The following is a 57671-nucleotide window of genomic DNA, read 5'->3' as shown; positions in this document are numbered from 1 at the left end:
TGACCCTCTGACAGCTACAAAAATGTTTATGCACCTGCCGGGGAATATCAACAATATCCCTCGGCTTAAAACATGTCGATTTAGCAAACTCCAAACAGTAACAGAGCAAACCTCATCACAAACCATACTACCTACAGAAAAGCGCCTTCGACCTGTTAACACGACTATACGGCAATGGAGATGTTGCTGGTGCGATACCTGCTGGCATGGTGACAAAATATGCCCGCAATGTGATGAATGGATTTATGCTCTTGAAGATAATCATTAAAAAATGGTCATTTTTAAACAGCAAATGCTCAAAGGAGCGTTACGAACCATGGAATAACGCCCCGGCTATGTTAACGTGCCCGCTGTTTTATCGGCTCAAAAAACATATCCCAGAGATGTTCAGCCATACCTTCATTGGTAAGCAATGCTTCCCTTGAGGAACCCGCGCCAAAGACGCCCATTAATGGGCGAAACCCGAGAATCTGACCATTATCACCAATAGTTAAGCTTTCATTATAAGCGTTGCCAATTACGCCATCCTGGCTATAAACGATATCGCCCATACCCATATTGCGACCGTTGGCTCGCCAGATTGCACATTGACCGACTTTGCTCCCACCCATGTAGATCGCACAAGTGAAGGCGTCTGCATCACGCTTATGAAAATCGACCTCTAACCCGGCATAGCGTTTTTTGAGTTCAGCCAGCGAGCCTTCAAAGTAACGGGCGACATATTCAAAACCATCACGGCAGGCACGATCCTTATCAAGGTCGGTAAAACGTTTTGGCAGCGAAAGGTTGCTGGAGCGTGGTGTAAAAACGTTATCCGTTGCCTGAAGCATTGGGTTTACTGACGCAGGAGAAGAAACATAAGCACTCTGCTGTGGTTTCTTCGCTTCCATATTAGCAATGGCGCGGGAGACTGCGTTGACGACCTGAACGTAGCCTTCATCATGGCTGGCAAACTTGGTTATAGGTTTACCATCAACGGTCGCCGCCATAATGCTGCCGAACGGTAGCTGATGCCAGGCACACTCTCTTAAGATCACCGGAATGACCACCGCCTCGCCCCGTTTATGCCGCTCCAGAGCATTGGTCATTTCTACCTGATAGCAATAATCAGAAGCAATGAAATCACTGCTAACCAACAACAGGATGATATCTGCCTGCGAAAAGTAGTGGTCTATTTGGTTCTCAAACTCTTGCCCTGGGACAATACGGCGATCGTGCCATGTCATGATCTTGCCCATGCGCTTCAGGGGGGAAAGATGCTTCTCAAGCTCATTGCGCAGTGCTTCATCTATATGGGAATAGGAAAAAACGAGAGTGGTCATAGCGCGTAAGATGCTCCGGTAGGAAATGAAAAATACCCTTATTTTGCGCCTAGAAGTGTAAAAGAGTAATCCCCCCTTGCCACAAGTATTGATGCGGAATCCTGCCCTTTATCTTGGTACCGCGCTGACGTCAGGGTATGATCAAAGGCAATTTCCCTGCTTCTACGCAACCTGGATATCGAATCAGGCATAGATCATTTTTTGAGGTTTTGATGGACAACGCTGAACAGCAATTTCTGAACGATCTGGATACTAAATTCTGGAAAGCCGCAGATAAGCTACGCGCCAATATGGATGCGGCCAACTACAAGCATGTGGTACTGGGGCTTATCTTTCTGAAGTATGTTTCAGATGCCTTTGACGCTCGTCAGAAGGAACTGAAAGGGCTGTTTGAAGACAAGTCCAACCCGGACAACATTTACGCGCTGTCTCGTGACGATTACGACACGGAAGAGGCGTACCAGCAGGCGATCGCAGAAGAGCTGGAAGTTCAGGATTACTACACTGAGAAAAACGTCTTCTGGGTACCCAAACTGGCTCGCTGGAAAACGCTCAAAACCAACGCCGCTCTGCCGGTAGGGACGGTTCTGGGGAAAGACTATAGCGGCAAAGATATCGTCATGACGTCAGTATCGAAGCTGATTGATATCGCTCTGGATACTATCGAAAACAGTAACCCGAAACTGAAAAACATCCTTAACCGTATCGGCCACTATCAGCTTGGTAACGATCTGTTAATCAGCCTGATTAACGTTTTCTCCGATACCAGTTTCAGCGAACCTAAATACAATGGCGTGAAGCTCAACTTGAAGAGCAAAGATATTCTCGGTCACGTCTACGAATACTTCCTTGGTCAGTTCGCACTGGCGGAAGGCAAACAGGGTGGTCAGTATTACACGCCAAAAAGCATCGTCACGCTGATTGTTGAAATGCTCCAGCCTTACAATGGCCGCGTTTATGACCCGGCGATGGGGTCTGGTGGTTTCTTCGTTTCCAGCGATCGCTTTATCGAAGCGCACGCTGATGAAAAGCATTACAACGCCGCCGAGCAAAAGCGCAATATCTCCGTTTATGGGCAGGAGTCCAACCCTACCACCTGGCGTCTGGCTGCGATGAACATGGTGATTCGCGGTATTGATTTTAATTTCGGCAAACAAAACGCTGATACGTTCCTGAACGACCAGCACCCGGATCTACGTGCCGATTTTGTTATGGCTAACCCACCCTTCAATATGAAAGAGTGGTGGAATGCGAAGCTGGAAGATGACGTCCGCTGGCAGTACGGCACACCGCCACAGGGTAACGCCAACTTTGCCTGGATGCAGCACATGATACACCATCTGGCCCCGAAAGGTTCGATGGCACTGTTGCTAGCAAACGGATCGATGAGTTCCAATACCAACTCTGAAGGTGAAATCCGCCGGGCGATTATCGAGGCGGACCTGGTTGAGTGCATGGTGGCGCTGCCGGGACAACTGTTTACCAACACCCAAATCCCGGCCTGTATCTGGCTGCTGACCAAAGACAAATCAGGCGGTAATGGTAAGGCTCATCGTAAAGGTGAGGTTCTATTTATTGATGCTCGCCAGATTGGCTTTATGAAAGATCGCGTATTACGCGACTTTTCGACGGATGATATCAGGAAGATTGCCGATACTTTCCATGCTTGGCAGACGGATAAAGATTATGAAGATGAGGCTGGTTTCTGTTTTGCTGCCACGCTGGACGATATTAAGAAAAATGATTTTGTCCTGACTCCAGGACGCTATGTTGGTGCTGCCGAGCAGGAAGAAGACGATGAGCCGTTATCCGAGAGGATGGCACGGCTGACGGCGCAACTTAAAGATCAGCTCAAAGATAGTGCAAGACTGGAAGCGCAGATTAAGGCGAATCTGGGAGGGCTGGGTTATGAGTTCTGAATGGCCACTAAAAAAGATATCTGAGATTGCTGATTTCTTAAATAGTAAGCGAATTCCATTGAAAAGTCTTGAAAGGCAAAAATGTCAAGGCCCATATCCTTACTATGGTGCTTCCGGTATCGTTGATAGTATAGATAGGTATATTTTTGATGGGACATACCTGTTAATTTCAGAGGATGGTGAAAATTTACGCACTCGTAAAACGCCAATTGCTTTTAAAGCTCATGGTAAGTTCTGGGTTAATAATCATGCACATATTCTTTCTGAGAAAGAGGAAGGAGCACTTGATTATCTTGAGTATTATTTTTCCGCGCTAGACCTTGATCCTTATATTACTGGCGCTGTGCAACCCAAGCTTAATAAAGCCAATTTAGATTCTATAGAAATACCATTTCCTGACAAAAAAACTAGATTGTTTATCAATTCAACGTTGAACTCTTTGACTCAAAAGGTAGCAATAAATAACAAATTAAACCAAACTCTCGAACAAATGGCGCAAGCCCTGTTCAAAAGTTGGTTTATCAATTTTGAACCAGTTAGAGCCAAAATTGCGGTACTAGAAGCAGGTGGTTCGCAAGAAGATGCAACTCTTGCTGCCATGACGGCAATTTCTGGAAAGGATGCGGATTCTTTGGTTGTATTTGAGCAAGAACATCCTGAGAGATATTCTGAACTCAAGGCTACGGCAGAAATATTTCCATCTGCAATGCGGGATATTGAATCCGTTAAAATCCCTGAAGGTTGGCGTTTAGTTCCGTTAAGTGAAATTTCCTCTTTCGCATCTGGCAAAAGTAATGTAGCTGAGTTAACCAAAGAAACATATATCTCTACTGAAAATATGCTTGGTAACAAAATGGGGATAGAGTGTGCTACATCACTACCTTCAGCTAATACCACACCATCTTTTAAATCTGGGCAAATTTTAATTTCAAATATACGTCCTTATTTTAAAAAAATCTGGCTTGCCCGATTTTCAGGGGGACGCTCTGCGGATGTTTTAGCGTTCGAGCATAAAAAAAATATCACAGCCGAATATTTATACAATGTTCTTTATCAAGACTCATTTTTTGACTTCATGATGCAAACCTCAAAAGGTGTGAAAATGCCCAGGGGAGACAAAAAAGCCATAATGGAATGGTCATGCATAGAGCCTGATATACGATTAGTTAAACTTTTCTCAAATAAAGTGAAAGAGTTTTACTCTTATATTGAAAGTCATAATAGAGAAAATACCCAGCTCTCACAATTACGCGATACTCTGCTCCCCAAACTCCTCTCAGGTGAAATCACATTGCCGGGAGCCGAAGAATTAGCAAAGGAAGCTGACTATGTTTAAGGTCGATCAGCCCAGCAATAGCCTACAACCGCTTCAGGAAACCACCTTCACTAACGCGGGTTTCACCGAGCGCTACCACTTACAGGAATGGCTGGCAAAACATCCGCAGGCATTGACCCGCAACAGCGATGACGAACTACTTATCATACAGAAAGAATTTGCCGGATTTGACGACACCAAAGAGCGCCTCGATCTGCTGGCTATCGACAAAGACGGTAATCTGGTGATCATCGAGAACAAGCTCGATGACTCCGGGCGTGATGTCGTCTGGCAGGCGCTGAAATATGCGGGTTACTGCGCGAATCTACGCAAAGAACAAATCGTTGAGATCTTTCAACGTTACCTCGATCAGCACGATCCAGAAGAAACCCGCCCAGCTTCTGATGTGCTGGCGGAATTCCTCGAACATGAAAGCCTGGATGAGGTGCAAATCAACCAGAGCCGTTCCCAGCGCGTGATGATGGTTTCGGCGAATTTCCGCAAAGAAGTGACTAATACCGCACTCTGGCTGGTGCAGTTCAACATCCGCGTTCAGTGCTTTAAAGTCACGCCTTACCGCTATGGGAATGATGTACTCATTGATATCCGCCAGGTTATTCCTACACCTGAAGCTGAATCCTACATGATCGGTATGGCGCAGAAAGAAGCGGAAGAACAGTCAACCAGCGGTGAGCTGAAACAGAGCCAACGCCTGCGGAAGGCATTCTGGACGCAGATGCTGGAGAAATTTCATGCCAGCGACTGTACGCTGTATAACAACATCAGCCCGTCTATGGATCACTGGTTATGTGCAGGCTCCGGCATAAGTGGTATGCCGTATAGCCTGATATTCAGCAAGAAGGAAATCCGCGTAGAATTATGGGTTTCGCGAGCATCGGCGGATATCAACACTATGGCATTGAACTGGCTGGAACAACACCGTGCATCTGTCGAAGAGGTATTCGGCAACCCGCTGGAGTGGCTGTCGCTGCCTGGTAAAAAAGCCTGTCGTATTCAATACCGCCAAAAAATAGATGGCTTCCAGCAGGAAAACTGGCCGCACATGATCAACTGGCTAGTGGAGCATATGACCCGTTTTGAAAATGCGCTTTCGCCGTATCTGCCACAGCTTAACCAGTTGATCAAGCAGACCTTTAACGGGCATGATGAAGCTGAAATTATCACTGAAGAAGCCGAACACGTTTAACACAGGACGTTGCCGATGCTAACCGAAGACGACTTAGAACAGCTTTGCCTGGGCTGGTTTGCCGAACAAGGCTGGGAAATTCATCACGGGCCGGATATTGCCCCTGATGGCAGTAACCCGCAACGCGCCAGCTATCATGAAGTGTTCCTGACGCCCGTGTTAACCTCCTGCCTGCAAAAAATCAACCCGCATCTGCCCGCAGACGTCTTTGAACAGGTTGTATCCCGTATTACTCGTGCTGAAAGCCCGGATCGGATTGCTACTAACAAAGCCTTCCATCACTGGCTGCTGGAAGGTGTACCGGTTCAGTACCGCCGCGACGAAGAACTTATCCACGATCACGCTCTGCTGGTGGATTTTAACCAGCCGCAAAACAACCGTTTTATGGTGGTCAATCAGATGACCATCAGCGGAACGAAACAACCCCGTCGCCCGGATATCATCTGCTTTATTAACGGACTGCCGCTGGCGGTGGTGGAACTGAAAAGCCCCATCGATGACAAAGTAGATATCTGGGATGCGTACCACCAGTTACAGACCTATAAAGATGAAATTCGCGATCTGTTTATCAGCAATGAAGCGCTGATTGTCAGCGATGGCTATCTGGCGCGTGTGGGTTCCCTTACGGCCACGGAAGAACGTTTTATGCCGTGGAAGACCATCAGTAATGAAAATGACAAGCCCCTGCTGGAATGGCAACTGGAAACCATGGTGCGGGGGTTCTTTAACCGGGAACTGCTGCTCGACTATATCCGCTACTTCGTCCTGTTCGAAAACAACGATGAAAAGCTGATTAAAAAAATAGCCGGTTATCACCAGTTCCACGCGGTGCGAGAGGCCGTGCAGGCGACAATTGTCGCTGCTACCGGTAAGCAACTGCCCCTGCACAGCAACATTCAGCCTGGCAGTAAGAAAGCAGGAGTGGTCTGGCATACACAGGGTTCCGGTAAAAGCATCTCCATGTGTTGTTATGTCGGCAAACTGCTACAACAGCCGGAGATGGGCAACCCAACGATTGTGGTCGTAACCGATCGTAACGATCTGGACGGTCAGCTTTACGGCACATTCTGTCAGGCGCAGGAACTGCTCAAGCAAATGCCGGTACAGGCGGATGACCGCGAAGCACTGCGTGAACTGCTTGCGACCCGTGATGCTGGTGGCATTATCTTTACCACCGTGCAGAAGTTCTCTCCGGAGGAAGGGGAAAACGCCCATCCGGTACTCAATGGGCGCAGTAACATCGTTGTTATTTCCGATGAAGCGCACCGCAGCCAGTACGGCATGAAAGCTAATCTGGACCGGGAAACCGGCGTCTATAAATACGGTTACGCTAAACATATGCGCGACGCGCTGCCCAACGCCTCATTTCTCGGGTTTACCGGAACACCGGTTTCGGCAGAGGATCGCGATACCCGCGCTGTATTTGGTGATTACGTCTCGATTTATGATATTCAGGATGCAGTGGACGATGGCGCAACGGTGCCTATTCACTACGAGTCCCGGCTGGCGAAACTCGATCTCAATCATGAAGAACTGGCGGCGCTCTCCGATCAGGTTGATGAACTGATTGAAGATGATGAACTGGACCTGCGTGAAAAAACCAAAGGTGAATGGAGCCGTCTGGAGAAACTGGTTGGTGCAAAACCACGGCTTCAACAGGTTGCCGCCGATCTAATTTCCCACTTTGAGAAGCGCAATACCGTAATGGACGGCAAGGCGATAATTGTCGCGATGAGCCGAGAAATCTGCGTCCATCTTTACGATGAAATTATCGCGCTACGTCCGGAGTGGCACGATGACGATCCTGAAAAAGGACAAATCAAAATCGTGATGACCGGTACAGCGTCCGATAAGGCAATACTACAACCGCATATCTACAACAAGCGAACTAAAAAACGACTAGAGTCCCGCTTCAAGAATGTGAACGATTCGCTGAAGCTGGTGATTGTGCGCGATATGTGGCTGACCGGCTTCGACGCCCCCTGCTGTCACACTATGTATATCGACAAGCCAATGCGCGGCCATAACCTGATGCAGGCCATTGCCCGCGTCAACCGGGTATTCAAAGATAAACCCGGCGGGCTGGTGGTTGATTACATCGGAATCGCCAATGAACTGAAACTGGCGCTGAAAACCTATACCGATGCAAACGGTAAAGGTGATGCGACCATTAATGCCGAAGAAGCGCTGGCAATCATGCTGGAAAAGCTGGACATCATCCACGGTATGTTTGCCAAAACAGCAACATCAGCGGGTTTTGACTACACCGGCTTTGAAGCTCACGCACAAAAGCTGTTGGTGCCTGTTGCAAACTACGTGCTCGGCCTTGAGGACGGTAAGAAGCGTTTTCTTGATAACGTACTGGCAATTACTAAAGCTTGGTCGCTTTGCTGTACGCTGGATGCGGCGCAGCCTTATAAGCTGGAGATTGCTTTCTTGTCTGCTGTGAAGGCCGCTATCAGCAAATTTACCAGCGTGGACAAAAAAATAAGCCAGGCCGAGAAGAATTCTGCGCTGAAACAGATTCTGGATAATGCCGTAATTGCTAATGGCGTGGATGATATTTTCACGCTAGCTGGGCTGGATAAGCCCAATATTGGCTTACTTTCTGATGAGTTTTTGCAGGAAGTCCACGATATGCCATATCGCAACCTGGCGGTAGAGTTGCTGGAAAAACTGATTAATGACGGCATCCAGTCCCGCACTAAAAATAACGTAGTGCAGGAGAAGAAATATTCTGAACGTCTTCAGGCCGTGCTGATTAAATACAACAACCGGGCTATTGAGACGGCGCAGGTAATTGAAGAGCTTATCCAGATGGCGAAGGACTTTCAGTCCGCAATGGCGCGTGATGATGCACTTGGCCTGAATCCTGACGAGATCGCCTTCTACGACGCACTTGCAGAAAATGAAAGCGCCGTCCGGGAGTTAGGGGATGAAGTACTTAAGAAACTGGCGATAGAAGTGACGCTGAAGCTGCGCCAATCCACTACCGTTGACTGGCAGGTACGGGAAAGCGTTCGTGCAAGGTTGCGTATCTTGGTTCGCCAGACTCTGCGTCGATACAAGTATCCGCCCGATAAAACACCGGGAGCGGTGGAGTTAATTTTAAAACAGGCGGAAGTTATTTCGAATCTCTGGACGATGTAACATCGTGAAAAGTTTTGCCAGGAGCATGTTATAAGGAAATAGTAATATGGCCAAAATGATTCCGGCATTCGGACCTATTGATAATGATAGTTATGGAGAAAAAACGGTCTATGCTCTGTTAAAAGAAGGGCTGTCCGATGATTTCACCGTGATTCATAGTCTCCCGTGGTTGAGTTCGGCGGCCCGGCATTTGGGTATGAAACTTCCTCCAAGTGGAGAAATAGATTTTCTTGTTCTCCATCGTATCTATGGTGTTTTGGCGTTAGAGGTAAAAAGTGGGATATATCGTGTAGATGGCCCTATTTTTGTACATCTCAAAACAAATAATAATGTCGATGTAGTGAAGCAAACTCGTAACAATGTCCATGGATTAGCCCGCTGGTTAGGAGGAGCAACAACTTTACGGTTGCGTATTGGTTATGGTTTTATTTTTCCTGATAGCTATTTCGATGATAACGTTATAAATACAGCAATGGTTGATGCGTCTGTAAGACCATTTAGAAAAATATTCGTTGATAAAAAACAACTCCCGGAAATTGCAAAGTACACTATCGATATAATGCAATATTGGAAATCTGCATTAGGAAATAATGATTTAGGAAGTGAACGACTTCAATTAATAATAAAATCCATATGCCCGCAATTTGATGGCACGCCTGACTGGGGAACCCGAGTTATTTATGATAATCAACTCTGGTTAAGACTCACACATGAACAAATTAAGGTCATTGAACTCCTGTCAGAGTATCAACGATTTGTTGTAACTGGATGGCCAGGAACAGGAAAGACTTTGATTGGGATTGAATTCGCCAGGCGGTTGGTTAAAGAACAAAAAAAAGTTTTATTTATTACTTTCAATAACCGTCTTTCTGAATACATTCGACAACAAACTCCAGTTTCATTATGCGACGTTTTTACCTGGCACAAACTATGTCATCAGGCTCGTAATAGATTAGCCCTGCCTCCCGAGTCTCCAGCAGGCTGGTTTGAATCAGGATGCTGCGAGGATTTGCTTAGTGCTTTAAAGAAAAACAAGCTAAAGGATTATGATGCTTTAATTATTGACGAAGCACAGGCGTTACATTTTTCGTGGTTGGAAGCCTTATTTTGTTGGTTTGAAAATAAAAGAATTATTGCATTTTGTGATGAAACCCAAACGTTTTCTTTTGAAAAAGGGACGAATCACATTGATCTTCAACGGATAATTAATTCCCAATTTTCCTACAGCTTAACTATTGTGTTAAGATGTCCTAAAGCCGTTACTGATTATTTAATGGCTATCAGGCCTTCATCATATCAAATTACGTCCCCCAGAAATAACGAACCCGATACGTTAAAAGAATTAGTTGTTATCGATCCACTTTCCACATTGCTTAATGAAATCTTACGACTGAAAGAAAGTTCTGTGCTATCTGATGAGATTACCGTCCTCGTCCCTACGGATTTAGTGAAAAACTTCCTCCAGAAAGACATGAAAACTTTTGATATAAATATTGAAACTGTATCTCGTTTTCGTGGTATGGAATCACCTGTTGTTATTACACTGGATTCCGAAAACATGGAGGATGCTCAATTATTTTGTGCTTATTCAAGAGCCACAACGGCTTTCATTGCAATTTATGATTCTGAGAAATTAGCATGGAAAGAAAATAATAACTTTCTGCATAAACTGGTTAATAGAGAGGAAATCCAAAGAGCAATTAATGAAGCAAAACATAACTCTTCCTCCAAAATTCTTATGGCTAATTTTTTCAGCGAAGGGGATCTGAAACTAAACACTGTAAAATTAGCATGGTCAAAAAACCTTTCTTCTTGGCTTATTGAGCTTGATGAAGAAAATTCTCCAGCGGAAATGTGGATTGATTATTTATATTCCCACCATAATTACCCAATTATATATTGGTTCAGCGAATCACGGAGAGTTGTTTATTATATTGCAAATCAACAATTCGAAATAAATACATTAGGGGCAGGAAACCATTTATCAATAAAAAATTGTGCCGTATGTGAAAGAATGATACCTTTTGATTCCGCGAATAATTGTTTGTTTTGTAAAAAAAAAACAAAAGAATCGTCACCAACCAGACATGAAATTAATGAAATTCGCGAGTTTGATTTAATAATCTCTCAGAATAATCTTAATTCACCTTCTCAAAAAGAAAAAAGACGATTATTACCCATACCGTTAGCGGCGGCTAGTGCCCGAAGAGTGGCATTTGAAAAGGCATATAGAAGTAAAGTACTCAGCGAATCATTACCCGGTGGAAAACTTCTCTACAGAAGTGCATTAGCTTTTATACAGGCTTGGGTTGCATTATTACCACCAGATAAAAAACTAGTATTGGATGAGATAACAGACGCACTACGTAAACGCTATATCCACCTTGAGCAATTAGAACGTTCTGAATTAAGGAATGCTTTAGCCTGTGCACTGTCAACTTGCTACAATAAAAAGCATCTTATTAAAGTTGAAAAAGGGAAATATTTACCTGTTGACGACTAAGCACTCTTATATAACTTTATTTAAAGTTGGGGATGGGCATGTCTATGAGGTTTTTTTCTCAGCGGTGTAGAGAAAACAAAAATTCCAAAGGCATTTAAGCCACACATCTTCTTTGACGATCAGGATGTGCATTTGATCGTGGCTGTATACCCAATAAACTTGAAGTTGCATGCTCGAGCAACAATACAGCCCAAGCCTTATGGGCATGAAGCGACACATGCAAGCTGCAACTTGAAGTATGACGGGTATAAGCTCTTTATGACTGTAACTCCGAACTTGCAGAATGTGAAACATCGTGTATTGTCGATGACAAACCATTTAGTCAGCAAGGCTGAATTGTATTAGCTCAAAATTGACTTGGCAGTTTTCACCGGTAGCACACATAAGCAAACCTGACGGTCTGCTTTGAGCGCAGGTTGTGTGAAAACCCTAATCAAAAACCGAAGTGCGTGAGGTTATGCAAAATCTGGGTTAGATTGACAGGTCAAACCAACGTCAAATTTTACGTAGGAGCACGTTTTTCGGCTCTGTTTTTGGCCGCTTCTGTGATCAAAAAAGTTTTCACACAGCCTGAGCGACATATAGTCATTCACACCCTGAGAATTACACTTTTAAGTGATTCAGGGTATGCGCTTACTGGTTACGAATATTGAGCGAGAATCACGTGATGATCGCCGCTTTTCTTTCGAGCCAGTAGGTGCTCCACGTTCGCTAACGAATACTCAGGGCATGCAGATACACTGCTGGCTATATTTCTTTCGAAGAGCGTGGAATGCATACCAATCCCCCGATAAAAAGGAGTTGGTAATGACTGTGACAAATCAGTTTGCTGCGCACGTTGGTCTGGACTGGGCAGATAAAAAACACGATGTCTGTGTTCAGTTTAAAAACGGTGAACGCGTATTCTATGTAATTGAACATACAGCAGAAGCGCTTGATGTCTGGCTTACCGACTTACACCAGAAGGTAAAAGGCAGAATCGCAATAGCTCTCGAGCTGAAGAAAGGCCCCGTGGTATATGCTCTTCAAAAATATCCCTTTATCACCGTTTTCCCCGTCCACGCTTTGTCCCTGGCTCGTTACCGGCAAGCATTCTCGCCCAGCGGCGCTAAAGACGACCCGCAGGATGCAGAGCTGGCATTAGAGTTAATGCTGCGTTATCCCCAAAAGATAAAAGCTATTGAACCCGACAATGCGGAAATCCGGTTACTCCAGCAACTGGTTGAGCAGCGTCGTCAACTGGTTGAAGATAAACGCCGTTTTGTGAACCGTATGATTAACACGCTTAAACAGTATTATCCTCAGCCCCTGGAGTGGTTCTCACATCGGGGTAGCCTACTGTTGTGTGAACTGATTATACGATGGCCCAGTCTGCAACAACTGAAACGAGCCAGGCGCGACACGATCCGCAACTTTATGAATGCCAAAGGTGGCCGCGCAATGGCCCTTACCGAGCAGCGTGTTGTGAGTATTGATAACGCCATCCCATTGACGACAGACCCGAGTGTTATAGAAGCTAATGCTTTGATGGCAACAGCACTGGCGACACAAATTAAAGTCGTGAGTGAAATCATCAAAACCTATGACGAACGAATCGGAACGCTGTTTGACACATTGCCAGACGCGGGGTTGTTCAAATCACTTCCGGGCATGGGGCCTTGTATGGGCCCACGAATGCTTGCTGCACTTGGTGATAACCGTGACCGGTTTAACAGCGCCGAAGAAATTCAAAACTACGCAGGTATTGCACCGGTGACAGAACGAAGTGGTCAAAAATCCTGGGTCCACTGGCGATGGCAGTGTGCCAGGTTCGTCAGGCAGACCTTTGTTGAATGGGCCGCCAAAACGGTTAACTCATCATACTGGGCCAGACTTTATTACCAGGGGCAGCGAGAAAAAGGGAAATCGCATCAATCAGCTATCCGGGCTTTGGCGTTTAAATGGATAAGGATTATTTACCGCTGCTGGAAGACCAAAACCCGGTACGAAGAGGCGAAATATCTGCTGGCACTGGAATCTCGACACTCACCTTTACTGAAGCCATAAAAAGCTTGTCGAATGTCTCAGGGCGTGAAGCGGACGATAACAGGAACAATACACTGCAACCAAATATTTGATTTTAAAATACTTTTTTAAAGGCGCCATTGAAGCCCCCCAAAGATACCCCAGAAACTGTTCTATTTCTAAACCTTGTGGAGCTTAGACCTGCGATTATTATATTTTAAGTGCTATGGCTGCGAAGGCATAGCAATTCTACTCACTTCGCAGAATTTACTCTCCTAATTTATACGCATAATCACCCACAATTGACGAAAACAACTCCAACAACTCTAACTTAGTTCTTCCTGCAGCTGCTATTCTAACTAATTCATTGAAGTCAATCTCAATGTATTTGTTTGCTCTAGGATTCAGCAATACACCTGTCTTCCATTCATTCATACTGCCCTCAATGGAGGATGAAAAACTCAATAGCCAATAAATTAAAATCTGACGGTAATCAGAAGACGAAAAATTTCTATTCGTACATTTGACTTCAATCAGTCGCCGTCCGATTGAGAAATCTCCTTGGCCTTCTGCTATCCATTGAAATCCTGGAATGATGGGAGCCCTAACTACATTACCTCCACCCCATTCCTTCCTTAAATATCTTATTGATTTTATTAAGTTATTGGCAGTTTGATTAGCTATTTTAATCTCAAAAACTGACAATTGATCAGGTAAAACCGCATCAAAATACCTTGATTGCCTACTCAGAGCTATAGACAAACATTCATTCCAATCTTCATTTTTTTCTTCAAGAATTTGCTCTGCTCTTACATAGGCAACTTCAAATAACATAGCTGCATTTGTATTTATTCTTACCAACATACTTTCATCAATAATAGTACAACCAGGTATAGGTTGGGCTTCGCGATTGAGATGTGCGATTATTGCTGGTAGCAATTGTGGAAATAACAAGTCACAGATACCTGGAATGTCTCGCGCTACAGTTCTAGGATCTTTGACAGGTAATCTTAAAAATCTCATTTATTATTCACCCCTTGACACCAATTAATAAATATTTCAGAGAATGATGCCTTTCCTTTTTGTTCAATTCCTAGTAACCATGAGTTAGATATTGCTTTTTTAACTTGATCCCTAAAATGTTTTCCGTCATCCCCGAACTTATAGGATGCGAGCCAAAGTATCCTTTGTACTTCCGGTGACAATTTTGACCATTTATTCCTCTCAGAAATGAATGATGGTCTATCTTTCCAATTTCTTATACAATCGAGGCATGCTCTTTTAATAGTTTCAGATGAACTTTCATTTAGCAAACCATGAACATATGCAGCTCGATTATTTGTTCGTATTACTCTAATAGAGCGTAAATAATGCAAACAGTTAGCCTCTGGTAGCAGTAGATGCTCAGAGTGAACAATAATATCATCTACCATTTTATCAAGCATTTGATAGATTGAGGAATATCGTTCATCATTCCTGATGGAATTTACACCCTTTATAATTGTAGAAAAAGAGCTTCTAAAAGAGTGTAAATTTTCAGGAGAGAGTAATGTTATACATAACTGTAATGCTAAAGCAGGCTCCTGAAGTTTCAATGTTCTACTTATTTGATTGACCAAGAAAGTGTCGGGCTGACTTTTATGAGTTTCTAAATCAAGCAAAGCTTGTACATTTAGTTTTTCGACAGTTTCAACTAGTTCATCATAATCAGCAACAGGGTTGTCAGAATATGGGTCAAAATGTAAGTCAATTTTTTTAAGTTTACTAGACTTATCATCATCAACAAACAGTTGCGTATAAACAAAATTTTTATAATGTTGAGCTTTAAGAATTGTTGTTTTAGTTCTGTTTAATGACAACCCATAATCTGCCAAAGCGTTAGATAGAATTGAAATAGCACGATAAGCTTCAGCTTGATCACTAGCAATTATCGTAAAATCATCTACATACCTATGCCACTTGAGTTTTGATGAAGTCAAAAGTTGGTCGACTGAGGTCATTAGTAGTTCAGCTAAAACTCTTGAGCACTGCCCTCCGACTGGCAAGCCAAATGATCTACCTGATGACAGCTGACTTAATAATCTATCTATTTGAGTTGCAACTGTTGAACCTTCACCAAATAAATCATTAATACAATTCTCGATACGATGATGATAAATATGCTCGTAAAAGCTTGATATATCCGTTTGAATAACAACAGCCCCTTCATTATCTAATGCTGCATCATTAATTGTTGCTTCTTTATATGCCCGCCACGACTTATCTCTATTAAATAAATTCACACCAGTTTCTACATAGCGGTATGAATGTGCATTTTGACTTCTTTTCGATTCATTTATTTCTGCAATCGCGATAGCCAGACCATTAAGATATATATTCCAAAATGGATGTATCTTCGTTGAAATTCTAAAGCCACTTGCACCAGTTGGAGAAAGCAATCTCTCCGAGTAAACCTGAATTCCATTTAAAGTATTTCTTGCATTCGTTTTGCCATCTTTTTCAAGCCTTTTAAACAAATCAAAAGCCATGTTTGCTATCTGCACCTTCGAATCTGAAATAAAAACTGTATCGATGTCAAAAGGCAACATGTCATTGTCGCCGTGAGCGCCAACATCTTCAATAGCCCTTATAAAGTGCTCAATTTTCACTGTATTCATCATATCCACCGACTCATTAATATCATTTATATTAAGATATAAAAAGTTAAACTATGACAAGGCTCATATATAGGCAAGTTCTTATTCTTTGAAAAGTAAAATACTGCCCTAATCAATATCCGATGCCATTTCAGACAACTTAATTGTTTCAAAAAAAATGATTTACATTGTTTATTATTTCAAAAAATTTCTCAAAGAGCATCATTTTAACTGTAAGTATCGAATCTCACTGAATGAAGCAACTGTAATTTAGGGAGGTTACGCTCAAGAATCTCCGATAGCACTAGCAGGGCTACAACTTTCGACAACTCACTATCATCACCAACTAACCAGTTGACTGGCTTGCGTCGCGTTGATTGGTACATGATGATGTCAGCCTTGTCCGCTTCTGGCACAGAACTGCCTGTCAGATTAGGTTCTGTGCCATAGCCGTGTCAGGTCAAATCAGAGCTAATACAGCTGAATAGTTTGTATACCACACGCAAAATAACTGCTCTACCTCAGATCAATGCTCCCCTCTGAATACCTCTTTTCTGTGCCATTCCACAAACTGCTCGCCCGGATAATTTTCTTTAACCGGTGGCAACGCAATCGCCTTTCCCGCAAAATCCCAGAACAGCCGCTGTACCACCCCACCGCCATTTACCGCGCCGGAAACCATCACACGCATATTTTCATCCAAGCCAATCGAACCGCGATCAAACGCTTTATGATGGATTGCGCACAATGCCAGGCCATTAGGTACTTCACAAGGGCCATGGTGCTGCTTCCATCTGATATGGGCAGCTTCCAGAGCAATCGGCGCATTGTCGTGGCGCATGTTAAAGCCGCAGATAGCGCACTGATAATTGTAAGCACGTAGCACCATCTGGCGGAACTTCGGATCGCGTTGACGGAGAGAGGTGCGAATATCAAAACCCATCTCGTCAGCGATGTCTTCCTGAATACTGGCCGGGAAATGCGCCTCCAGAAGCTGCTGCGCCAGAGTATCAATTAACCTGTGATTTTTTGCCACCAACGCAAAATTGTCAGCATCAAATCCACCCGCGACATTATATTCGATGAGTTCACGTCGGGGCGGCTGGCGGCTACCATTGGTTGAGCACAGTTCCGCGTTTTGTAGTTCCCAGAAGCCATCGCCCTTCAGACGCCAGAACGGCATGTCCGGGCGCTGGTCACGGCGCTGTGATCCATAACGTTCCAGAAGATCCAACAGGGGCTCGTAGATTTCAGAACCATAGTTAAACAGGCGATCATGACCCTGCCGATAGTGTGAGAGGACGTGCAATAGCAATAATGGCTTATGCGGCGCACGCTGTTCGCCTTTGCGCCAGATGGTAATATTTGATATCGCTTGCTTTAGGGTCTTGTCAGAGGTCATTACGTTGAATAATCCATGAGCACATATTTGCGATGGTGCTCGCAACTATATGTACATTCAAGACATTATTGCAGACATCTTTTTTGTCTGGCGGATGGAATTTTGATAACAACCGTAACAAAAACAGTGACCAACCAGCCCTAATTGAGCTGGTTGGTCACTTTGATTTAAACATCAACCGAGAAATAAAGGCATTCAACTCACTCGCCTTTCCCCCGGTTGATCTTCGCATAGTCAAACGGCGTAATCCCTTTATCCCGATTCGCATCCAAAAAATCGGCCCACCACTGCAACATCATCTTGCGCTCATCCAGATGTTCCGCTTTATGGATATACGCCGCCCGCACCGAGTTACGCTCCATATGGCTCATCTGCCGTTCTACCGCATCCTTCGACCATAGCCCTGATTCAATTAACGAACTACAGGCCATCGTACGAAAACCGTGACCGCAAACCTCGACCTTGGTGTCATAGCCCATCACCCGTAACGCACTGTTCACCGTATTCTCACTCATGGGTTTACGCGGATCGTGGTCACCAATAAAAATCAGCTCATGCTTTTCACCACAAAACTGTTTTATCTGCTTCAGGATCGCCAGTGCCTGCTTTGAAAGCGGTACCAGATGAGGTGTACGCATCTTTGATCCTCGCTGAGAATGTTTCACGCCGGGAATAGGCTCTCGCTCTGGCGGGATCGTCCACATTGACGTTTCAAAATCGATCTCTGACCAGCGAGCAAAACGCAGCTCACTGGAGCGAATAAAGATGAGCAGAGTGAGTTCCGTTGCCCAACGGGTTAGCGGCCTGCCGGTGTAGCCGTCTATTTTCTGTAGTAACTCAGGAATGCGCTTTAACTCCAGCGCCGGGCGATGCTGTCGATTACTGGAAGCTACCGCCCCCGCCATCTCCTGCGCCGGATTGTAATCAATTAACCCGCTTTGCACTGCATAACGCATGATGGCCGTAGTCCGCTGTTGAAGACGGGAAGCAACTTCAAGACGTCCAGATGTCTCTACGGCTTTAATGGGAATTAACAGCTCGCGGGTACCCAGTTCAGTAATATTGCGAGTACCAATTGCCGGGAAGATATTGTCCTCAAGGCTCTTTTTTACGCGATTAGCATGATCTTCCGACCATTTCTGATTGGTAGTGAGCCATTCTCTGGCAACCTTCTCGAAAGTAATAATCTCTTTCGCCTGCTCTTCTTTCACAGCACGTTTATGCTCACGAGGATCGATACCAGCAGCTACCAGCTTTCTGGCCTCTTCCCTTTTCTTCCTGGCATCAGCCAGCGAAACATCCGGGTAAACGCCGAACGCCATCAAATGCTGTTTACCGCCAAAACGGAAACGAAATCGCCAATACTTTGAGCCGTTAGGTTTTACAAGTAAGAGCATGCCGTCGCCGTCAACAAGTGAATACTCTTTCTCCTCAGGTTTTGCAGAACGAACTTTAGTATCCGTTAGGGCCATAATGGGCCTCCTTCCATAGGTATATCGTGAGTATACAAGCAATATCGAATCGGCAAATATACTCATTAGTATACTCACAAGCTTGTTGATGTGGGTTGACCCAGGTTGACTTCAGTTGAGGTGAAAAGCGGGTAAAGCCTTGTGTGGCGTGGATTTCAGGCATAAAAAAAGACCTCAGTTGAGGTCCATTTACATGCTTTTGGTGCCGAAGGCCGGACTCGAACCGGCACGTATTTCTACGGTTGATTTTGAATCAACTGCGTCTACCGATTTCGCCACTTCGGCACTGAAGGGGATGCGGAAACGTGTTGGATTATACCTGCCGCGGGCGGCTATGCAAGTCACGATGTTGTCATACGCCGCTAAGTGCTGAAAAAATCAACGTTCTACAAGCTGTCACCTCTCTCTTTATAAATCCTTTTCTCTTTAACTTCTTTTAACCTCTTACTCCGTTACCCGCATCCCCCTTCTATCCAGTACGCTCCCCTTCCCGCTCCCATCTTTAAACATTCCATATCAGCCCCTGCCCTTCCAGGGCCACAATCCGCTAGCACTCCAGGCTTGTCCCTTCTCCCTTCTCCCTTCTCCCTTCTCCCTTCTCCCTTCTCCAGTCAGTCTCGCAAATAACCCGACTAACGAAATATACGTTCGTGCCGCTCTGCCGATATTTGTAAAAACAAAGCCTGCTAATAATCCGTAAAATAGCGAAGCGACCATTCTTCATATATAATATTTTCTCAATAACTTTATCCCATCCAATAATGTTTTATCTGTCATATCGGTTAAAAGACCTATGACAATTAGCCTGTTTCTTTTTTTGCATTTCATTGAATACTTTGATGATTACCAGTCTCAATGGCGAACGCTATTACGTGGAGATAACGTATGCATGTACTCATGATTGACAAGCAGTCAATATTTATTGAAGGAATGGCATCAGTACTGTCGCAATATATTCCGGAGGTAAAAGTTCGTGGACTGAATAATCAAAACGATATTGATGATACGCTTAATGAATTTCCAGCATCATTAATTCTGCTTGATGGTGATGGTAATAAAACCTCGAGCCTCGAACTGCTGGATATTTTAGCCTGTCGTCATCCGAATATCCCGGTAGTGATGCTGATGAATAAATGTCAGCCGACATTATTACGGTTATTTTTAAATCATCACGCGATTGCGTTTGTCCGGCGCGATTCCCCCCCGGAAACCATCGCTCAGACACTGCGTAGCGCATCGCTGGGCATGTTCTGTCTGCCGCAGGAGAGCATTACGTTGCTGGACAATGGGCACAGTGCCCTTGCCCGCCTGAGTGAACGCCAGCGTGAGATCCTGAAACTGCTGGCCGCCGGGGAGTCAAATAAACAAATTAGCCGTCATTTAAATATCAGCGCGGGCACGGTGAAAGCGCATCTGGAATCGATTTTTCGCCGTCTGAATGTAAATAACCGCACTCAGGCCGCGATGATGTATTCGGAAGAGTAGTCCTGATTATCTTTATTTGATTCGCGTTAGCTTATTTTCTTTTTCCTGAGCATAAAAGGAGCATTATGCGTGGGCATAATGCTCCTGTCGTTTAACTTAATTTCTTGGATAACTTGTTTGTACGCGCCACTGTCCACCGTTATTCACTAAGCGGATAAACGCCTGGCGATCGTTGGCGATATTATAAAAAGCGCCATTGCCATACGCCCTGCCCACGTTCACAGTGCCATTCCCACCCAGCGCAATGGTGAAATTAACCGCTGCTGTATTGTTGGCCGCGCCAGCACAGAACGCCTGAATGGTGTTGCCGATAGAATTCCACGCCGCATTCGCATCCGTCCATGTCGAGGCGGTATTCGTTTGCGGGCAGCTCGGTTGGTTAGCGACAGTGCGCTGCTGCAGCCATGCGTCGGCTTTACCGACATGGCAAACCGTCATATGCCCGCCGGCGTTATCCTGATTCTGCGCCCACTGCGCGGCCGTCAGGCCAGCGCCGGGCAGGTTACAGGCCGGGCCAACATTAACTGCCATGACTCCTGTTGAAAATAAAAACAGCGATACCGCAGCCACAGAAATAATGCTGCGCGTTTTAACCTTACGTGAAAAAACAGAGTTTACAGACATAATCATCTCCTGCGAGTGGAATAAAGAAAGTGCGAATTCGCAGATTCAAATTAACGTCAGTGTGAGTTGCAGAATATTTGGCAAGTGACCAGTGCAGGAATGATAAATGGCCTGGGCCATTTCACGGAGCAGTAAAATAAATTTACCACTCCGCGTTAATTATTGTGCGGGTGTTTTCTTACGTGGTGTGCGTGGGGTTGGCGTTTTTTTAGTCTCAGGAGTTTTTTTAGCGACCGGCGCCTTTTTCACCGCCACCGTTTTTTTACGTATCGGTGTTTTTCCGGGTTTATCCTCTTTATGCATGGTGTGCCAAAAATAATAAATTGAGATTATCCCAATACCAATATCTTTTAATATCCAGAAAGGCAACTCTTGAGCCATTAATATCACGTTAAATAACAGGTAGGGTAAATTCAAACAGCCCTGTACGGTAAAACCAAATGCCGTGATTAACAGCCCAAGGCGATACAACAGCGGAATATCAAGCATGCGGCTGCTAAGGGCGCTCACAAAAATGATCACCGCAATCGCCACATCCACCAGCGTGATGGCCCAAAAAAGGAGTTTAAGCGTCATGATGGTTCCCCTGGTTTACGTCGTGGCGCGCGGCGACGCGGTGCGGCTTTCACGCCGCGAGCCGCGCGTTTTAACTCACCGGCCACCTGCAAAATGTCATGTCCTTCGCGGCGGTTAAAGAAATTGGCCAGCCAGGCAATCATGCCGACGCTTATCGCGCCAACAAAATAGCCAATGCCCATGGCGATATCGCTGTCTTTAAAGTTCATCCCCAGCCAGCGGGCAATAAACCCGCCGAGCGTGAAAGTGGTACTCACGCTAATCGCGCCAATGATGATCCCGGCGGCCAGGCGCCCGTGTTGATGCAGTTTTTTCGGTTGCCAGAAAAACGACACGCTCAGCCCGCCGAACAATCCGGCGAGCGCGGCCAGCCCCTGGCTTAGCAATTGCAGTCCATCTGCGGCCATCATATTTTCCTCCTGAACAGGCGGCCTCAACGAATGGGATGAGGCCGCAATAGCGACTACTGGCAAGGAGGAAGCGTGACGGTCGTGGCGTCGTTATCTGTAGTGAGATAACGCGTCGCGCTGTCCGGGCTGTAAATCAGGTGCTTGTTACTGCGCAGACCGCGTACGCTATCAATATCCGCGCTGTACCATTTACCTTTGCCCGGCAGCGGTTTACCGCTCCACGGGTCGCCGCCCAACTGCTTCTTGTTCAGCGCCCACACGCTCCATAGCGAGTCCTCCGCCTTGCCGCTCCAGCCCAGTTTGATAGCCTGATCGCGGGTGACATAATCGGCTGGCAATACGTCATCGCGGTTCAGGGTCTTGAGCAGAGCCGTCAGTTTCTTGTCGTCCTGAACGGTTTTCTTATTGAGTTTTGCCAGTTCCTGGTTAGCTACCTGCACCACCGCGCTGCACTGCGGCAACTCGGCCCAGGCAGGCTGAGTTAACAGCAGACCGACAAAGGTGACTATCGGGAGATGTCGTTTCATCTGTTTGCTCCATGAGTCAGTTAATCGGTGCCAGAAACAGCGCACGTTCGGCATCACGTCGGCGCGTCAGCCCCGCCAGAATCTTGCCGCCGGCCTTGTTCCAGCGCGGCAGTTGATCCGCCGCCTCCTGATACTGTCCCTGGTTGAGCAGGCGCAGCAGCGTTGAGTTCTGCAGGTTGCCAAGCCCGACGTTAAAGGCGAAAGCGACCAGCGCGTCGAACTGGTTCTGGTTGAGATCCACCGTCACATATTTATGCACGCCGCGCTCGGTCATCCCGAGATCGGCGCGCAGCAGATCTTCCGCCTCCACTTTGCTCAGCGCCTGGGGGAAGTTTTCATTGGGCAAAATCAAATGCCCGTAGCCGATGGTCCATTTGCCTACCGCGTCGCGGTACTTCTCCAGGCTTAGCCCTTCGAAAGATTTAATCAGCGTCAGCCCGGCAGCGCCGGTGCTCAGGGGTTGATTAGCCATTGTCATCACTCCTGTCGTTTACTTGAGGAAGAACTTGTCGGGTGTACTCTTCGATAAGCCGCAGCACGCTCTCTGGCGGCTCCAGTACGGTGAACTGCATTTCGATATCCACATGTCCGCTGTCGCGCCCACTGGCTCCGTGGCTCGGCGGCGACATGCTGACGTGAAAACGGCTGACTGCATCGTCAGGCGTGCCGGACATTGCGCTCTGCTGTTCCACCGCGTCGGTGCGCACGGTGAGAAACACTTTCATCTTCTCCAGCATCAGCCCGCGCGGCGTGGAGAGCGCCACCAGCGGCAATTTGAAGTGGTGTCGATCGTCCAGCTCCATTTCGACGATTTTCGGCACCAGCCGCCCGTCGTCGCTGTGTTCAAAAAAGGGATCCAGCGCCTGCATGTACTGATGCGCGATCAGCTGGTTTGCCGCCGAGGCCGCATGCTGCATGCCGCGCGTGATATCGGCCAGCGTCACACCTGAAGTAGAGGGTGGCGTGCCGTCGCCCGGTGGCGGTGGCGGATCCTGCGGTGGATCGGCGGGCGGTAATCCGGCGACATCTTCGGGTGGCGGATCGGCAGGTGGCAGCCCGGCGCTCTCCTCCGGCGGTGGCGGCGGCGCAGGTGAGTCCGCCTTCGGTTCCGCGCCACGGTTGCCGCGAAGCCAGTCTTTCATTGACATAGTGCGCTCCGTGAGAAATGAGGCTGCCAGGCAGCCTCAGGGTGAAGATAACGAGAATTACGCCGGCGCTTTTTCCGCTGTGGCAGGCGTTTCGGGGTAGGCATCAAGCTGTTTCGATTCCAGCTTTTTCGCCTCTGACGGCAAGATAGCCGGGCGTGTCGCGGCATCCGTCAGGAAATCAATCACGCGCATCAGAGCTTCCGGCGGTGGCTGACGTTTAACCTGGGTATGGATGCTGTATTTCGCGCGGGTATCGCTGGAGCGGGTTTGCTGGGCTTTGTGTGAGACGCGACCGGTGATTTTCACGCTGAACGGCCCCCAGCCAACAGAGGCTTCCAGCGAGGCTTCCGCTTCGGTCTGGCTGCTGCTGGCTTCGCTCTGGGAGACTTCCAGCTCGAAGTCGATGGTGCCCTCTTCGATGCTGATGTTAGGGTGAGAAATGGCCGCCAGCAGCGGGATACGCATGGTCTTTTTCACCACGCCCTGGATAACGCCCTTGTCATCCACCACGGTTTCGTCGTAATCAAACTGCACCGACTCCGCCTTACCGTCCTTGATACACACCGAGAGCAGGAAGTCGGCGTACGCTTTACTCGCCTGCACCTGCGCTTTGATCATTGCCTGCAGTGGGCCGCCAATCATGTGCTCCAGCGGCAGTGCATTAATGACCGATCCAATAAATTGTGAATCCATAATGCATACTCCTGTGGGTTATACGAAAACATCGCGTTGCGAATTCGCAAACCCACAGTAATAGAGCGAAGAGGCTGAAAATATTGGCTGGATGGCGGTAAAAAACGGGGAAAATGGCCTAAGGCACGTGCCCGGTTAAACAGGTTTTAAAAACAGCGCGCGTTCGGCTTCACGCCGTCTTGTCAGCCCGGCCAGCACTTTACCGCCCGCTTTGTTCCAGCGCAGAAACTGATCTGCCGCCTGCGCATACTCCCCCTGGTTGAGCAGTTTAAGTAATGTCGAACTCTGCAAATTGCCTGCGCCAAGGTTAAAGGTGAACGCTACCAGCGCATCAAACTGGTTCTGATTAAGCGCAACCGTCACCGCTTTGTGTACCCCGCGTTCGGTCATTAACAGATCGGTGCGAAGCAGCGCTTCGGCCTCGGCTTCGGTAATCGCATGCGGAAATTTTTCATCCGGCAAGATCAAATGTCCGTAGCCAATGGTCCATTTGCCGACGGCATCTTTATATTTTTCCAGCCTAAGTCCTTCAAAAGATTTAATTAGCGCCAGGCCGCCAGCGCCTGTACTTTGCGGTTGATTTGCCATGGTGGTTGCTCCTGGTTTGAGGTGGGTACTGCACCTTTTGAGGATGGTTCGGACACATCGTGTTGCAAAGTCACCGCGCCAAAATAGCCGTATGGAAAATCCGAAAATAGCGGCCTGCGGCGTGCCATAGACCACCATACATTAACGAAACGGGCGGAATGCACACCCACAGGCTGCCGCAGCGCGTGCAGATGCCCTACACTTCATGCGTCTCCCTCTAAATCAAAGGAATCCGTGATGAGCATCATTAAAAGTTATGCCGCACCGCAGGCTGGCGCCGCACTGGAGCTGCAGGAGTATGACGCTGGCCCGCTGGCGGCGGAAGATGTGGAAGTGCAGGTGGATTACTGCGGGATCTGCCATTCGGATCTCTCCATGATCGATAACGAATGGGGTTTCTCCCAGTATCCGCTGGTCGCCGGGCATGAAGTGATTGGCCGCGTGGTGGATCTGGGCAGTGCGGCACAAAACAAAGGGCTGAAAATCGGCCAACGCGTGGGCATCGGCTGGACGGCGCGCAGCTGTGGTCACTGTGATGCCTGTATTGATGGCAATCAGATCAACTGCCAGCAAGGCGCGGTGCCAACCATTCTTAATCGCGGTGGCTTTGCCGATAAACTGCGCGCCGACTGGCAATGGGTGATCCCGCTGCCGGACAGCCTTGATATCGAAACCGCCGGCCCGCTGTTATGTGGCGGCATTACCGTGTTTAAACCGCTGCTGATGCACAACATCACCGCCACCAGCCGCGTTGGCGTGATCGGTATCGGCGGGCTGGGCCATATCGCCATCAAACTGCTGCACGCGATGGGCTGCGAAGTGACGGCGTTTAGCTCGAACCCGGCAAAAGAGGCAGAAGTGCGCATTATGGGTGCCGATTACGTGGTGAACAGCCGCGATGCGGATGCGCTGAAAGCACTGGCGGGTCAGTACGATCTGATCATCAACACGGTAAATGTTGATCTGAACTGGCAGCCCTACTTTGAGGCGCTGACTCACGGCGGGCATTTCCACACCGTTGGCGCAGTGCTGAAACCGCTCGAAGTCCCGGCCTTTACGCTGATCGCAGGCGATCGCAGCGTTTCCGGCTCCGCAACCGGCACACCGTACGAACTGCGTAAATTGATGAAGTTCGCCGGACGCGCGAAAGTGGCACCGACCACGGAGATGTTCCCGATGTCGCAGATTAACGAAGCGTTGCAGCACGTGCGCGACGGCAAAGCCCGTTACCGCGTGGTGTTAAAAGCAGATTTCTGATGTGAAAAAGCCCGGCTATTGCCGGGCTTTTTGATTGCGCTAACCCGTTTTGTTAACGCGACCAGCGCCAGAATTTGGGCTGTCTTAACGTCTTTGGTTTGACTTCTGACTGGCCTGGCTGGCGGTTCTTTTACAGTTTTCGGTACACCCTTCAAAAGTGAAATCAAAGCCGCTTTCCAGCAAGGCTGGGTTTTACCTGCTAATAGCAGCAAACACTTCCGCAATCGCCACAGCTCCCGGATCGGTGACTCCGTCGAGATTTTCACTGTTCACATACGATGAACGCCCGGCACCCGCTTTTTGCATTGTCGCCGTGCTGTCTGCACCCGTTTTAGCCGCAGCTACCGCGGCATCCAGCCCGCTATCGCGCAGCGCTTCAAGCGCCGGTTGCAGTGCGTCGATCAGCGTGCGATCGCCGAGATCCGCACCGCCGTAATGTTTCATCTGCTTCAGCCCCAGCAGTAGCGCTTCCGGCAACGGCGTGCCGTTATGTACGGCCTGGCCTGCGGCGGTGAAGAAAATCGACATCAGCACGCCGCTGGAGCCGCCCATCACCGTCGCCAGCCGCTCGCCAACCAGTTGCAGCAGTTGCGCGGTGTTGTTCAACGGCAGGGCATTTTGCTCCAGCAGTCGTTTGATTTCCCGCGCTCCTTCGGCAAAGGTGGAACCGGTATCGCCGTCGCCCACTTTTGCATCCAGCGCGTTAAGCCGGTTTTCAAGCTCAATCAATGTATTAACCGCCGTGTCGACCAACGCTTTCACCTGCGGATTGTCGGAAGGTTCAATCTCCAGCCCGTCATACACCGCGCTGTGCGGCTGGGTTTTCATTGGCGCAAACGGCACCGGTTTCTGCCAGCCGACGGTCTGCACATCGGCGCAAAGCGCCTGCTCGAACGTGTCATTCAGGCGCAATACGGACAGCGAAAACCCTTTCATATCCAGCGAACTAACAATTGATGCGGGACCAATCAGATAGGCGATTTGCTCTTTTAAGGCTGAATGCGCCAGTTCTTTGGTCAGCAGCGCCATTTCCAGTGCCGAGACGCCGCCGAGGTTGTTGATTAGCACCGCCACCCGGTCGTTACCCACCGCCGCTTTTAGCGGTTTAACCAGCGTATCGATGAGCGTCCTGCTGTTGTGCGTATCAACGGTGGTCGCACCAGGTTCGCCGTGAATACCCAGCCCCAGCTCGACTTTCCCGCGCTGAATGCGCCCCTCTTCGCTATCGCCGCCCGGCAGGTTGCACGTCTCCATCGCCAGCCCGAGACTGAAAACGTTGTCGCAGGCCTGCCGGGCGATATCGCGCACTTCGCTCAGCGACTTACCGTGCTCCGCAGCATGGCCCGCAATCTTATGCACCAGCGCCGTACCGGCGATGCCGCGCGGCTGTTTGTTGTCCGGCAGGGCGATGTCGTCGGCGACGATCACCATTTCCACCTTCAGGCCGTAGCGCTTGGCTTTCTCTGCCGCGAGGCCGAAGTTCAGCCGGTCGCCGGTGTAGTTCTTCACAATCAGCAGGCAGCCGCGATCGCCGGTGACTGCCACAATCGCGTTCAGCACCGCATCCACGCTTGGCGAAGCGAAGACATCACCGCAAACGGCGGCGGTGAGCATCCCTTTGCCGACAAACCCGGCGTGTGCCGGTTCATGCCCGGAACCGCCACCGGAGATCACCGCTACGCGGCTTTTATCCCAGTCGGCGCGGGCCACAATGCGAATAGCGGGATCGATATCGAGTCGAACGAGGTTGCCGTGCGGTGCAGAAATTACCAAACCTTCAATGGCATCATTGACCAGCTGTTTGCGGTCATTGAAAAAGAATCTGGACATAATGTTCCAAAAAGTTGTGAATCGTTCCTCAAGCATAGCCCGCACGGTGCGGGACGGAGTAAAGAACAGATTTTACTGAATGGGTTTACGGTGCTTTGCGGCCAAAGTCTGTCGCGTAACCGCGCAGGTTGCGCAGCGTGTCGAGACGGTTGCCCAGCACAATAGCCCCGCTAATCGCCAGCACCAGCAACGCAGCGTGCAAATACATGGCGATATGCGAATCCACGAGGAAGAACCCGGCGATGGCCGGAAGTGAAAAAGCGATCCACAGGCTGCTCAGCGTATTTTCCGCCGCGCTAAAACGGGCGAGCACCCGGTCTGCCTGTGACTCTTGCGGCGAACCGCGTCGCACGGTGCCGACCTGCTGCGCCAGCGCATCCGCTCGCTGAATCAACCAACGTACCAGGCTCAGCGCAACAACGGCCACCAGCAGTTCAAGCACCAGCACCGCGCTATCACTGAGAAGGGAAAGCGCCCACTGCGCGCTCAGCATCGCCACGGTAACCAGCGCACTCAACAAACAAGAGACGATCATGGCTGAGAGATGCGTTGCTGCGCGTATCAACATGCGGTGCTCCTTGCAGAAAAAAGAAGAGAGGCCTCAGCCTCTCTTTTCAGGTATCAATTAGCTTTTTCGCGTCATCAGCCACAGGCTAATCAGGAAAAAGCTGGCGCTTGGCAACAACGCGCCAACCACCGGCGGAATACCGTATACCAGCGTCAGCGGGCCGAAAATCTGATCCAGCACGTAGAAGACAAAGCCGAAGCTGATGCCGGTGACCACGCGTACGCCCATTGCCACACTACGCAACGGCCCGAAGATAAACGACAGCGCCATTAGCATCATCACCGCTACGGACAGCGGCTGGAAGATTTTGCTCCACATATTGAGCTGGTAGCGCCCGGAATCCTGACCGCTCGATTTGAGGTATTTCACGTAATTGTGCAAACCGCTAATCGAGAGCGCGTCCGGATCGAGCGCCACCACGCCAAGTTTGTCCGGCGTAAGGTTCGTTTTCCAGGTGCCGCTCACGGTTTGCGCGCCGGTAACTTGTTTCGGGTCCGTCAGGTTAGATTCATCAACCTGCGACAGCCGCCAGGTTTTCTCCTGCGGATCGAACTTCGCCGACGCGGCATAGCGCACCGACTGCAAACGACGCTCTTTATTGAAGGCATAAATGCTCACGCCGCCGAGTTCATCGTCGCCCTTTACGCGCTCAATATAGATAAAGTTGTTGCCATCTTTCGCCCACAAACCTGACTGCGTGGAGAGCAGCGAGCCGCCATACATCGACTGTGCACGCTGGTTACGCGCCATTTGCTCACCCTGCGGCGCGACCCACTCGCCAATCGCCATGGTCAGCAGCACCAGCGGGATGGCCGTTTTCATTACCGACAGCGCCACCTGCATGCGGGTGTAGCCGGAAGCCTGCATAACCACCAGCTCACTGCGCTGCGCCAGCATGCCCAGCCCTAACAGCGCGCCAAGCAGCGCCGCCATCGGGAAGAAGATTTGAATATCTTTTGGGATGCTGAGAATGGTGTACATCCCCGCGCCCAACGCGTCATAGCTCCCCTGCCCGGCTTTTTTCAACTGATCGACAAACTTGATAATGCCGGAGAGCGATACCAGCATGAACAGCGTCATCATGATGGTGGTGAAAATGGTTTTACCGATATAGCGGTCAAGTACGCCAAAAGCCTGCATTATACCGCTCCTTTACGCGTAAAACGGGCGCGAACCCGGCGCATTGGCACCGTATCCCACAAGTTCAGCACCACAGCCAGCGCTAAATAGGCCAGGTTTACCAGCCACATCCACACCAACGGATCGAGTTTGCCTTTCGCGCCGTTCGAACGCAGCGTGGTTTGCAGCAGGAAGAAGACCAGATAAAGCAGCATGGCGGGGAGCATCGACAGGACACGGCCCTGACGCGGGTTGACCACACTCAGCGGCACCACCATCAGCGCCATCATCACTACTGTAAACACCAGCGTTAAGCGCCAGTGCAGCTCAGCGCGCGCGCGCGGCGTATCGGTTTTGAACAGCGTGCGCATGTCCATCTGCTCGGTATCCGACGGATCGAGCGCTACCGCCTGGTGACCAATAATTGCTTGATAGTTCTGGAAATCGGTGATGCGGAAATCACGCAGCATCGCGGTGCCTTCAAAGCGGGTACCGGTATTGAGCGTCACCACTTGAGAGCCATCTTTATGCTGCGAGAGATGCCCGGAATCCGCTACGACGACTGATGGACGGGCGGAACCTTTGGTACGAATCTGCGCGAGGAAGACATTCTTGAAGTTTTTGCCCTCAACCCCTTCGATAAACAGCACCGAGTTGCCATCCGTCGCCTGCTGGAATTGTCCCTGCGCCAGCGCCGCCATGCCTGGGTTCGCTTTCGCGTCTGCGAGCACTTGATCCTGATGGCGGGAAGACCACGGGCCAGCCCACATAACGTTGACCGCAGCGACAATGCCGGTGAACAACGCGAGGATCATCGCCGCTTTCACCAATACCGCGCGGCTCAGGCCGCAGGCGTGCATTACGGTGATTTCACTTTCTGTATAAAGTTTGCCCAGCGTCATCAACAGACCGAGGAACAGACTCAACGGCAGGATAAGCTGCGCCATTTCCGGCACGCCCAGCCCCAGCAGTGAGAGCACGAGGTTCGTAGGGATTTCGCCATCAGCGGCTGCGCCTAAAATCCTGACCAGTTTCTGACAAAAGAAAATCAGAAGCAGGATGAATAGGATCGCAAGCTGGCTTTTTAGCGTCTCCCGTACCAGATATCTTATGATTATCACTTTAAATACGCCCGTAAAAACCAGTATTTTTGCTGGAAAATAGCTTGTTTCATGGCTTAAACGTCATTTATTCTCTTGAGTCGTCGAAATGATCGCTAAGATTAATATACTCAGCGGATACGTGCGTAAGACCCGATTCTGACGTGCCGAAACCGAAGTAACATTAAGATTAACACGAAGTCACCGCAACAGCGGACACGAGTTACGAAAGCTTGCAATTCTATCCGTAGCCGCCGCCGTTGTCTTTAAGATTCAGGAGCGTAGTGCATGGAGTTCAGTGTAAAAAGCGGTAGCCCGGAGAAACAACGGAGTGCCTGCATCGTTGTCGGCGTCTTTGAACCGCGCCGGCTCTCTCCGATCGCCGAGCAACTCGATAAAATCAGTGACGGCTACATCAGTGCGCTGCTGCGTCGTGGGGAACTGGAAGGCAAGCCGGGGCAGACTTTACTGCTGCACCACGTCCCGAATGTCCTCTCCGAACGTATTTTGCTGATTGGCTGCGGTAAAGAGCGTGAACTGGACGAGCGCCAGTACAAGCAGGTGATTCAAAAAACCATTAACACGCTGAATGATACCGGCTCAATGGAAGCGGTCTGCTTCCTGACCGAACTGCATGTAAAAGGGCGCAATACTTACTGGAAAGTACGCCAGGCCGTTGAGACCGCGAAAGAGACCCTTTACAGCTTCGACCAACTGAAAACCAACAAAAGCGAGCCGCGCCGCCCGCTGCGTAAGATGGTATTCAACGTGCCGACCCGCCGCGAGCTGACCAGCGGCGAGCGCGCCATTCAGCACGGTCTGGCCATTGCCGCTGGCATCAAAGCAGCAAAAGATCTCGGCAATATGCCGCCAAACATCTGTAACGCGGGCTACCTCGCGTCTCAGGCGCGCCAGTTAGCTGACACCTACAGCAAAAACGTGGTCACCCGCGTGATTGGCGAGCAGCAGATGCGCGAGCTGGGCATGCACTCGTACCTCGCGGTCGGCCAGGGTTCGCAGAACGAATCGCTGATGTCGGTGATTGAATACAAAGGCAACCCGGCAGAAGACGCGCGTCCAATCGTGCTGGTGGGCAAAGGGCTGACGTTTGACTCCGGCGGTATCTCCATCAAGCCTGCCGAAGGCATGGATGAGATGAAGTACGACATGTGCGGCGCCGCGGCGGTGTATGGCGTGATGCGCATGGTTGCTGAACTGCAACTGCCGATCAACGTAATTGGCGTGCTTGCTGGCTGTGAAAACATGCCAGGCGGGCGCGCTTATCGTCCGGGCGACGTGCTGACCACTATGTCCGGCCAGACGGTAGAAGTGCTGAACACCGACGCCGAAGGCCGTCTGGTACTGTGCGACGTGCTGACTTACGTTGAGCGTTTCGAGCCGGAAGCGGTAATCGATGTCGCGACGCTGACCGGCGCGTGTGTGATTGCACTCGGCCACCACATCACCGGGCTGCTGTCGAACCACAACCCGCTGGCACACGAACTGATTGGCGCCTCCGAGCAGGCGGGCGATCGCGCGTGGCGTTTGCCGATGGCTGATGAGTACCAGGAACAGCTGGAGTCCAACTTCGCGGATATGGCGAACATCGGTGGCCGTCCTGGCGGGGCAATCACCGCCGGCTGCTTCCTTTCTCGCTTTGCCCGTAAGTACAACTGGGCGCACCTGGATATCGCCGGTACTGCATGGCGTTCCGGTAAAGCCAAAGGCGCAACTGGTCGTCCGGTGGCGCTGCTGTCACAGTTCCTGCTGAACCGCGCCGGGTTTAACGGCGAAGAGTAAGTCGTCAAGGCCGGATAGCGCTGTGCTTATCCGGCCTGCAACCTCGCGCAATATGAACGCTATCGCTGATGGATTGCGCGTTGCATCGCGGCAGCAGCCCAACAAAGAGGCAGCGTGAAAGACGACGGCTATAGCGTTTAAATCCTCAACCAAAAGCCCCATATATGAAAAATGCAACGTTCTACCTTCTGGACAATGACAACGCCGCTGATGGCTTAAACGCCGTCGAACAACTGGTGTGTGAAATTGCCGCAGAACGTTGGCGTAACGGTAAACGCGTGCTGATTGCCTGTGCCGATGAGCAACAAGCCATTCGTCTGGATGAAGCGCTGTGGGCGCGCCCGGCGGAGAGCTTTGTGCCGCACAACCTGGCAGGTGAAGGACCACGAGGCGGTGCGCCGGTGGAGCTGGCCTGGCCCCAAAAACGCAACAGCAGCCCGCGCGATATTTTGATCAGCCTGCGCGCGGAATTTGCAGATTTTGCCACCGCTTTCACAGAAGTGATAGACTTCGTTCCTCACGAAGATTCTCTGAAACAACTGGCGCGCGAACGCTATAAAGCGTACCGCATGGCTGGTTTCAACCTGAACACGGCAACCTGGAAATAATGGAAAAGACATACAACCCCAAAGATATCGAACAGCCGCTGTACGAGCAGTGGGAAAAGCAGGGCTATTTCAAACCGAATGGTGATGAAAGCCAGGAAAGCTTCTGCATCATGATCCCGCCGCCGAACGTCACCGGCAGTTTGCATATGGGCCACGCCTTCCAGCAGACCATCATGGATACCATGATCCGCTACCAGCGCATGCAGGGGAAAAACACCCTGTGGCAGGCGGGGACTGACCACGCGGGTATCGCCACCCAAATGGTGGTTGAACGTAAAATTGCCGCCGAAGAGGGTAAAACCCGCCACGACTATGGTCGCGACGCCTTTATCGACAAAATCTGGCAGTGGAAAGCGGAATCTGGCGGCACGATCACCCGCCAGATGCGCCGTCTCGGTAACTCCGTAGACTGGGATCGCGAACGCTTCACCATGGACGAAGGCCTTTCCAACGCCGTAAAAGAAGTGTTCGTCCGCCTGTATAAAGAAGACCTGATTTACCGTGGCAAACGCCTGGTGAACTGGGACCCGAAACTGCGCACGGCGATCTCCGATCTGGAAGTTGAAAACCGCGAGTCGAAAGGCTCAATGTGGCATATCCGCTACCCGCTGGCCGACGGCGCAAAAACCGCCGACGGTAAAGATTACCTGGTGGTTGCCACCACGCGCCCGGAAACCCTGCTCGGTGATACCGGCGTGGCGGTGAACCCGGAAGATCCGCGCTACAAAGATCTGATTGGCAAATTCGTGGTGCTGCCGCTGGTCAACCGCCGTATTCCGATTGTCGGCGACGAACACGCCGACATGGAAAAAGGCACCGGCTGCGTGAAAATCACCCCGGCGCACGACTTTAATGACTATGAAGTCGGCCGTCGCCACAAGCTGCCAATGATCAACATCCTGACCTTTGACGGCGATATCCGTGAAAGCGCGCAAGTGTACGACACCAACGGCAACGAATCCGATGTTTACCCGGCGGATATCCCGGCCGAGTTCCAGAAGCTGGAACGTTTTGCCGCGCGTAAAGCAATTGTCGCAGCTGTGGACGCACTTGGTCTGCTGGAAGAGATCAAACCGCACGACCTGACCGTTCCGTACGGCGATCGCGGCGGCGTGGTTATCGAACCGATGCTTACCGATCAGTGGTACGTTCGCGCAGATGTGCTGGCGAAACCGGCGGTGGAAGCCGTGGAAAACGGCGACATTCAGTTCGTGCCGAAACAGTACGAAAACATGTATTTTTCCTGGATGCGCGACATTCAGGACTGGTGTATCTCCCGTCAGCTGTGGTGGGGCCACCGCATTCCGGCGTGGTACGACAACGAAGGCAATGTTTATGTTGGCCGCAACGAAGACGAAGTACGCCAGGAAAACAATCTGGCCGCCGATGTCGCCCTGCGCCAGGACGACGACGTGCTGGATACCTGGTTCTCCTCCGCGCTGTGGACCTTCTCGACCCTCGGCTGGCCGGAAAACACCGACGCGCTGCGCCAGTTCCACCCGACCAGCGTGATGGTTTCCGGCTTCGACATTATCTTCTTCTGGATTGCGCGCATGATCATGATGACCATGCACTTCATCAAAGATGAAGATGGCAAGCCGCAGGTGCCGTTTAAAACCGTCTACATGACCGGTCTTATCCGCGATGACGAAGGCCAGAAGATGTCCAAATCCAAGGGCAACGTGATTGACCCGCTGGATATGGTTGACGGTATTTCGCTGGCGGATCTGCTGGAAAAACGCACCGGCAACATGATGCAGCCGCAGCTGGCAGAGAAAATCCGCAAGCGCACCGAGAAACAGTTCCCGGACGGCATTGAACCGCACGGTACCGACGCCCTGCGCTTCACCCTCGCGGCGCTGGCTTCAACCGGCCGCGATATCAACTGGGATATGAAACGCCTGGAAGGTTACCGTAACTTCTGTAACAAGCTGTGGAACGCCAGCCGCTTTGTACTGATGAACACCGAAGATCAGGATTGCGGCTTCAACGGCGGCGACATGGTGCTGTCGCTGGCAGACCGCTGGATCCTCGCGGAATTCAACCAGACCATCAAAGCCTACCGTGATGCGCTGGATAGCTTCCGCTTCGATATCGCCGCAGGCATTCTGTATGAGTTTACCTGGAACCAGTTCTGTGACTGGTATCTGGAGCTGACCAAACCGGTCATGAACGGGGGTTCTGAAGCCGAACTGCGCGGTACCCGCAACACGCTGGTGACCGTGCTGGAAGGTCTGCTGCGCCTTGCGCATCCGATCATTCCGTTTATCACCGAAACCATCTGGCAGCGCGTGAAAGTGCTGAAAGGCATTACCGCCGATACCATCATGCTGCAGCCGTTCCCGCAGTACGACGCGGCGCAGGTGGATGAGAAAGCGCTGGCAGATACCGAGTGGCTGAAACAGGCGATCATCGCGGTACGTAACATTCGCGCCGAAATGAACATCGCGCCGGGTAAACCGCTGGAGCTGCTGCTGCGTAGCGCGAGCGAGGACGCGAAGCGTCGTGTGAACGACAACCTGAGCTTCCTGCAAACGCTGGCACGTCTGGAGAGCATCACGATCCTGCCTGCCGACGATAAAGGCCCGGTTTCGGTAACCAAAATCGTTGATGGCGCAGAGCTGCTGATCCCGATGCTGGGTCTTATCGACAAAGATGCCGAGCTGGCGCGTCTGGCGAAAGAAGTGGCGAAAGTTGAGCAGGAAATTGGCCGCATCGAAAGCAAACTGGGCAATGAAGGCTTTGTGGCGCGCGCGCCGGAAGCGGTCATTGCCAAAGAACGCGAGAAGCTGGATGGCTACGCGGAAGCGAAAGCGAAGCTGATTGAGCAGCAGGCGGTTATCGCCGCGCTGTAATCATCGCGCAGAAGAAAAAGCCGGGCAGCGATGCCCGGCTTTTTTATTGCAAGTGACCCAACTGTCGTTATGGTCATCAACGGGTTTAGCTCAGCCTTATTGCCTGTGGATTCCAGGCCGCTTTTAAAAGGTGTCTGTATACCCTTCCAGTGCACAACCTGCCTTCCAGGAAGGCAGGTTGCCAGACAAGGCGTCACCGCCATCTGGCAAGTTTTCCCGAATTACAGCACCGCCGGGTAGAACGACAAGCCGCGAGCCAGCAGGTTCGCCGGATCTTTCGCGGGTTGCACACCGTGATCTTCCAGCGTCAGTGCTTCCAGGTCGCCATGAACATGGGTGTTTTCCAGCAGATAACGGGTCATGCGCACTTTCGCCCACGGCCATGCCAGGAACAGCGTGACACCGCACACCAGCATATTGGTGATGGAGATCCAGAACATGCGCCCCATCGCCACCGTCGAGGAGAAACGAATATTTCCTTCCAGCGCCAGTTGCCCGTAAATGTAGGCGCGCAGTTTCACAAACGCGAAAAGGAAGCAGACAATCGCCCCGGCAATATAGATCAGGTAGCTCAACGCTAATTTGCCGTAAAGCGGCCCCATCATCAGTGCTAATTGCTCCGGATCGCCGCCCGCTGCATAAGCATATTCTGACATCGTAATGAATGACGGAATAATCATCACCATCACCAGCACAATAAACGGCACAAACAGCAGCATCGACAGCACCACAATGGTGATGCATTTTTTCATTGAAATTTCAGCCGAGAATTTCAGTTTGCCGTACTGCAAATTATTAATCAGCATACCAAACCATTGCGCAGCATATACCCCCTGCATAATGGCAATACCCAGCAGTAATACCAATGTACCGATACCAATCATCACCGAAATAGCGCCATATGAGCCGCTACTTAATGCCGAAGTCACAAAGAGGGAGAACACCACCACCGAGGCGATAATAATCAACAGCGGGCAGCCCATCATCACCCACCAGGCGCGCAAAGGGCTGGCATAGAAATTAAAACGCACACCGTTAATCTCTGTCATCAGCATTTGATAACGCAGGCCCTGAGTAATCAACCACGGGAAGAAAATCAGGAACAGCCCCATCATACAGAGCTGTAAAAGCACGTTCTGGTAGGCCACGTTAATAAAGAAAATCACATACAGCACCAGCAGGCAGAGCCAGCCGACAAAAATAGAACGCCCGGTCACGTGATAAGAAAAACGCGCACCGCTAAGTTCAGTATTCTCATAAAAATAACGACGTGCGCGCACTAACGCCCACGGCAAATATAACCCCAGCGTTATTAAGGTTAGTAAAATATTAACCAGCCAAACCACGAAATAGCCTTTCCCGCTGCCCTGAAAGAGAAAACGGCGCACGGGAACCGCCACGGAACCATGAGTTTCGGGAGTCATAACAATCCTTATCGTAAAAAAAGAAGCCAGGAAAAAGGCAGTCAACCATAACAATATTGCGAAATGGTTATCTCCACTATTAAGTCTAAATAGCTGCCGGTCAAAAAAATAGCGCCCAATATTCCTGGTCTTGCCAGAACGCCCCTGTAGTGGTATTAAGCAGGATCAGCTTATAACCCCGAAAACAGAGTGCAGAGATGAATGTGACCGCGCCGGTAGAGGTAAAAATGCGCCGGATTGCTGCCGCCGACAACGCAGCAATCGCATCTGTGATCCGCCAGGTATCTGCGGAATATGGCCTCACCGCCGATAAAGGCTACACCGTTGCCGACCCCGAACTGGATGAGCTGTATCAGTTATATAGCCGACCGGGTTGCGCCTATTGGGTAGTGGAGCAAAATGGCGAAGTCGTGGGCGGCGGCGGCGTCGCGCCGCTGAAATGTAGCGAACCGGATATCTGCGAACTGCAAAAGATGTATTTCCTGCCCAGTGCGCGTGGGCAGGGGCTGGCGAAGAAACTGGCGCAGATGGCACTGGAACACGCCCGCGAGCAGGGCTTTCGCCGCTGTTATCTGGAAACCACCGCGTTTCTGACCGACGCCATTGGGCTTTATGAACGCCTTGGCTTTGAGCATATCGACGGGCCGCTCGGCTGCACCGGTCACGTAGACTGCGAAGTGCGGATGCTGAAAACGCTGTAGCCCCAAAGCGTACCGATGCTTTACACCGGTACGCCGCTGTGAAAACGGAACTCCGCATCCGGTGTTGAGATAAGCCCCGCTTCAACTTCACCGAAATGGCGCACGCGCGGGCTGATATCCGTGGTCGAAATCTGCTGCGCCAGCGCCAGATAATCCTGATAATGGCGCGCTTCAGAACGCAGCAACGACAGGTAAAATTTCTGCAAATCGTCGTCCAGCCACGGCGCCAGTGCAGCAAAACGCTCGCAGGAGCGCGCTTCGATATAGGCGCCACAGATTAACTTATCGACTAATGTCAGCGGTTCATGCGTGCGAACCGCTTTGAGCATCCCTTTCGCATAACGGCTGGCGGTAATTTTCACGTAGGGAATGTTACGGGCGAGCATGGCTTCCCGCACCTGCCAGAAGTGGTGCAGCTCCTCTTTGATCAACAGTACCATGCTATCGATCAGCGCCTGGCCCCACGCGTCGTCAGTTTGCGGCATCACACTTTTGCCAATCTGCTTATGCAGCGCGACAAAATCCGGCTCCGGCCCTTCACGAAAGGTAAATTCTTCATACGGTTTCAGCCACGCCAGTAGCGCGTCCGACCCGCTTTTATCCGCCACATAGCGGCGCACCAGCAGCATAGCGGTTTGCGCCGCTTTCAGTTCGCACACCATATGATCGGTAAGCAGCAGCGGCAGCATTGATGGATCGCGCGCTTTGTCCAGCCAGGATTGCGGTGTCGGGCAGTGCAGAAAGTTTAAAACCGGGGAGAGTATTTGCGGGTAATCCATGCCAGTTCCTTACATTGCGGCAGCGAGCGCTGCCGCAATATTTACTCAGTGACGAACACCGTCATCTTCTTCGTCGACGTAATCCTCGTCGTCATCGTCACCCTCTTCGCCGTTCGGGTCTTCGTAGTAGGTTCCCCAACCGTCATATTCCACGTCGAATTTCTCAGCCAGGTTAAGCAGTTGCTCAACTTGCGCGTCGATCAAATCGGCGTTCAACGCGCTTTCACTCAGCACGTCGCAGCAGATAACCACTTCGCCTTCGTCCAGTTCCAGCTCTTCCGGCTCTGTCACTTCGTAGCCCAGTTTAAAGGCTTCAACAGCGGCTTTTTCCAGCGTTTCGAAATCATCTGCCGACAGGTGATGCTCAATGGTATACAGCGCATCAGGATCGCTGCCGTCTTCGAGCAATTCTTCAATAATCAAACGCGTCTCTTCGCGCTGTTCTTCCAGGTGTTCCGGGTTCGCCATGGCTCGTTCCTCATCAATGTGGCAGATACACTTATTGTCACACACCGCTGGCATTGCCTCCACTCCTCACCGAAAAGATTTATAGCTCGGGGTTGCAAATGCATATTCATACATATAAATTGAATTTTAATTCAATAAGTGGCCTTCGCCATGTGAGGGAAATATGTCCGCGTTTTATCAAAAGCATTTTTTGAAACTGCTCGATTTTACACCTGCTGAAATCAATACCCTGCTGCAACTCGCCGCTCAGCTGAAAGCGGATAAGAAAAAAGGCCAGGAAGTCCAGAAACTTACCGGGAAAAATATCGCGCTCATCTTCGAAAAAGACTCAACCCGCACACGATGCTCTTTCGAAGTTGCCGCATATGATCAGGGTGCTCGCGTAACGTATCTCGCCCCAAGCGGCAGCCAAATCGGGCATAAAGAATCAATTAAAGACACGGCGCGCGTACTGGGGCGTATGTACGACGGCATCCAGTATCGCGGTTATGGTCAGGAGATTGTCGAAACGCTGGCGCAATACGCAGGTGTGCCGGTGTGGAACGGCTTAACCAATGAATTTCACCCGACCCAATTGCTGGCCGATCTGCTGACCATGCGCGAGCACTTGCCGGGCAAAGCTTTTAACCAGATGAAACTGGTTTATGCCGGTGACGCGCGTAACAACATGGGCAACTCGATGCTGGAAGCCGCCGCGCTGGTGGGTTTAGATCTACGCCTTGTCGCGCCAAAAGCGTGCTGGCCGGACGCGAGCCTGGTCGCCGAATGCAAAGCGCTGGCGGTGAAAAACGGCGGCAACATTCTACTGACGGAAGATATCGCGAGCGGAGTGAAAGACGCCGATTTTATTTATACCGATGTGTGGGTATCGATGGGCGAAGCGAAAGAGAAGTGGGCGGAGCGCATCGCGCTGCTGCGGCCTTACCAGGTCAACAGCAAAATGTTGTCGCTCACCGGCAACCCACAGGTGAAATTCCTGCACTGCCTGCCTGCGTTCCATGACGATAAGACCACGCTCGGCAAGAAAATGGCAGAAGAGTTTGGCCTGCACGGCGGCATGGAAGTGACTGACGAGGTGTTTGAATCACCGGCGAGTATTGTGTTTGATCAGGCGGAAAACCGGATGCACACCATCAAAGCGGTGATGGTCGCCACCCTCAGTCAATAACGCAATAAGCCCGGTTGCGCAGCGCGGCCGGGCATTACGCTTACGCCACCAGCAGTTTCACCACCACTTTACGTACCTGAGCTGACGCGTTTACCGCACACAGCGGTTTGTGAACTTCACCCGGGTAGAACACCACAAAATCCCCTTCGCTCAGTACCACGGTTTTTTCCTGAGCGCCTTCCGGCAAAAACGCAATGTCTTTATCCGCCAGCCAGTCGGTGTCCGGCGCGCCCGCAGGCTGGGTGCTAAAGGTCATCCCTTCCTGGCCTTTCAGCACAATCTGGATGTCCAGATAACGGGCGTGATACTCCGCGCGGCGCTCTGCAAACGGCTGCGTCATATCTTCAGAGACGAGGAAAAACAGGCGGTTGCCGTCGATATCATGTTTGCCAACAGGCGTGGCATAGGTAACGTGCTGCTTAACGTGCTCAATGGCCTGGCGCAGCTCTTCCGGCAGCCAGGATTGTAAATTGTAAATATTGCCAACGATCATGGTGTAGCCCTCAACATAAAACATCGTTTCATTTTCAGCTTTTATACGAAAATTCACACTGCCATACCACCACTTTCTGCCAGAGATTTGTCACAACGCATGTTTATCGGAAAATATGTTATATGCCTGTTAAGGCCAATTACGCTTTTATGCAGCATAGATGCATAAAGCCCACAGTCGCTCGCTGATATAAAGTTGTTACCCACTGATTAAAAAGCCTTTATTTAAATAAACCTTTCCCGATCACACTTCAGCAGCCTGTTTATTTGCGCATTCATTCACTGGTTATTTCCCTTTTTTGCCCCCAGCAGCACCGTTCTATTCATTTTTATGCATATCTATTCCATTCACTGTTGAAAAAACTTAGCAATCAACGGCTTACATATTCACAAAAATAGGTGAATAGCTACAAAACAATAACAACCATGAATAAGTTCAGCCGTTAATGCGTAAGCATTCATCCTGATAATTAGGCTAATTCTCTATTCTCTGATGCGAATCATGCAATTGAACGGCGGCTATTTAATTAGCCATTCGACGTGAGCACAATCACACTATTAATTCTTACGGCTTCTACTATGAGCCATGAAATTAATCGTTATTAACGCACAATGAAATTAATTACATTTCATTGCCGCCCCCTTTTTATTCTGAAAAAAGTTAAAGGAATAATTATGGAAAAGCACTACGTCGGTTCTGAAATAGGTCAATTGCGTAGCGTTATGCTGCACCGCCCCAATTTAAGCCTGAAACGGTTAACACCGTCGAATTGTCAGGAGCTGTTATTCGATGACGTGTTATCGGTCGAGCGTGCCGGGGAAGAGCATGACACCTTCGCAAACACACTGCGCGAGCAGGGTGTGGAAGTCCTGCTGTTGACCGACCTTCTGACACAAACGCTTGATATTGCAGAAGCAAAAGCCTGGCTGCTGGAAATGCAGATCTCCGATTATCGCCTTGGCCCCACCTTCGCCGCAGATGTGCGCAGCTGGCTGGCGGATATGCCGCACCGCGAACTGGCGCGGCGGCTTAGCGGTGGATTAACCTACGGCGAGATCCCGGCATTTATTAAAAATATGGTGGTCGACACTCACACGGCGAATGATTTTATTATGAAGCCGTTGCCCAACCATTTATTTACCCGTGATACGTCGTGCTGGATTTATAACGGCGTGTCGATTAATCCGATGGCCAAACCGGCCCGCCAGCGGGAAACGAATAATCTACGCGCTATATATCGCTGGCACCCCGCATTCGCCGATGGCAATTTTATTAAATACTTTGGCGACGAAAATATTAATTACGATCACGCCACGCTTGAGGGCGGCGATGTATTAGTCATCGGTCGCGGTGCGGTATTAATTGGTCTCTCTGAACGCACCACACCGCAGGGCGTGGAATTTCTTGCCAATAGCCTGTTCAAACACCGCCAGGCCGAGCGCGTTATCGCCGTTGAATTGCCAAAACACCGCTCCTGTATGCACCTCGACACGGTGATGACCCATATCGATATCCACACCTTCTCCGTTTACCCCGAAGTGGTGCGCAAAGACGCCCAGTGCTGGACGCTCACCCCGGACGGGCGCGGCGGCCTGCAACGCACGCAGGAAAGTGACCTGCTGCACGCCATCGAAAAAGCGCTGGGTATTGACCAGGTACGGCTTATCACGACCGGCGGCGACGCCTTTGAAGCCGAACGCGAACAGTGGAATGACGCCAACAACGTCCTCACGCTGCGCCCCGGCGTGGTCGTTGGCTACGAGCGCAATATCTGGACCAACGAAAAATATGACAAAGCCGGGATCACCGTGCTGCCGATCCCCGGTGATGAGCTGGGACGCGGGCGCGGCGGTGCGCGCTGCATGAGCTGCCCACTGGAACGCGACGGCATTTAAAGGAGGCATCATGGAAAGAAAACCTACGCTGGTTGTCGCGCTGGGCGGCAACGCGCTGCTAAAACGCGGCGAACCGCTGGAAGCCAATATCCAGCGCCAGAACATTGATCTTGCCGCACGCACTATCGCCGGGCTGACCGCGCAATGGCGCGTGGTACTGGTCCACGGCAACGGGCCGCAGGTCGGCCTGCTGGCGCTGCAAAACAGCGCTTACGACAAAGTTACCCCCTACCCGCTCGATATTCTCGGCGCGGAAAGCCAGGGGATGATTGGCTACATGCTGCAACAATCGCTGAAAAATAACCTGCCGCAGCGCGAAGTGAGCGTACTGCTCACCCAGGTGGAAGTGGACGCCAGTGACCCGGCGTTCAGCAACCCGAGCAAATACATCGGCCCGGTCTACAGCGAGGCGCAAGCCCAAACGCTGCAGCAGGAGAAAGGCTGGGTATTTAAGGCCGATGGCCGCTATTTCCGCCGCGTTGTGCCCTCCCCACAACCTAAACGCATTGTTGAAAGCGACGCCATTAGCGCGCTGATCAACCGCGATCACCTGGTGATTTGCAACGGCGGCGGCGGCGTGCCGGTGGTGGAAAACGCCAACGGTTACCACGGTATCGAAGCGGTGATCGACAAAGATCTCTCAGCGGCGCTGCTGGCACGGCAAATCGAAGCCGACGCCTTGCTGATCCTTACCGACGCCGACGCGGTGTATCTCGACTGGGGCAAACCCACGCAGCGCCCGCTGGCGCAAGTCACCCCGGACATGCTGCAAGGCATGCAGTTCGACGCCGGCTCGATGGGGCCGAAGGTCGCCGCCTGCCGCCAGTTTGTCGAGCAGTGTCACGGCATCGCGGGTGTCGGCGCGCTGGCGGATGGCCCAGCCATCCTCGCCGGGGACAAAGGCACATTGATTCGTTACTGATTTAAAAAAGGAAATCTCATGAGCATCAACCTGAAAAACCGCAACTTTCTCAAACTGCTCGACTACACGCCAGCGGAGATCCAGTACCTGATCGATCTGGCTATCCAGCTAAAAGCAGACAAAAAAGCAGGACGCGAGAAGAAAACGCTGGTCGGCAAAAACATCGCGCTGATTTTTGAAAAAACCTCCACCCGCACCCGCTGCGCGTTTGAAGTCGGCGCGTTCGATCAGGGCGCGCAGGTCACTTATCTCGGCCCAAGCGGTTCACAGATTGGCCACAAAGAGTCGATGAAAGATACCGCCCGCGTGCTGGGACGCATGTATGACGGCATCGAATATCGCGGTTACGGCCAGCAGATTGTGGAAGAACTGGGTCAATACGCAGGTGTGCCGGTGTGGAACGGGCTGACCAACGAATTTCACCCGACACAGATCCTCGCCGATCTGATGACCATGCTGGAGCACGCGCCGGGCAAACGTCTGCCGGATCTGCGCTTTGCCTACCTTGGCGATGCGCGCAACAACATGGGCAACTCGCTGATGGTCGGCGCGGCGAAGATGGGCATGGATATCCGCCTGGTGGCCCCAAAATCCTTCTGGCCGGAGGCCGCGTTGGTGGAACAGTGTCGCGCCATCGCGCGTGAAACCGGCGCGCGCATCATGCTCACCGAGGATGTGGAAGAAGGCGTGCAGGGTGTTGATTTCCTCTACACAGATGTGTGGGTGTCGATGGGCGAGCCAAAAGAAGCGTGGTCCGAGCGCGTCAGCCTGATGAAACCCTACCAGGTAAACGGTGCGGTGGTGAAAGCCACCGGTAATCCGCAGGTGAAATTTATGCACTGCCTGCCCGCGTTTCATAACGAACACACCAAAGTGGGCGGCGAGATAGAAATGGCGTATGGCCTGAAAGGGCTGGAAGTCACCGAAGAGGTTTTCGAATCGCCTAACTCTATCGTTTTTGATGAAGCAGAAAACCGGATGCACACCATCAAAGCGGTGATGGTGGCAACCCTCGGCGACTAACCACTCCCCCGGCGCGCCGCGGGTGCGCCGGGGTTAAGGAGCACATCATGGGCAAGTTCAAGTTCCCTTCCGCTTACACCATTCTCTTTTTGTTGATTGCCATTGTCGCCGCGCTCAGTTGGGTGATCCCCGCCGGGCAATACCAGATGGCAATGAACCCAGCCCTCGGTAAAGAAGTACCGATTGCCGGTACTTATGCGCATGTCGCCGCGCATCCTCAAGGGTTAATCGCCGTGATCATGGCGCCAATAAGCGGTCTTTACGATCCCGATACCGGCCAGGCGGGCGCAATCGATGTGGCACTGTTTATTCTGATCATCGGCGGATTTCTGGGCATCGTCACCAAAACGGGCGCGATTGACGCCGGGATCGAGCGCGTCACCACCCGCTTGCGTGGTCGTGAAGAGTGGATGATCCCGATCCTGATGGCGCTGTTCGCCGCAGGCGGCACCATCTACGGTATGGCCGAAGAGTCGCTGCCGTTTTATACGCTGCTGGTTCCCGTGATGCTCGCCGCCCGTTTTGATCCGGTTGTCGCCGCCTCCACCGTGCTGCTCGGCGCGGGGATCGGCACGCTGGGATCGACCATCAACCCGTTCGCCACAGTGATCGCCGCTAATGCCGCCGGGATCCCGTTCACCCACGGCATCCTGCTGCGTGTTGCGCTGCTGGTGATTGGCTGGGTGATTTGCGTTGCGTGGGTGATGCGCTACGCCCGCAACGTGCGCGCCAACCCGGCGCTGTCGATCGTCGCCGACAAACAGGAAGAGGATCGCGCGTTTTTCCTCGGCAACAAATCGCCGGAGATGCTCGAATTCACCCCGGTGCGCAAACTGATCCTGCTTATTTTCGCGCTGGCCTTTGTGGTGATGATCTACGGCGTGGCGGTGCTCGGCTGGTGGATGGCGCAGATCTCGGCGGTGTTTCTGGCAAGCGCCATCATCGTGGGTTTGATCGCCCGCATGAGCGAAGAGGAGTTGACCTCAACATTTATCAACGGCGCGCGAGATCTGCTGGGCGTAGCGCTGATTATCGGCATTGCCCGCGGTATCGTAGTGATCATGGATAAAGGTATGATTACTCATACTATTTTGCACAGTGCCGAAGGCATGGTCAGCGGGTTATCCACCGTCGCGTTTATCAACGTTATGTACTGGCTGGAAGTGGTGCTGTCGTTCCTCGTGCCCTCGTCCTCTGGACTTGCGGTGCTGACGATGCCGATTATGGCGCCGCTGGCCGATTTCGCTAACGTCAACCGCGATCTGGTCGTTACTGCTTACCAATCGGCGTCCGGCATCGTCAACCTGGTGACGCCGACGTCGGCAGTAGTGATGGGTGGGCTGGCTATCGCCCATGTTCCCTATGTGCGCTACCTGAAATGGGTCGCGCCATTGTTGGCGATACTGACGGTGGTGATCATGGCGGCACTCAGCCTTGGCGCTCTGCTGTAGCGCGCCGGGTGGCGCTTTGCTTACCCGGTCTGTGGATAATATACAGGCCCGGTAAGCATGGCGTTGCCGGGCATTTTGTTTCGGCAACCAATACGGGAAAAGAGATGATGGAATATGGAGATTATTCACCGAAAGAGCAGCTACAACTGGCGGTCTGCCAGCGCCTGATTAGCGAAAAAAGTTATCTTTCACAGGAAGAGATCCGCCGCGATTTGCAGCGCCACGGCTTCGACAGTATCAGCCAGTCCACCGTTTCTCGCCTGTTGACACTGCTCGGTGTCATCAAAATTCGCAACGCCAAAGGACAAAAAATTTATTCGCTGAATCCGCAGTTGCGCCCGGTGCCGGATGCCGCCCGCTCCATCTCCGAAATGGTGGTTAGCGTTGAGCATAATAGCGAATTTATCCTTATTCATACCGTGGCGGGATATGGTCGCGCAGTGGCACGCATCCTGGATTATCACCAGTTGCCGGAGATCCTCGGCGTGGTGGCAGGAAGCAGTATCGTCTGGGTCGCGCCAAGAATCGTGAAGCATACGGCGCTGGTGCATAAGCAAATTAATTATTTACTTAGAACGCATTAATATTCAAAGAGAACCGTTTGCATTGCGTAAAATGTGCATCAATCGCTTGATCCGCGAAAACAGCTGCGTATAATCCGGGACAATTTGCCGGGAGGAAGCATGAATCAGTGTGTACGACAAACTGTCTTACCGCGTCTGAAAAAAGGCGCTGGCCTGCCGTTTTCCTTCCCGTTGATCACCGAATTCCACAGCCCCTCTATTGAGGGGCTTTTTTTTGCGCAGTCGTCAGGAGATAACCATGGCTAACCCGCTATATCAGAAACATATCATTTCCATAAACGATCTCAGCCGCGAAGAACTCGAACTGGTGCTACACACCGCCGCACGACTGAAGGCCAACCCGCAGCCGGAGTTGCTCAAGCATAAAGTGATCGCCAGTTGCTTCTTTGAAGCCTCCACCCGCACGCGTTTATCGTTTGAAACCTCCATGCACCGCCTTGGCGCGAGCGTGGTCGGTTTCTCCGACAGCAGCAATACGTCGCTGGGTAAAAAAGGCGAAACGCTGGCCGACACTATTTCGGTGATCAGCACCTATGTGGACGCCATTGTGATGCGCCATCCGCAGGAGGGCGCGGCGCGTCTGGCAACCGAGTTTTCCGGCGGCATTCCGGTGCTCAACGCCGGTGACGGAGCTAACCAGCATCCAACGCAAACGCTGCTCGATCTGTTCACGATTCAGGAAACACAAGGCCGCCTTGAGAACCTCAATATCGCGATGGTCGGCGACCTGAAATATGGCCGCACCGTGCATTCGCTGGCGCAGGCGCTGGCGAAATTCAGCGGCAACCGTTTCTACTTTATCGCCCCGGACGCGCTGGCAATGCCGCAGTACATTCTCGATATGCTGGACGAAAAAGGCATGGCCTGGAGCGTACACGCCAGCATCGAAGAGGTGATGGCCGAGGTGGATATTCTCTATATGACGCGCGTGCAGAAAGAGCGTCTGGACCCGTCGGAATATGCCAACGTCAAAGCCCAGTTTGTCCTGCGCGCCAGCGACTTAACCAACGCGCGCAGCAATATGAAGGTGCTGCACCCGCTGCCGCGCGTGGATGAAATTACTACCGACGTAGATAAAACGCCGCACGCCTGGTATTTCCAGCAGGCCGGTAACGGTATTTTCGCGCGCCAGGCTCTGCTGGCGCTGGTTCTCAATCGCGACTTGGCGCTGTAAGGAGAAACGACAATGACACACGATAACAAACTGCAGGTCGAAGCCATCAAACGCGGCACCGTGATTGACCACATCCCTGCGCGCGTCGGGTTTAAACTGCTGACGCTGTTTAAGCTGACGGAAACCGATCAGCGCATCACCATCGGCCTGAATCTGCCGTCCGGCGAGATGGGGCGCAAAGATTTGATCAAGATCGAGAACACGTTTCTTACCGACGAGCAGGTAAACCAACTGGCGCTGTACGCGCCGCAGGCCACCGTTAACCGCATTGATGAGTATGAAGTGGTGGGCAAATCGCGCCCGAGCCTGCCGGAGCGCATTACTGGCGTGCTGGTGTGCCCGAACAGCAACTGCATCAGCCATGCGGAGCCAGTTGCCTCCAGCTTTGCGGTGAAAAAACGCGAAAGCGACATCGCGCTGAAGTGCAAATATTGTGAGAAAGAGTTCTCGCACCATGTGGTGCTGGCCAACTAATTGCGGTTGGTATTGCGTTTTTCCCTCCCTATAATGGGGCGGAACCTCAATACCGCTGTCATTCAGGAGTTATTATGACCAAAGTTATCGCCACGGAAAACGCGCCAGCAGCGATTGGCCCTTATGTTCAAGCTGTTGATCTTGGCAACATGATCCTGACCTCGGGTCAGATCCCGGTTGATCCGAAAACCGGTAGCGTACCGGAAGATGTGGCGGCGCAAGCGCGTCAGTCGCTGGACAACGTGAAAGCGATTGTTGAAGCGGCGGGTCTGAAAGTGGGCGACATCGTGAAAACCACCGTTTTCGTGAAAGATCTCAACGATTTCGCTACCGTTAACGCCACCTATGAAGCCTTTTTCAACGAACATAACGCCAGCTTCCCGGCGCGTTCCTGCGTGGAAGTCGCGCGTCTGCCGAAAGACGTGAAAATCGAGATTGAAGCCATCGCCGTTCGCCGTTAATGGCGGCGAAGCGAGAGATAAAAGGCAGCTTACGCTGCCTTTTTTATTGCCAAATTAAAACGCGACCGGTTTTGGCTCTACCCGCTTACCTTTGAATTTAAATCTCACAGGTTGCCAGTGATTTCTTTCGAAGAAATGGGTACACCCTTCCAGGGAATCAATTTATGTACGCTTATCACCCAAACGTTCACCGGTTGCGCGTAGCGCGCAGCAGTTTTTCCAGCGGATAGACCGCCGCTATCACCACTTCGTCCTGAGTCTGCGCCGCGCTATCCAGCTCCTGTTGAATAGACGCTATTTCGCCATCATCCAGCGTCCCCTGACGCGCCACCAAATCCGTCAGGCGCAGCCCAATGGTAGCGAGCTTATCCACCTGCAAAATCACCGGGCGCATCGCTTTTAGCTGATAGTTGCTGTCGCTGAGCGCCAGCGCGTCGCTGGTGTTACCCTGCCAGCGGCTAAAGAGATGGCGCAGCGCCACGGCGCTGGTGCCGTCTTCCGCATCGCTCACCAGTCTGTCGACCCACTGGTTCATCTGGCGAACGGTACTGCTCTCCGGTGCCAGCGCATCGGCAAAGCGGTTCAGCGGCTCAAACTGATGATAGTTACCAGCCTGGAATTTCAGATGCTGGCGCGTGTAGTAGTGTGCCGGTTCGACAGCCTGGGCGAGGATCTGCAGCGGCAAGGTATCGGCGCTGTTCGCAAGGCGCGTGAACTGCACCAGCTGCTGGTTGTGCTGTTGCAGGCCGACCGATACTGTCGACCAGTTGTCCATTGCCTGCAAACGGCTGTACATGCTGTCGGTGTCGTTCACATCCTGCGCCGACCATAAACGTTCCGCCACGGCAAACGCGCGCGGCCACAGTTTAATATCCAGCACCGGCGCGACCACATTTTCCGCCCACAGCGCGGCTTCGCCCCCCAGTAAATTCGCCTGCTGGCTGGCGTCCGGTATGGCGGGCGCAACCCCTTTCGGCACCTCGTTTAGCCTTGCGCCGGTAACCGGATAACGTGCGTTACCCAACAGGAAGTAACCACCGAGTTTATCGTCGGTGAGAGTGATGACCGGGCGGGTTTCGCCCATCCACGTATCGACGACAAAACTCACCTGGCGATCGCTGCGCCAGTCGATATGCTGCACGGCGCGGCGGGATTTGTCTTTGAAATCAATAAATCCGCGCCATCCACTTTCGCCTTTCACCAGCGTAAATGTCCCTTCCACCGGGCTGCCTTTCAGGCGCGGCATCGAAAACGACCAGCTTTGCGCGCTGTCGTTATCGGCAATCACATCCACGCCATTTAAGTCCTGCGGCACAATCTCATTGCGATAGTGATAGGCGGTGTACTGCGGCTGATCGAGGTAAAAACCGGTAGAGAGAATGCCTTTGTAACCCTGCTTTGCCACCTCGCCCAGCGCGTCCTGCCCCTGCCAGGACTGGATAACAATGCTTTTGGGCAGATCCGGGTGGAAGATCTCATCCCAGCCCACCATCTGGCGCTGATGTTTTTCGAGGATCGCCTCCAGTTTGCGGTTGAAATAGGCCTGCAACGCGTGGCTGTCGGCCAGTTTGTTGTCGCGCATAAATTGCTGGATAGCCGGGTTGTTTTTCCACTGCGTATCGTCCACCTCATCGCCGCCAATGTGCAGATAGGCATCCGGGAAGATCGCCGCCAGTTCGCTGACCATCGCCTCCGCAAAGGTATAAGTCGCCGCTTTTGTTGGATCCAACACCGGTTTCAGTACGCCCCAGTGGCGCTCCATCTGATACGGCCCCGGCGCGCTCATCAGTTCCGGGTAGGCGACGGCAATCGCCGACGCGTGTCCCGGCATGTCGATTTCCGGCACCACGCGAATGCCGCGCGCCGTGGCGTAGCGCACCACATCGCGCATTTGTTCTTCGCTGTAAAAGAGACCATCGCTGGCAAGCTGCGTCAGTTTGGGGTAGCGCTTCGAGCTAAAACGCCAGCCCTGGTCGTCGGTTAAATGCCAGTGCAGCACGTTCAGTTTCGCAGCCGCCATGCCGTCGATCTGCCGTTTGATGTCCTCGACCGGCACAAAATGACGGGCGGAATCGAGTAGCAAACCGCGCCATGGGAAGCGCGGCGAATCGTCAATGGTCACCCACGGCAAGGTGGTATTTTCCGTGCCGTTTTGTATCAGCTGGAGCAAGGTTTCCATGGCGCGCAGTGCGCCAAAGCGGGTATTTGCGGCGATCTGCACGCCATTCGCATCGATGGTCAGTGTGTAGTGCTCATCGCTATCCAGCTTCGGCAGCGGCGCCACTTTTTTGGCGATAGTTATCGAAATGGTGGGATGTTGCGGTTTTTCGGCCTGCGGTTGTAGCGTCCAGCCGGTTTGCCGGGCGATGCGCTGGCGCAATCGCGTAACGGCGTCGCCCAGATCGTCACCGCTGACACTGACAGAGAGCGTGTCCGTCAGGACCAGCGAGCCCTGCGTTGCCGGACGTTCAACCTTAGCCGGCCACGGCATCAGCGGCAAGTCGCCCGCGGGGGCAGCAAAAGCGGAAGAACCGAGCAGCAACCCGGCAGTTAACAGGCTGTAACGCAACATAAATGTTCCTTCAGACGACGTCAGGCGAGGGAAAACATTTTGTTAACATGCGCCCTCAGGAGCGTCAAGCGCGCCGGGCGATGGGGATCACAGCTTGCGGGAATTGAGAGAAATACCCGGCCTGAGCACTCAGCACAAGCCGGGTTCAATTGCATATTTACTGCCAGCCGTAGCGGCGGCTGTAGAATCCTTTCATCCACTGCGTGAGCGTCATGTAACCTGCGAGGATCGCCACCAGCCACGGAAAATAGGCCAACGGCAGCGCCTGCAATTGCAGGTATTGCGCCAGCGGCGAGAACGGCAGCGCGATGCCGACGCAAATCACCATCAGCGTCATCGCCACCAGCGGCCAGGCGGCGCGGCTCTGGATAAAAGGCACGCGGCGGGTGCGGATCATATGCACAATCAGTGTTTGCGACAGCAAACCAACCACAAACCAGCCGGACTGGAACAGGGTTTGCGCTTCCGGCACGTTGGCTTTAAACACCCACCACATCACGCAAAACGTCACGATGTCGAAGATCGAACTGATCGGACCGAAGAAGATCATAAAACGGCCCAGATCCGCCGGATTCCAGCGCTGCGGTTTGGCGATCTGCTCGTCATCGACGTTATCAAACGGGATCGCCACCTGCGAGACGTCATAGACCAGGTTCTGGATCAGCAAGTGCAGCGGCAACATTGGCAAAAACGGCAGAAACGCGCTCGCCACCAGCACGCTGAAGACGTTACCGAAGTTGGAGCTGGCAGTGATTTTGATGTATTTCAGCATGTTGGCAAAAGTACGGCGCCCTTCAATCACCCCCTCTTCCAGCACCATCAGGCTCTTTTCCAGCAAAATAATATCGGCCGCTTCGCGGGCGATATCCACCGCGCCATCGACGGAAATACCAATGTCCGCAGCGCGCAGCGCCGGGGCGTCGTTTATGCCATCGCCCATAAAACCGACCACGTGCCCTTCGCGTTTCAGCAAACGGACAATGCGCTCTTTATGCATCGGCGTCAGGCGGGCGAACAGCGTGATGTGCTTCGCCATTTGCGCCAGTTCATCATCGCTCATGTGCTCAATTTCGCTCCCCGTCAGCGCATCGCCCACTTCCAGCCCCACTTCGTGGCACACTTTCGCCGCCACCAGCTCGCTGTCGCCGGTGAGGATTTTGACGGTGATACCGCTGGCTTTCAGCGCTTTCAACGCCGGTGCTGTTGTCTCTTTCGGCGGGTCGAGGAAGGCGATGTAGCCTTCGAGGATCAGATCCGATTCATCAATACGCTGGTAGTCACCGCTACGCGCTGGCAGATATTTGGTGGCAACCGCAACCACGCGCAGCCCCTGACGGTTCAGTGTGCTGGTCACGCGCTCAATGCGGCGCAGCATGGTGTCATCCAGCGGGAAGATTTCGCCGTTGAAACGTACCTGCGAGCAGACGCTGAGGATCTCCGTTAACGCGCCTTTGCAAATCAGTTGATGAACATCCGCCTGCTGCGCCACCACTACCGACATGCGACGGCGTTCGAAATCAAAGGGGATCTCATCCACTTTACGCCAGCTCGCCGCCAGCGTTTGCGCCGCTTCCGCGTCCACACCTTCCAGCACGGCGGTATCCAGCAGGTTTTTCAGCCCGGTCTGGTAGTGGCTGTTCAGCCAGGCGCTGTGCAGCACCAGTTCGCTGACTTTACCGCTGATATCCGTATGATTTTCCAGCACAATTTTGTCTTGCGTCAGGGTGCCGGTTTTATCGGTACAGAGGATATCCATCGCGCCAAAGTTCTGGATGGCGTCCAGATGCTTGACGATCACTTTCTGTTTCGACAGTTTCACCGCACCGCGCGCCAGCGTGGAGGTGACAATCATCGGCAACATTTCCGGCGTCAACCCCACGGCAACCGACAGCGCAAACAGCGCCGCTTCCCACCAGTCGCCTTTGGTAAAGCCGTTGATCAGCAGCACAATCGGCGTCATCACCAGCATAAAGCGGATCAACAACATGCTGACGCGGCTGATGCCTTTCTGAAAGGCGTTCTGCTCGGTTTCTTGCTCACTGACACGCCCGGCCAGTTGGCCAAACCAGGTATTGCCGCCGGTGGCGATGACCATCGTCTGCGCCGTGCCGGTCACCACATTGGTGCCCATAAAGCACAGCGTATCGGCTTCCAGCGGGTTGCGCTGCGCGGCCTGGCGCGTGGCCGCCACTTTCTCTACCGGCAAGGATTCGCCGGTCAGCGAAGCCTGGGCGACAAACAGATCCCGTGCCTGCAACACGCGCAGATCCGCCGGGATCATATCGCCTGCGGCCAGCTTGACGATATCGCCCGGCACCAGTTGGTCGATAGGCAATTCGCACCAGCCATTTTCACCCTTCTCATTCACCACGCGCAGCACCGTCGCGGTGTTGCTGACCATTGCTTTCAGCGCATCGGCCGCTTTGGTAGAACGCGCCTCTTGCAGGAAGTTGAGCAGTGTAGAAATCGCCACCATCAGCGCAATCACACAGGCGGCGAACAGATCTTCCGAGGCATAGGAAATAATGCCTAAGCAGGTCAGCAGCAGGTTAAACGGGTTGCGATAGCACACCCACAGATGCACCCACCAGGGGGCGGGTTTCTGCGCCGGAATCAGGTTTTCGCCGTGGATTTCCCGCGCCAGTTCCACTTCCTGCGAGTTCAGCCCTTCCGGGTGGCTGGCAAAGGTTTGCCAGAGCTTATCGTGTTCCATCGCAGCAATTTGCAGGCAGCGTTCGCCCATCGAGGCGGGGATAGTGCCCTGCGCAACATGTTGTACGCCGGGAAGCGGATCGCGCTGCACCAGACGACGCGGTAAATGGCGGTTGAGGCGAGCGAAAAGCTGCCGGGTAATGTTTTTCAGCATGATAGTGTCCTTGCCCCCGCGTCACGCGGGTGCGCTTGACAACTGGCGTAACAAAGCCGCGCCAGTTGGCGTTTTTTAATCGGGCAGGGACGAAAACGACGTCGCTGCCTTACGCATCCGGTAAGGCAGCAACAGCAGGCTTACCGGAGAAAGTATCTCCGTCGCGGGAGAGGGGTGGGATCGGGATCCATCTGGCCTCCGGTAAGGTGTGAAGGGCGAATCATAACGTAGCGGTATCATAGCTCCGCTGAATTAAACCAAACGTATACACGCCATCAATCGGTAGCACAAAGTGCATAAACCAGACTTTGCTCATTGCTGGCGCTTGGAAGGGATGCAAAACTCCTTTATCCTGCAACCCGCCCCCATCAGGAAAGGATTGAAGTATGCAAAACCGGCTGACAATCAAAGACATCGCACGCTTAAGCGGCGTGGGCAAATCCACTGTTTCCCGTGTGCTGAATAACGAAAGCGGCGTAAGCCAGCGCACACGCGAACGGGTGGAAGCGGTGGTCAATCAGCACGGTTTTTCCCCTTCCCGCTCCGCGCGCGCCATGCGTGGACAGAGCGATAAAGTGGTGGCGATTATTGTTTCGCGTCTGGATTCGCTCTCGGAAAACCTTGCCGTACAGACCATGCTTCCGGCGTTTTACGAACAGGGGTATGACCCGATTATGATGGAAAGCCAGTTTTCGCCGCAGTTAGTCGAAGAGCATTTGCAGATGCTGAGCCACCGTAATATTGATGGCGTGGTGCTGTTTGGCTTTACCGGCGTCACCGAAAGCCTGCTCACGGCCTGGCAGTCGTCGCTGGTGCTGCTGGCGCGCGACGCCAGTGGTTTCGCCTCGGTCTGTTACGACGATGACGGCGCAATCCAGCTGTTAATGGAAAATCTTTATGCCCGTGGGCATCGCCATATCAGTTTTATTGGCGTACCGCACAGCGATGCCACCACCGGCAAACGCCGCCACGACGCGTATATGGCGTTTTGTCAAAAACACCAGCTCGAACCCACGTTCGCCTTACCGGGCCTTGCCATGAAGCAGGGTTATGAACATGTCGCCAACGTTTTAACCCCTGACACCACCGCGCTGCTCTGCGCGACCGATACGCTGGCGCTCGGTGCCAGTAAATATTTGCAGGAACAGCGCATTGATAATCTTCAACTGGCCAGCGTCGGCAACACGCCGCTGATGAAGTTTCTGCACCCGGAAATTGTCACCGTTGATCCGGGTTACGCCGAAGCGGGTCGCCAGGCCGCCGCGCAATTAATAGAACAGGTAAATGGCCGCGCCACGCCTCGCCAAATCGTGATCCCTGCCCGCCTCGTTTAAGCCGCTTTATCGTTTATTGTGATCCTCGCCAAGTTTCGGGAACGTTCCCATTTTTAATTTTTTTGCCTGCGGTTACGCTTTGCCTCGGTCAAGTTACGCATCATTTCTCCCCCCGAGAGGCACCAGGATGAGCAAAGTAAATCCATCAGATATTGAACGACTTATTGCCCTGGTTGGCGGGCGCGAAAACATCGCGACTGTCAGTCACTGTATTACCCGTTTGCGTTTTGTATTAAACAACCCGGCCGCCGCCGCCCCAAAAGCGATTGATCAGCTACCGATGGTCAAAGGCTGTTTCACCAACGCCGGGCAGTTCCAGGTGGTGATTGGCACCAACGTCGGCGACTACTATCAGGCGCTGCGCGCCGCCACCGGTCTGGCCCATGCTGATAAAGAGCAGGCCAAACAGGCAGCGCGACAAAATATGAAATGGCATGAGCGCTTAATCTCCCATTTCGCGGAAATCTTCTTCCCGCTACTGCCCGCGCTGATTAGCGGCGGTTTGATCCTCGGTTTTCGCAACATTGTCGGCGATGTCCCGATGAGCAACGGCCAGACGCTGGTGCAGATATTTCCGTCATTGAAAACCGTGTATGACTTTCTCTGGCTGATTGGTGAAGCGGTCTTCTTCTATTTGCCGGTCGGCGTTTGCTGGTCTGCGGTGCGCAAAATGGGCGGGACGCCAATCCTCGGTATCATCCTCGGCGTGACGCTGGTTTCGCCACAGTTGATGAATGCGTATTTACTGGGTTCGCAAGTGCCGGAAGTGTGGAACTTTGGTTTGTTCAGCATCGCGAAAGTGGGCTATCAGGCGCAGGTGATCCCGGCGCTGCTGGCGGGGCTGGCGCTCGGCATTATTGAAACGCGGCTCAAAAAGCTGGTGCCGGATTCCCTCTATCTGGTGATTGTCCCGGTGTGCTCGCTGATCCTGGCGGTGTTCCTGGCGCATGCGTTAATCGGCCCGTTCGGTCGCATGATTGGTGACGGCGTGGCGTGGGCGGTTCGCCATCTGATGACAGGCAGTTTCGCCCCGATTGGCGCGACACTGTTTGGTTTCCTTTATGCGCCGCTGGTGATTACCGGTGTGCATCAGACCACGCTGGCTATCGACATGCAGATGATTCAGAACATGGGCGGGACACCGGTGTGGCCGCTGATTGCGCTATCAAATGTTGCGCAGGCCTCGGCGGTGGTGGGCATCATTATCTCCAGCCGTAAAGAGAATGAGCGTGAAATCTCGGTTCCGGCAGCTATCTCCGCGTTTCTCGGCGTCACCGAACCCGCCATGTACGGCATCAACCTGAAATACCGCTTCCCGATGCTGTGCGCGATGATCGGCTCCGGACTTGCCGGGTTGCTGTGCGGTCTTAACGGTGTGCTGGCGAACGGGATTGGCGTGGCGGGTCTGCCGGGTTTTCTCTCGATTCAACCCGCTTTCTGGCAGGTCTTCGCACTGGCTACAGCGGTGGCGGTTGTCATCCCGCTGGTGCTGACCTCCTTTGTTTATCAGCGTAAATTCCGTCACGGCACATTGCAGATTGTGTAATTTTTGGGGCGCGTTTGCGCCCCTTCGTTTTCGCAGGAAATCATGATGAATACCCTTCCCCACTGGTGGCAAAACGGCGTTATCTACCAGATTTACCCAAAAAGTTTTCAGGACACGACCGGTACTGGCACCGGCGATTTACGCGGCGTGATTACGCGCCTCGACTACTTACAAACCCTCGGCGTCGATGCCATCTGGCTGACGCCATTTTATATCTC

General features: G+C 51.9%; 52 protein-coding genes, 1 tRNA gene and 1 pseudogene (2 of these 54 only partly in view). 27 read left to right on the top strand and 27 right to left on the bottom strand.

The window, feature by feature from the left end; translation table 11 throughout:
- Positions 1–268, top strand: partial view of a hypothetical protein gene (locus JKP81_RS13940; protein ID WP_200552200.1) — the 3' portion only. Its footprint begins 131 nt before the window's first position; 268 of the gene's 399 nt are visible here — the last part of the coding sequence; its start codon lies off the left edge, out of view; it ends in the stop codon at positions 266–268.
- Positions 269–338: 70 nt separating this feature from the next.
- Here the strand turns inward: JKP81_RS13940 and JKP81_RS13935 are convergent, their stop codons facing one another.
- On the bottom strand, positions 339–1322 hold the full coding sequence (locus tag JKP81_RS13935; RefSeq protein WP_200552199.1) for a toll/interleukin-1 receptor domain-containing protein: 984 nt from the start codon (positions 1320–1322) through the stop codon (positions 339–341).
- Positions 1323–1534: 212 nt separating this feature from the next.
- Between JKP81_RS13935 and JKP81_RS13930 the strand changes: the two genes are divergently transcribed.
- The 7 genes and pseudogenes from JKP81_RS13930 to JKP81_RS13900 all read left to right on the top strand — a co-directional run bounded on the left by JKP81_RS13930 (position 1535) and on the right by JKP81_RS13900 (position 13462).
- A complete protein-coding gene (locus JKP81_RS13930; RefSeq protein ID WP_200552198.1) occupies positions 1535–3241 on the top strand; it encodes a type I restriction-modification system subunit M in 1707 nt (568 codons plus the stop codon).
- Complete coding sequence (locus JKP81_RS13925; RefSeq protein ID WP_200552197.1) at positions 3231–4577, top strand: restriction endonuclease subunit S; 1347 nt, start codon at positions 3231–3233, stop codon at positions 4575–4577. The genes JKP81_RS13930 and JKP81_RS13925 overlap by 11 nt, the downstream gene beginning before the upstream one ends.
- Positions 4570–5763 carry a DUF4268 domain-containing protein gene (locus JKP81_RS13920; RefSeq protein ID WP_200552196.1) on the top strand — a complete coding sequence of 398 codons (1194 nt, stop codon included), beginning with the start codon at positions 4570–4572 and terminating at the stop codon, positions 5761–5763. The genes JKP81_RS13925 and JKP81_RS13920 overlap by 8 nt, the downstream gene beginning before the upstream one ends.
- A 15-nt stretch (positions 5764–5778) precedes the next feature.
- Positions 5779–8913 (top strand): type I restriction endonuclease subunit R, encoded by a 3135-nt coding sequence (locus JKP81_RS13915; RefSeq protein ID WP_200552195.1) that lies wholly within the window; start codon positions 5779–5781, stop codon positions 8911–8913.
- 46 nt (positions 8914–8959) lie between these two features.
- On the top strand, positions 8960–11416 hold the full coding sequence (locus JKP81_RS13910; protein ID WP_200552194.1) for a nuclease-related domain-containing DEAD/DEAH box helicase: 2457 nt from the start codon (positions 8960–8962) through the stop codon (positions 11414–11416).
- A gap of 51 nt (positions 11417–11467) precedes the next feature.
- A pseudogene (locus JKP81_RS13905) lies at positions 11468–11560 on the top strand (5'-nucleotidase); the annotation flags it as partial.
- A 663-nt stretch (positions 11561–12223) separates the two neighbouring features.
- Complete coding sequence (locus JKP81_RS13900; RefSeq protein ID WP_200552193.1) at positions 12224–13462, top strand: IS110 family transposase; 1239 nt, start codon at positions 12224–12226, stop codon at positions 13460–13462.
- A 225-nt stretch (positions 13463–13687) separates the two neighbouring features.
- Here JKP81_RS13900 and JKP81_RS13895 read toward each other — a convergent pair whose 3' ends face one another.
- The 5 genes from JKP81_RS13895 to JKP81_RS13875 form a co-directional block, all read right to left on the bottom strand.
- Entirely contained in the window at positions 13688–14443 is a 756-nt protein-coding gene (locus JKP81_RS13895) for a hypothetical protein (RefSeq protein WP_200552192.1), read from the bottom strand.
- Complete coding sequence (locus JKP81_RS13890; protein ID WP_226375772.1) at positions 14440–16080, bottom strand: RNA-directed DNA polymerase; 1641 nt, start codon at positions 16078–16080, stop codon at positions 14440–14442. Before JKP81_RS13890 ends, JKP81_RS13895 begins: the two co-directional genes overlap by 4 nt.
- A 502-nt stretch (positions 16081–16582) precedes the next feature.
- Entirely contained in the window at positions 16583–17458 is an 876-nt protein-coding gene (locus JKP81_RS13885; RefSeq protein ID WP_200552191.1) for a phosphorothioated DNA-binding restriction endonuclease, read from the bottom strand.
- A 200-nt stretch (positions 17459–17658) separates the two neighbouring features.
- Complete coding sequence (locus JKP81_RS13880; RefSeq protein ID WP_200552190.1) at positions 17659–18930, bottom strand: integrase arm-type DNA-binding domain-containing protein; 1272 nt, start codon at positions 18928–18930, stop codon at positions 17659–17661.
- A 200-nt stretch (positions 18931–19130) separates the two neighbouring features.
- Positions 19131–19215, bottom strand: a tRNA-Leu gene (locus JKP81_RS13875).
- Positions 19216–19815: 600 nt separating this feature from the next.
- On the opposite strand from JKP81_RS13875, the gene JKP81_RS13870 reads away from it, so the two are divergent.
- Positions 19816–20415 (top strand): helix-turn-helix transcriptional regulator, encoded by a 600-nt coding sequence (locus tag JKP81_RS13870; protein WP_175273830.1) that lies wholly within the window; start codon positions 19816–19818, stop codon positions 20413–20415.
- Positions 20416–20511: 96 nt separating this feature from the next.
- Here the strand turns inward: JKP81_RS13870 and JKP81_RS13865 are convergent, their stop codons facing one another.
- The 8 genes from JKP81_RS13865 to JKP81_RS13830 form a co-directional block, all read right to left on the bottom strand.
- Positions 20512–20946 carry an RNase A-like domain-containing protein gene (locus JKP81_RS13865; protein ID WP_234455636.1) on the bottom strand — a complete coding sequence of 145 codons (435 nt, stop codon included), beginning with the start codon at positions 20944–20946 and terminating at the stop codon, positions 20512–20514.
- Positions 20947–21198: 252 nt separating this feature from the next.
- Positions 21199–21615, bottom strand: a complete 417-nt coding sequence (locus tag JKP81_RS13860; RefSeq protein ID WP_200552188.1) for a hypothetical protein — start codon at positions 21613–21615, stop codon at positions 21199–21201.
- Complete coding sequence (locus JKP81_RS13855; protein WP_045513587.1) at positions 21612–22022, bottom strand: hypothetical protein; 411 nt, start codon at positions 22020–22022, stop codon at positions 21612–21614. Before JKP81_RS13855 ends, JKP81_RS13860 begins: the two co-directional genes overlap by 4 nt.
- 56 nt (positions 22023–22078) lie before the next feature.
- Positions 22079–22552, bottom strand: a complete 474-nt coding sequence (locus JKP81_RS13850) for a ribonuclease domain-containing protein (RefSeq protein WP_200552187.1) — start codon at positions 22550–22552, stop codon at positions 22079–22081.
- A 16-nt stretch (positions 22553–22568) separates the two neighbouring features.
- A complete protein-coding gene (locus tag JKP81_RS13845) occupies positions 22569–23024 on the bottom strand; it encodes a lysozyme (protein ID WP_017459063.1) in 456 nt (151 codons plus the stop codon).
- Positions 23017–23700, bottom strand: a complete 684-nt coding sequence (locus JKP81_RS13840; RefSeq protein WP_200552186.1) for a DUF2589 domain-containing protein — start codon at positions 23698–23700, stop codon at positions 23017–23019. Before JKP81_RS13840 ends, JKP81_RS13845 begins: the two co-directional genes overlap by 8 nt.
- 57 nt (positions 23701–23757) lie before the next feature.
- Positions 23758–24393: a DUF2589 domain-containing protein gene (locus JKP81_RS13835; protein WP_045513580.1), complete on the bottom strand. Its 636-nt coding sequence runs from the start codon at positions 24391–24393 to the stop codon at positions 23758–23760.
- A gap of 135 nt (positions 24394–24528) precedes the next feature.
- Positions 24529–24981 carry a lysozyme gene (locus JKP81_RS13830; protein ID WP_200552185.1) on the bottom strand — a complete coding sequence of 151 codons (453 nt, stop codon included), beginning with the start codon at positions 24979–24981 and terminating at the stop codon, positions 24529–24531.
- A 237-nt stretch (positions 24982–25218) separates the two neighbouring features.
- On the opposite strand from JKP81_RS13830, the gene JKP81_RS13825 reads away from it, so the two are divergent.
- Positions 25219–26238, top strand: coding sequence for an NAD(P)-dependent alcohol dehydrogenase (locus tag JKP81_RS13825; RefSeq protein WP_200552184.1), 1020 nt, complete (start codon positions 25219–25221; stop codon positions 26236–26238).
- 192 nt (positions 26239–26430) lie between these two features.
- Here JKP81_RS13825 and JKP81_RS13820 read toward each other — a convergent pair whose 3' ends face one another.
- From JKP81_RS13820 to JKP81_RS23620, 5 genes are all read right to left on the bottom strand, one after another.
- On the bottom strand, positions 26431–28068 hold the full coding sequence (locus JKP81_RS13820) for a dihydroxyacetone kinase subunit DhaK (RefSeq protein ID WP_200552183.1): 1638 nt from the start codon (positions 28066–28068) through the stop codon (positions 26431–26433).
- An 85-nt stretch (positions 28069–28153) separates the two neighbouring features.
- A complete protein-coding gene (locus JKP81_RS13815) occupies positions 28154–28636 on the bottom strand; it encodes a hypothetical protein (protein WP_200552182.1) in 483 nt (160 codons plus the stop codon).
- 57 nt (positions 28637–28693) lie between these two features.
- Entirely contained in the window at positions 28694–29776 is a 1083-nt protein-coding gene (gene lptG / locus JKP81_RS13810; protein ID WP_200552181.1) for an LPS export ABC transporter permease LptG, read from the bottom strand.
- Positions 29776–30876: an LPS export ABC transporter permease LptF gene (lptF, locus tag JKP81_RS13805; RefSeq protein ID WP_200552180.1), complete on the bottom strand. Its 1101-nt coding sequence runs from the start codon at positions 30874–30876 to the stop codon at positions 29776–29778. The genes lptG and lptF overlap by 1 nt, the downstream gene beginning before the upstream one ends.
- A gap of 63 nt (positions 30877–30939) precedes the next feature.
- Positions 30940–30990 (bottom strand): hypothetical protein, encoded by a 51-nt coding sequence (locus JKP81_RS23620; protein WP_216848985.1) that lies wholly within the window; start codon positions 30988–30990, stop codon positions 30940–30942.
- Positions 30991–31143: 153 nt separating this feature from the next.
- Here JKP81_RS23620 and pepA point away from each other — a divergent pair, with 153 nt between their 5' ends.
- The 3 genes from pepA to JKP81_RS13790 all read left to right on the top strand — a co-directional run bounded on the left by pepA (position 31144) and on the right by JKP81_RS13790 (position 36118).
- Positions 31144–32655, top strand: coding sequence for a leucyl aminopeptidase (gene pepA / locus JKP81_RS13800; RefSeq protein ID WP_017459072.1), 1512 nt, complete (start codon positions 31144–31146; stop codon positions 32653–32655).
- A gap of 164 nt (positions 32656–32819) precedes the next feature.
- On the top strand, positions 32820–33263 hold the full coding sequence (holC, locus tag JKP81_RS13795; protein ID WP_017459073.1) for a DNA polymerase III subunit chi: 444 nt from the start codon (positions 32820–32822) through the stop codon (positions 33261–33263).
- Complete coding sequence (locus tag JKP81_RS13790) at positions 33263–36118, top strand: valine--tRNA ligase (RefSeq protein ID WP_200552179.1); 2856 nt, start codon at positions 33263–33265, stop codon at positions 36116–36118. Before holC ends, JKP81_RS13790 begins: the two co-directional genes overlap by 1 nt.
- Positions 36119–36339: 221 nt before the next feature.
- On the opposite strand, the gene JKP81_RS13785 is transcribed toward JKP81_RS13790, so the two are convergent.
- Positions 36340–37542 (bottom strand): YjgN family protein, encoded by a 1203-nt coding sequence (locus JKP81_RS13785; RefSeq protein WP_200552178.1) that lies wholly within the window; start codon positions 37540–37542, stop codon positions 36340–36342.
- A gap of 197 nt (positions 37543–37739) precedes the next feature.
- On the opposite strand from JKP81_RS13785, the gene JKP81_RS13780 reads away from it, so the two are divergent.
- Positions 37740–38243 carry a GNAT family N-acetyltransferase gene (locus tag JKP81_RS13780; protein WP_200552177.1) on the top strand — a complete coding sequence of 168 codons (504 nt, stop codon included), beginning with the start codon at positions 37740–37742 and terminating at the stop codon, positions 38241–38243.
- A 20-nt stretch (positions 38244–38263) separates the two neighbouring features.
- Here the strand turns inward: JKP81_RS13780 and miaE are convergent, their stop codons facing one another.
- On the bottom strand, positions 38264–39022 hold the full coding sequence (gene miaE / locus JKP81_RS13775; protein ID WP_200552176.1) for a tRNA isopentenyl-2-thiomethyl-A-37 hydroxylase MiaE: 759 nt from the start codon (positions 39020–39022) through the stop codon (positions 38264–38266).
- A gap of 45 nt (positions 39023–39067) precedes the next feature.
- On the bottom strand, positions 39068–39490 hold the full coding sequence (gene rraB, locus JKP81_RS13770) for a ribonuclease E inhibitor RraB (RefSeq protein WP_017459078.1): 423 nt from the start codon (positions 39488–39490) through the stop codon (positions 39068–39070).
- 163 nt (positions 39491–39653) lie between these two features.
- On the opposite strand from rraB, the gene argF (JKP81_RS13765) reads away from it, so the two are divergent.
- Entirely contained in the window at positions 39654–40658 is a 1005-nt protein-coding gene (gene argF, locus JKP81_RS13765; protein ID WP_020456314.1) for an ornithine carbamoyltransferase, read from the top strand.
- A 40-nt stretch (positions 40659–40698) separates the two neighbouring features.
- Here argF (JKP81_RS13765) and JKP81_RS13760 read toward each other — a convergent pair whose 3' ends face one another.
- On the bottom strand, positions 40699–41151 hold the full coding sequence (locus tag JKP81_RS13760) for a YhcH/YjgK/YiaL family protein (protein ID WP_200552214.1): 453 nt from the start codon (positions 41149–41151) through the stop codon (positions 40699–40701).
- A gap of 674 nt (positions 41152–41825) precedes the next feature.
- Between JKP81_RS13760 and arcA the strand changes: the two genes are divergently transcribed.
- The 5 genes from arcA to JKP81_RS13735 all read left to right on the top strand — a co-directional run bounded on the left by arcA (position 41826) and on the right by JKP81_RS13735 (position 47026).
- Positions 41826–43046: an arginine deiminase gene (gene arcA, locus JKP81_RS13755; protein WP_200552175.1), complete on the top strand. Its 1221-nt coding sequence runs from the start codon at positions 41826–41828 to the stop codon at positions 43044–43046.
- A 10-nt stretch (positions 43047–43056) separates the two neighbouring features.
- Positions 43057–43968: a carbamate kinase gene (arcC, locus tag JKP81_RS13750; protein WP_200552174.1), complete on the top strand. Its 912-nt coding sequence runs from the start codon at positions 43057–43059 to the stop codon at positions 43966–43968.
- Between the two features lie 18 nt (positions 43969–43986).
- Positions 43987–44991: an ornithine carbamoyltransferase gene (gene argF / locus JKP81_RS13745; protein ID WP_200552173.1), complete on the top strand. Its 1005-nt coding sequence runs from the start codon at positions 43987–43989 to the stop codon at positions 44989–44991.
- 47 nt (positions 44992–45038) lie between these two features.
- On the top strand, positions 45039–46442 hold the full coding sequence (locus JKP81_RS13740; RefSeq protein WP_200552172.1) for a YfcC family protein: 1404 nt from the start codon (positions 45039–45041) through the stop codon (positions 46440–46442).
- Between the two features lie 104 nt (positions 46443–46546).
- Entirely contained in the window at positions 46547–47026 is a 480-nt protein-coding gene (locus JKP81_RS13735; protein ID WP_200552171.1) for an arginine repressor, read from the top strand.
- Between the two features lie 3 nt (positions 47027–47029).
- Here JKP81_RS13735 and JKP81_RS13730 read toward each other — a convergent pair whose 3' ends face one another.
- A complete protein-coding gene (locus JKP81_RS13730; protein WP_086872930.1) occupies positions 47030–47146 on the bottom strand; it encodes a hypothetical protein in 117 nt (38 codons plus the stop codon).
- Between JKP81_RS13730 and JKP81_RS13725 the strand changes: the two genes are divergently transcribed.
- From JKP81_RS13725 to ridA, 4 genes are all read left to right on the top strand, one after another.
- Complete coding sequence (locus tag JKP81_RS13725; protein WP_020456307.1) at positions 47126–47272, top strand: pyrBI operon leader peptide; 147 nt, start codon at positions 47126–47128, stop codon at positions 47270–47272. The genes JKP81_RS13730 and JKP81_RS13725 overlap by 21 nt on opposite strands.
- Entirely contained in the window at positions 47265–48200 is a 936-nt protein-coding gene (pyrB, locus tag JKP81_RS13720; protein WP_065369960.1) for an aspartate carbamoyltransferase, read from the top strand. The genes JKP81_RS13725 and pyrB overlap by 8 nt, the downstream gene beginning before the upstream one ends.
- A 12-nt stretch (positions 48201–48212) precedes the next feature.
- On the top strand, positions 48213–48674 hold the full coding sequence (gene pyrI / locus JKP81_RS13715) for an aspartate carbamoyltransferase regulatory subunit (RefSeq protein ID WP_017459088.1): 462 nt from the start codon (positions 48213–48215) through the stop codon (positions 48672–48674).
- Between the two features lie 74 nt (positions 48675–48748).
- A complete protein-coding gene (gene ridA, locus JKP81_RS13710) occupies positions 48749–49135 on the top strand; it encodes a 2-iminobutanoate/2-iminopropanoate deaminase (RefSeq protein WP_017459089.1) in 387 nt (128 codons plus the stop codon).
- Between the two features lie 187 nt (positions 49136–49322).
- Here the strand turns inward: ridA and JKP81_RS13705 are convergent, their stop codons facing one another.
- The 3 genes from JKP81_RS13705 to mgtL form a co-directional block, all read right to left on the bottom strand.
- Entirely contained in the window at positions 49323–51707 is a 2385-nt protein-coding gene (locus JKP81_RS13705; protein WP_200552170.1) for a beta-N-acetylhexosaminidase, read from the bottom strand.
- Positions 51708–51864: 157 nt separating this feature from the next.
- On the bottom strand, positions 51865–54573 hold the full coding sequence (gene mgtA, locus JKP81_RS13700; RefSeq protein ID WP_200552169.1) for a magnesium-translocating P-type ATPase: 2709 nt from the start codon (positions 54571–54573) through the stop codon (positions 51865–51867).
- Positions 54574–54713: 140 nt separating this feature from the next.
- A complete protein-coding gene (mgtL, locus tag JKP81_RS23760) occupies positions 54714–54764 on the bottom strand; it encodes a mgtA regulatory leader peptide MgtL (protein WP_370568881.1) in 51 nt (16 codons plus the stop codon).
- A gap of 195 nt (positions 54765–54959) precedes the next feature.
- Here mgtL and treR point away from each other — a divergent pair, with 195 nt between their 5' ends.
- The 3 genes from treR to treC all read left to right on the top strand — a co-directional run.
- Positions 54960–55907, top strand: coding sequence for a trehalose operon repressor TreR (gene treR / locus JKP81_RS13690; protein ID WP_017459093.1), 948 nt, complete (start codon positions 54960–54962; stop codon positions 55905–55907).
- A gap of 127 nt (positions 55908–56034) precedes the next feature.
- Positions 56035–57453, top strand: a complete 1419-nt coding sequence (gene treB, locus JKP81_RS13685) for a PTS trehalose transporter subunit IIBC (protein ID WP_200552168.1) — start codon at positions 56035–56037, stop codon at positions 57451–57453.
- 45 nt (positions 57454–57498) lie between these two features.
- A protein-coding gene (gene treC, locus JKP81_RS13680; RefSeq protein WP_200552167.1) for an alpha,alpha-phosphotrehalase crosses the window boundary here: on the top strand, positions 57499–57671 show its start. Its footprint extends 1483 nt past the window's final position; the window shows 173 of its 1656 coding nt (coding positions 1–173); its start codon is at positions 57499–57501; its stop codon lies off the right edge, out of view.

It is taken from the genome of Kosakonia sp. LAM2021, from assembly GCF_016620385.1.
Classification (GTDB): Bacteria; Pseudomonadota; Gammaproteobacteria; order Enterobacterales; family Enterobacteriaceae; genus Kosakonia; species Kosakonia sacchari.
The sequence above is the reverse complement of the archived record's forward strand: the minus strand, read 5'-3'. Positions and strand labels throughout refer to the sequence as shown.

Excerpts from the sequence above, each read along its gene's own strand:
- JKP81_RS13935 (WP_200552199.1), bottom strand. The coding sequence starts at position 1,322 with ATGACCACTCTCGTTTTTTCCTATTCCCATATAGATGAAGCACTGCGC.
- JKP81_RS13930 (WP_200552198.1), top strand. The coding sequence starts at position 1,535 with ATGGACAACGCTGAACAGCAATTTCTGAACGATCTGGATACTAAATTC.
- JKP81_RS13925 (WP_200552197.1), top strand. The coding sequence starts at position 3,231 with ATGAGTTCTGAATGGCCACTAAAAAAGATATCTGAGATTGCTGATTTC.
- JKP81_RS13920 (WP_200552196.1), top strand. The coding sequence starts at position 4,570 with ATGTTTAAGGTCGATCAGCCCAGCAATAGCCTACAACCGCTTCAGGAA.
- JKP81_RS13915 (WP_200552195.1), top strand. The coding sequence starts at position 5,779 with ATGCTAACCGAAGACGACTTAGAACAGCTTTGCCTGGGCTGGTTTGCC.
- JKP81_RS13910 (WP_200552194.1), top strand. The coding sequence starts at position 8,960 with ATGGCCAAAATGATTCCGGCATTCGGACCTATTGATAATGATAGTTAT.
- JKP81_RS13900 (WP_200552193.1), top strand. The coding sequence starts at position 12,224 with ATGACTGTGACAAATCAGTTTGCTGCGCACGTTGGTCTGGACTGGGCA.
- JKP81_RS13895 (WP_200552192.1), bottom strand. The coding sequence starts at position 14,443 with ATGAGATTTTTAAGATTACCTGTCAAAGATCCTAGAACTGTAGCGCGA.
- JKP81_RS13890 (WP_226375772.1), bottom strand. The coding sequence starts at position 16,080 with ATGATGAATACAGTGAAAATTGAGCACTTTATAAGGGCTATTGAAGAT.
- JKP81_RS13885 (WP_200552191.1), bottom strand. The coding sequence starts at position 17,458 with ATGACCTCTGACAAGACCCTAAAGCAAGCGATATCAAATATTACCATC.
- JKP81_RS13880 (WP_200552190.1), bottom strand. The coding sequence starts at position 18,930 with ATGGCCCTAACGGATACTAAAGTTCGTTCTGCAAAACCTGAGGAGAAA.
- JKP81_RS13870 (WP_175273830.1), top strand. The coding sequence starts at position 19,816 with ATGCATGTACTCATGATTGACAAGCAGTCAATATTTATTGAAGGAATG.
- JKP81_RS13865 (WP_234455636.1), bottom strand. The coding sequence starts at position 20,946 with ATGGCAGTTAATGTTGGCCCGGCCTGTAACCTGCCCGGCGCTGGCCTG.
- JKP81_RS13860 (WP_200552188.1), bottom strand. The coding sequence starts at position 21,615 with ATGACGCTTAAACTCCTTTTTTGGGCCATCACGCTGGTGGATGTGGCG.
- JKP81_RS13855 (WP_045513587.1), bottom strand. The coding sequence starts at position 22,022 with ATGGCCGCAGATGGACTGCAATTGCTAAGCCAGGGGCTGGCCGCGCTC.
- JKP81_RS13850 (WP_200552187.1), bottom strand. The coding sequence starts at position 22,552 with ATGAAACGACATCTCCCGATAGTCACCTTTGTCGGTCTGCTGTTAACT.
- JKP81_RS13845 (WP_017459063.1), bottom strand. The coding sequence starts at position 23,024 with ATGGCTAATCAACCCCTGAGCACCGGCGCTGCCGGGCTGACGCTGATT.
- JKP81_RS13840 (WP_200552186.1), bottom strand. The coding sequence starts at position 23,700 with ATGTCAATGAAAGACTGGCTTCGCGGCAACCGTGGCGCGGAACCGAAG.
- JKP81_RS13835 (WP_045513580.1), bottom strand. The coding sequence starts at position 24,393 with ATGGATTCACAATTTATTGGATCGGTCATTAATGCACTGCCGCTGGAG.
- JKP81_RS13830 (WP_200552185.1), bottom strand. The coding sequence starts at position 24,981 with ATGGCAAATCAACCGCAAAGTACAGGCGCTGGCGGCCTGGCGCTAATT.
- JKP81_RS13825 (WP_200552184.1), top strand. The coding sequence starts at position 25,219 with ATGAGCATCATTAAAAGTTATGCCGCACCGCAGGCTGGCGCCGCACTG.
- JKP81_RS13820 (WP_200552183.1), bottom strand. The coding sequence starts at position 28,068 with ATGTCCAGATTCTTTTTCAATGACCGCAAACAGCTGGTCAATGATGCC.
- JKP81_RS13815 (WP_200552182.1), bottom strand. The coding sequence starts at position 28,636 with ATGTTGATACGCGCAGCAACGCATCTCTCAGCCATGATCGTCTCTTGT.
- lptG (WP_200552181.1), bottom strand. The coding sequence starts at position 29,776 with ATGCAGGCTTTTGGCGTACTTGACCGCTATATCGGTAAAACCATTTTC.
- pepA (WP_017459072.1), top strand. The coding sequence starts at position 31,144 with ATGGAGTTCAGTGTAAAAAGCGGTAGCCCGGAGAAACAACGGAGTGCC.
- holC (WP_017459073.1), top strand. The coding sequence starts at position 32,820 with ATGAAAAATGCAACGTTCTACCTTCTGGACAATGACAACGCCGCTGAT.
- JKP81_RS13790 (WP_200552179.1), top strand. The coding sequence starts at position 33,263 with ATGGAAAAGACATACAACCCCAAAGATATCGAACAGCCGCTGTACGAG.
- JKP81_RS13785 (WP_200552178.1), bottom strand. The coding sequence starts at position 37,542 with ATGACTCCCGAAACTCATGGTTCCGTGGCGGTTCCCGTGCGCCGTTTT.
- JKP81_RS13780 (WP_200552177.1), top strand. The coding sequence starts at position 37,740 with ATGAATGTGACCGCGCCGGTAGAGGTAAAAATGCGCCGGATTGCTGCC.
- miaE (WP_200552176.1), bottom strand. The coding sequence starts at position 39,022 with ATGGATTACCCGCAAATACTCTCCCCGGTTTTAAACTTTCTGCACTGC.
- rraB (WP_017459078.1), bottom strand. The coding sequence starts at position 39,490 with ATGGCGAACCCGGAACACCTGGAAGAACAGCGCGAAGAGACGCGTTTG.
- argF (WP_020456314.1), top strand. The coding sequence starts at position 39,654 with ATGTCCGCGTTTTATCAAAAGCATTTTTTGAAACTGCTCGATTTTACA.
- JKP81_RS13760 (WP_200552214.1), bottom strand. The coding sequence starts at position 41,151 with ATGATCGTTGGCAATATTTACAATTTACAATCCTGGCTGCCGGAAGAG.
- arcA (WP_200552175.1), top strand. The coding sequence starts at position 41,826 with ATGGAAAAGCACTACGTCGGTTCTGAAATAGGTCAATTGCGTAGCGTT.
- arcC (WP_200552174.1), top strand. The coding sequence starts at position 43,057 with ATGGAAAGAAAACCTACGCTGGTTGTCGCGCTGGGCGGCAACGCGCTG.
- argF (WP_200552173.1), top strand. The coding sequence starts at position 43,987 with ATGAGCATCAACCTGAAAAACCGCAACTTTCTCAAACTGCTCGACTAC.
- JKP81_RS13740 (WP_200552172.1), top strand. The coding sequence starts at position 45,039 with ATGGGCAAGTTCAAGTTCCCTTCCGCTTACACCATTCTCTTTTTGTTG.
- JKP81_RS13735 (WP_200552171.1), top strand. The coding sequence starts at position 46,547 with ATGATGGAATATGGAGATTATTCACCGAAAGAGCAGCTACAACTGGCG.
- JKP81_RS13725 (WP_020456307.1), top strand. The coding sequence starts at position 47,126 with ATGAATCAGTGTGTACGACAAACTGTCTTACCGCGTCTGAAAAAAGGC.
- pyrB (WP_065369960.1), top strand. The coding sequence starts at position 47,265 with ATGGCTAACCCGCTATATCAGAAACATATCATTTCCATAAACGATCTC.
- pyrI (WP_017459088.1), top strand. The coding sequence starts at position 48,213 with ATGACACACGATAACAAACTGCAGGTCGAAGCCATCAAACGCGGCACC.
- ridA (WP_017459089.1), top strand. The coding sequence starts at position 48,749 with ATGACCAAAGTTATCGCCACGGAAAACGCGCCAGCAGCGATTGGCCCT.
- JKP81_RS13705 (WP_200552170.1), bottom strand. The coding sequence starts at position 51,707 with ATGTTGCGTTACAGCCTGTTAACTGCCGGGTTGCTGCTCGGTTCTTCC.
- mgtA (WP_200552169.1), bottom strand. The coding sequence starts at position 54,573 with ATGCTGAAAAACATTACCCGGCAGCTTTTCGCTCGCCTCAACCGCCAT.
- treR (WP_017459093.1), top strand. The coding sequence starts at position 54,960 with ATGCAAAACCGGCTGACAATCAAAGACATCGCACGCTTAAGCGGCGTG.
- treB (WP_200552168.1), top strand. The coding sequence starts at position 56,035 with ATGAGCAAAGTAAATCCATCAGATATTGAACGACTTATTGCCCTGGTT.